Here is a 57,671-nt window from a genome sequence, read left to right as displayed (position 1 = left end):
TTTCTCTTCCCAGATATGTTGCATACCCTCCGCCGCTCTTACCTTTTCTAGGATATAGATCATAATATCCATGTTGGAATAGGGTACTTGAAAATGTTTCAGTTTCTTCAGAGAGATCTTTCAATAGAAATTGCATACGTTCCATAAACTGCTTTTGATTTACCTTTATTGTGGGAGGACCATCCCTGAACATAATTTTATCATCGTAATACTTTAAGGTTTCCACACCAAGACTGCATTTTTGCCTCTCTCTTAAAGATGATACAAAAACTACGCCATGCTTCCTGACTTGATTTCGATAACTCTCTAAGTCAATAGGGGTAATGCCTATACGATTCATACGCTCGTAACCCAGCTTAATGAAGTTCTTCCTTCCTAATTTCAGCGAGATTTCATTTCTCACCTTTATTAATTCATCAAGAATCTGATCAAATTCATCTCCGTTCTCTTCAAAAAAAGTTGTTCTGGCTGCCCATGCAAGCTTCCTGACCCTTCTATCTGAACTAACCATATAATGACCTAGAGCGGATAACGGCAGCTTTTCTCCATGGAAATTTACTTCAGCTGTTCCAAGTAAATTCGAGTATTCTTCCATAAGTTGATTTTCAAGAATGAGCTCTTTTTCTATTTCTTCTCGATAAGAGTTTGCTTTCAATTCGGCAATCCTGAATAACTGTTTTCCCCATTTCTTTTCAAGCTCCTCTCTCTTCTTACAAAGAAGGAGAGCATGATAATACCCGTTCACTAATTTTTGATAGAAGGCATCCCATGACATGAACTTCTGATATGCTGCCGACGCTTTTTGATTATTATAATCCTGTACATGTCGAAGAGTAATAAGATTTTTAGCTGCTTCATATTTAAGGCGCAAAGCATTCATTTTCTTTAGAGTCCTTTCAAGGATGAATATATCATTTGTTCCTTGGAATTCTTTCAACACCTCTTCAAACTCTTTTTGAAATGAATCGAAATCAAATGCGTTTGAAATTTCTTCATTTTCAATTGTCTTCACCAATAACACTCCTTCTTAGTTATTACCTTTAATAGTAATTTAAATTACTTTATAAAACAATATTAATATCTGAAAATAAAAAAAGCCCTATTTATCCGGGCTTGAAAGGCAATTCCTTTGGTTTAATGATTCCTTTTATAAATGCATAAAACTTTATGTTCATGATATCCCTATTAAAGTCATTTTAGTTTTACCATTACTCGTTGGGAAAACAGTATATACCTTGGCTGTTTCCACAAAGATTGCCGCTGTTTTAATAGTAATGGTTTTTCACTCCCGAACTGCTGGATGTTGGAACTAGAAGCCCGCTAGTCCCTCTGGAGGCAGCACGCCTTCTGCTCCAATACTTCCAAGTATGATGGAAGTAGGATAAATTTAAAAGCAGCAATTTTTTTGAAAGGTTTTTCACAAGATACGTGATATCCCGGATACTAAGGTTTCTCTCTTTAACATGGAGTTAGTAGCTCTTTTTGTGATGACGTTATCTTCCGAATTTTATATCAAATAGCAACAAAGTTTACGCAAAGAGCCTGTTCCTTAAACAGTGAGACCAAGGGCATTACTTGAAAAATAAATTGTCTAACAAGGCAGCGCCGGGTCAGCTGAAGGGACAATGCTGTTTCCTTTGAGGTATTTCAGCAAATCGCTGCTGTTAAGTGGTCTGCTATAATGGTACCCTTGCGCATAACGGCACTGCTCCCTTACTAGAAAATGTTCCTGCTGAGGAAGCTCAACTCCTTCTGCGACTACTTCTATGCCAAGGTTTTCTGCAATGGACATGATCGCTTTTACGATCGCATCATCTTTACCGCTTTCATTCACACTTTTGATAAATGAACGATCTATCTTAATACTATGAATCGAAAAGTCTTTCAAGTAACTGAGAGAGCTGTAGCCTGTTCCGAAATCATCAATGGAAATCCCGATTCCATTGACTTTAAATTTTTCTAAAAGGGAAAGAGTATGTTCTGTATTAACCATAGCCATTGATTCTGTTATCTCTATTGTGACAAGTGAGGGGGATATCCCCGTTTCCGTTATAATATCCCAAAGCACTTCAAAGATATCCTTCTTTGAAAATTGTTTGAGTGACAGATTGACAGAAATGGTATATTCCTGATTCAGCAGCCTGTTCCAGTCATGAATCTGCCTGCAAGCCTCCCTGACCACCCATTCCCCAATGGAGACAATCATTCCCGTTTCCTCTGCAATATGTATGAACTCCCCGGGGCTTACCATCCCTTTCTCCGGGTGGTTCCACCTCAGCAGTGCTTCAAAACCGACCACTTTTTTATCCTTCAGGCTGATAACAGGCTGATAGTAGACTTCAAATTCATTATTAAGAAGAGCCTTGCTTAAATCGGCTTGGAAGGTGATATCCTTGTTAAATTGCTCCTCTAACTGGTTGTTAAAAATCGTGAAAGAGTTGCGTCCATCTCCTTTCGTCTTATACATACTGATATCTGCCTTGACCAGCAGTTCTCCAGGAGTTTCGGCATTATCAGGGTATGAAGCAACACCGATTGAGGTTGTTACTGTTATTTGACGGCCGTTGATAACGAGGGGATTGGATAAGTAATCCAAAATACTGCCGCAAAAATCTTCTATCGATAAGTCATTCATTTCTTCATGGTAAAAGATAACGAATTCATCCCCTCCCAGGCGTCCTGCCCGATCAAGAGGACCTAATTTACTTTTTATAAATGATGAGACTTTTATAAGCACTTCATCTCCAAAAAAATGGCCGTGCGTGTCATTGATATGTTTAAAATAATCGAGATCCAATAGTAATACATAAAATGGCAGTTTTGACTCCCCGGTCTTTTTAGAAAGGCTCTCCTGCATATAGGAACGGTTATGGAGGCCTGTAAGAGAGTCATGATAGGCCAAATAGTTTAACTTGGCACGTTCATCCAGGTATTGTCTTTCTCCTTGTGCAACGGTGATGGCAAATAACAGGATCGTGCTGACATATTCAACATTGAATATGTCATAATTTACAGTCAAACTGAATGACTCTAGAACTGTAATAAAAGAACAGAAAAGAGAATAACCGCAAATTATAGATATGATTCCTAAAGATAAATTCTTCACTTTGACCCGGGAATGCAGCTGATCGAATCTGATCTGCTGCAGCACCCTTGTAAGCAGGAATAAAGTTATAATGGTATGAAGCACAGCGAACAGAAGAGTGTTGTTAAGGATATATGTATCAAAACCTGTGAGTTCCAGGTAGAGGGTGCACTGAATGGCTACCAGGAATACTCCCGCTACTATACTGCTTATAAAATAACCTAAAGAATTTTTATCCTGCTCAATATTTTTCAGGTTATAAAAGACAAGACTGAACGCCAGCATAGTAAATGAAAACAAGCTGATGAACAGAACGGCCATTCCCGGCGTCCTTATGTTTTCAACCAAGCTATATTCAATTGCCAAAAGAAAGAAGACTCCCCATGTAATAACGGATGCCGAAAAAGAAAAAGGACGACAGCCATTGTCTCTTTAAAGAGGTGACTATACTTTAATAAAGCATAGATTGATATACTGATAATCAGTATTGAAATTAGTAAAGTCAAACTCTCGATACTCACCCAGCAGCCCCCTCCCAAATTATGTCTTTACTCTATATGCTGTGAAGCTTGAATGTGGATATTTCTTCCTACTTATTATATTTAAGTAATGATTATTACTGCAACATTATTTTTATGATTTATGCCGGTCAAGTCCTTATACTGCTACCCGAGTGGAATAACTCCGCTTGTGCACTAGTGATGAATCTATAGTCTCGCTTTATTGCCGTCTTCTTTTATCCCAATAGGTATATTATTTGATCCCCTTGGTATTTATCTCTCTTATTACACGGCTATATTCAACTATCTAAGCATTCTATACTATTTTACCATATATTTCTTTTAATCCTGCTTTATTTTACTTTTCTCGTATCTCTCTTTCATAAGCTATGTGTTTATTTTTTATAAAATAATTTTTATTAAAAGAGTATTTCCCAGTTTCTCCATTTCCATAGTTAAAGACCGGACAAGCTATGACCGGTCAAAGGTACTTTATTGAATTGGCATGAAACCAACATTCCAAATTCCGTCTTCATCTTTGATCATTTGAAACCCCTTCAGGCCATTATTATTGAATTCGATATAACCATGGTTTTCATTTTTTTCGATGAATTTTCCGTTTTGAATGCCGTTGTAAATTTCCAGAATTTCTTCTTTTGTAGTTTTCTCAGAAAGAGATATTTCTAAATGTTCCTCTTCTGTCCATCTTACATATTCTTCTCTGTCAGTATATAAGGCATATTCCGCTTCGTAGTTGTTTTCCGATCCTGCTATAACATAAAGCTTAGCTATGCTGACAGGTTCAAGGTCCCTAAGATGCTCCTCATTATAATCCGCAGAGAATTTTTCGTAAACCGCTTGCTCTGCTTCTGTTAGTGAAAATGCAGCAGCAGGAGTCTCGGATTTTTGTTCATCTGGGATTTCCAAATTGTCACCGTATGCAAAGGGCAGCTTTTCGTCCAGTTTCCAACCATTTTCATAGATCAAGGTCAGTTCGAAGACTGAAAATTTTTCACTGTTTTCAATATGAACCTTATATTCTATCCGACGGGCCTTCTTTCCATCTTTTTTGTAACTAAGTATTTCACCATCCGCCCATAGCAGTTCACCCGTGAAAGATTTATTGGGCTGAGCCAATTTATCATTCACCACAATATAAGGGATTTCGTCAAAAATGGCTGAAGCGATTCTCTCCGAGTACTTTTCCTGCAAGTAAGAAAGCACTTGTTCCTTTGTCCTAAAGTCTTCTCCCATATACCTATACTCCACACCATCATGTTTAAATCCACTCCCCGTATTCGGACCTCCCCCATTCACTACTACAGAATAATGAGCAAAAGCAGTTCCAATTAATTCAGCTGCTTCTTTTTCAGTAATGTCTGCTATGCTGTCAGAATTGAGCCGGGCAGGACTTTCCAAATTTCCCGGTGTGGAAGTTGAATTGTTCAGGTTCCATGAAAACATGATTTCTGACCCAATATACACGGCCGCCAGCATCAACAAGGCCGCCGCAAAATTGGGGATCCACTTGGTCCGCTTGCTTTTAGCAGGATTCAATCGTCCTCCCATCAACTGGCTGCGCAGTTCCTCTCTGAATTCTGGACGCGGTTTCAAATCAGGTCTTTCTTTCAGCGGCTGCAAAAATTCATCAACCTCTCTTTTGTTCATGAAATATCACCTCTCCTTCATGGGATTTAGACAACAGACCCTTTAAACGTTTGATGGCCCTGTGATAATTCACTTTAACTTTGGTTTCCTTCCACCCCAATATTTCTGCTGTTTCTTTAACCGAATACTCCTTTAGACCTCTTAGAATGACGACATTTCTGTAGTCAGGCTTTAAAGTGGATAACGCCTTTTGCAAAGTATGATAATCATCATTCCTTTCCAACTCTTGTAACGGATTTCCTCTGCTGTTTTTTTCTAGTTTTCCTATTAATTCAGGCACCAGGGAGATCATTTTTCTTTTTCTGTAGTGATCAACCGCTGTTCTTCTTGCAATGGAAAGAATCCACGTATTGATGGATGAACGATGTTCAAACCGGGCATAACTTTTAAAAGCCTTAATAAATGTTTCCTGAGTCAAGTCTTCAGCTTCCGAATGACTATTTGTAAAGTACAAAAGATAGTGGTATACATCTTGAAAGCATGATTCGTATAATTCATGTAAATTTGATTCTTTCACTTCCATCCCCCCTTGCAACCTGCACATTAGTCGTTCCCCAACCAAAAATGGTTTCATTTTTTCGAAATATTCCTTTGTTTAATTTCACTGTTTGGCTTCTATTCCAGGGCACAGTTTTGATAAAAAATCTTAAAAAGAAGCCCTTGAAAAGGCTTCCAGAATGTTTTATGTAATGATATTAAAAGGATTCGGTTATATTTTGAAGCAAAGGCAAATCCTCAGGATACATTTGACTCAGTCTCGCAAATTCGCCGATTGATTTCCAGCAAGCTTCTTCTATGTTTTGATCAGGATCATTTACTTCCAAATATCCTCCTGACATTTCCACGTGAAAATAATAAGTCGTTACAGCTATTCCTTTGATGACTGTCTGCTTGACCTGCAATCTTCGTAAAACTTCAACTTCGCAGCCTGTTTCTTCTTTTACCTCACGAATGCAGCACTCTTCAGGTGATTCTCCTGGTTCTATCCCTCCAGAAGGAACACTCCATAAATCAGTTCCCATACCTCTGACTACAAGTACTTCCCTCTTATCGTTTACACATATAGCCGCAGCGCCTCTCCATTCTTTCAATGAAATCCCCCCTACTCTTTGTTTGTTCTAATTGTATTATACAATTATTTCCTTAATTTCGGACAATAAGACCATTATTTTGTGTGGCTTATGACTGGCAGAACGTTAACTTGTCTCTCTACAAAAAGAGGCTGAGTAAAAAAAATAGATTTCCGCTCCAGGTGCACGACTCCGCGGGGCGGGCGGTGAGCCTCCTCGGCTTTGCCTGTGGGGTCTCACCTGTCCCGCTAGTCCCGCAGGAGGTCGCACACCTTCCGCTTCAATCCGTCTACGTTCAGGAAAAGTGGTAAATAACCTGAAAAGTAATCTGTTTTAATAGAGATAAATAAAATGAAAAAACCGCCTGAAGTCAAGTATATAACCTTGATTTCAGGCGGTTTTATTTTCGATTATTATAACTTACATCGACTAGTTTTCCCATCCTCTTCATACAACATTATCGTATTATCTGGTAATGTTCCTGAATTCAATAAATCAGAAAGAGTTGTTTCTCTTTCAATGAGTTAGCCACTGTCTTCAACTGGAAAGTCGGAAACTGAGGCTTTTCTCAAATATGAGAACTGTTACAAATCTTATTAAGACTGTTTAACAAACATCTTTTTATTTGATAGGTGAAAAGGGACATATAATAAAGAAAACAAGATGAACGCCACAGCTTCCAAAAGTAAGATGTACCACGGGTATGGACCGAGTAAATCGATTGGACTTGAGTTGACAGGTTTATGAAGCAGAAACATGTAATTCGCATCGATTGCGATATTGATCAAAAAACAAAAAAAGCGATGATATTCAAAGCCGCAAGTGATTTTAAGACAGATGAGTAGGTCGCTTTATACCCTTCTATCCAAACCATATATAAACAGGAAAGAACAATCGCTATATGCGCAATGAAAAACTGGAAATAACGAAAATGAGGAAATCCATAGAATAATTCCGGTGTTAGAATAGCAACGAAAGCACCTGTCATACTGACAAAAAAACTGATTTCAAAGATGCGGTAGCTTCTTGTCAGAAGCATGATCGTACACAAATACAGTGAAAGAGAACATAGCTGAAAAGGAAGGTTAATGGCGGCATCCCATCTGTCATTAAAGATATACCAATATTGAAATGAAACCTCACCAAATATGAGTAAAAAAACCAAGAGGTATCTGGTCAACTGCCTCCCATGTGCTTTTATCTTATTTCTTGATATGTAAAAAAGAATCATAAGGAGAATAGATATCCCTATGGCAGTCAAATGGGACATTGAGAACAATACAAATGGATATCTCTCACTATCAAAATTCAACACATTCTTCCACATCCCGGCCCCCTTATCCTGATGTCCTTTAAAGCGCTAAACCAGACTGTCACGCTTAGCGCTTTAAAGGACTTCACTCTATTGTTTATTATAATTATATTATGTTTAGCAGGGTGGTCAAGGTCTTCATTATTCTTCAGTTCTATCTTAATAACCCTAATGGTAGTCTATTATGGCTCTATGAATTTTATGCATAATGAAGAGTTTTTGAATCGAATGGTACCCATCCCTTCCCTGCAGGAAGTTTGTCCTTTATCCAAAAGAGTGTGGTCTTGAATATATCGATAAACTATTATTATAGATTTAAATTCCCTTATCGCTGCTGGATAAACGCGCGTCATTACAGCTGCCTTAATAATTTAAATTAAATGACATTTCCATTCTCTATTGACGGTTTATTTCTATGTTGGTAAGATGACTACTATTATATTTGAATAATAAACCTTGTATAAGTTCAGGAATACGGCCTGAGCGTTTCTACCAGCTACCTTAAATAGCTTGTCTACAAGGATAGTGATGATTGTTTTGATTATTTCTATTCTTATGGATGATTGCTCTGGCGGCTGATGGCTGCCGGGGCTTTTTTTAATTTGTACAATTGAATTCTTACTTTCCTGAAATTGCAGATACAGGGTGAAACAAAATTACTGATTGGGGATGCCCTGACTTGCAGCGGCTTTAAGCTTTTCAATTCATTTGACATATTAAGTCAACTATCAACACATGACAACTGGAGGTCAATCAGCATGAAGAAGTTTTTTCAATTTGAAGAACGAACTACATCCTATAAACAAGAAACACTAGCTGGAATCACCACCTTTTTATCAATGGCATATATATTGGTGGTCAATCCCGTCATTTTGAGCCAGGCCGGAATGGATAAAGGAGCGCTGTTTACCGCAACTGCCTTATCCGCCATCGTCGGTACTCTGCTAATAGGAATATTGGCGAATTATCCAATCGGGATAGCTCCCAGCATGGGGTTGAATTCATTCTTTACCTTTTCTGTATGCATCGGGATGGGAATCGATTGGGAGGTAGCTCTAACAGGTGTATTTGTGGCAGGGATCATTTTTATGATCTTAAGCTTGCTGAAAATCCGCGAAAAAATCATTAATGTGATCCCGCAGGATCTCAAGCATGCGATAGCTGCAGGGATTGGATTTTTCATCGCTTTTATCGGATTGAAGAATGCCGGAATCATTGTAGCCAATCCTGACACCTTCGTATCTATCGGCAAGTTGGCATCACCATTGACTGGCCTTGCGGTCGCAGGGTTTGTCATCACTGTCTTGATGCTTGTCCGTGGAATACATGGTGCTATCTTCATAGGGATGGTCATTACGACGATTATTGGAATGACCTTCGGCTTGATTGGTATTCCTGATTCCTTTGTCGGGAAGGTGCCAAGTATTGAACCTACATTCGGTGTTGTCTTTTATCATTTAGGGGATATATTCACCCCTCAAGTACTGACGGTAATCTTCACCTTCTTGTTTGTAGCTTTCTTTGATACAGCTGGAGCATTAATAGCTGTTGCAAGCCAGGCAGGGTTGATGAAAAATAATGAAATACCAAACGCTGGCCGTGCATTGCTTGCAGATTCCACTTCTGGGGTTGTCGGAGCCGTACTGGGTACATCGACCACAGCTACATTCGTTGAATCATCCGCAGGAATCGCTGTGGGTGGACGGACTGGTTTTACATCAATCGTAATATCAGCGTGCTTTTTTATCGCCTTGTTTTTCTCTCCGATATTAGGAGTGATTACTCCAGAAGTAACAGCACCGGCACTGATCATAGTCGGCGCGTTGATGGCCACAGAGATGAGCAAAATCAACTGGGGCCGCATGGAAATAGTCATCCCGTCTTTCATTACCATCCTGATGATGCCGTTGACTTTCAGTATCGCTACGGGAATTGCACTTGGTTTTATACTGTATCCACTGGCACTGATTTCTCAAAAGCGGTTTAAAGAAGTACACCCGATCATGTATGCGCTCTGCATCCTCTTCACTTCCTATTTCCTGTTCGTCTAAGGAGCTGCTTATGTGGGTAGGTAACTTTTATGAAACTGCCTAGTTAAGCTGATTAACACATTAACGCAAGAAAAGGGACAGTCCTTTTTCTTGCGTTAATATTAAAGACTTATCTTCTATAAGCTAATGGATTCGGTTTTCTGGTGCTCTCTTTTTAAAATGCTGTATTCCCAAGGATTGTGGCTGTCTTAATAGTTATGGATTTCCGCTCCAGGTGCGCGACTCCAATCCTTCTACGTAAAAGGATGAGGAGTATAAATTGCATTTAAAAGCCTCAATCTTTTAGATAGGCTCTTTTCGTAGACATTGTTGCTATTTAATATGTAATTCGGAAAATAATGCCGGAATTCCCCCGAAAAATCCTGGTAAGCAAGAAAGAAAAGAGCTACACTCTCCGTTTATAGAGGAAATACTTCGTATCCGGGGAAAAATCCGCTCTTGGGATTTTACCGAAAGCAACAATCTATGCAAAAAAGCCTTTAGAATGGTTCTTTTGGTAAATTTATTTTCTGTTTAATATGGTTTTAATAATATAACGTCGTTGTTCATTTAGTATCTCATTAAATAGAATGCCGGGTTCCTTCACCTTTAATATATGTGTCGGGACTTTTCGGTTGGAAATTCCGGTTCAGCCAATAGAGAGCTTTATAAATGGCTCTTTTCATAAATTATGCTGCTTTTTAATAAGAATTCTGAAGATAACACCCTAATTCACTTAAAATATTCTGGTAAGCACGACAGAAAAGAGCTGCTTCCGCCTATTAGAGAGAAAAACCTTAGTATCCTGGGAATAACCCGGCTCTTAGGATTTTTACTTAAATCAGCAAAATATAGGAAAGTCAGTCTTATAAATAGAGGGAAAAACTCCCCTTATTTAGTAATTAGCGGCAAAATCGGCTGAAATAGAGGGAATAATTCCCCTTAATGACCTAAAAATTTCAAAAATTAGTGATATTCGAGTGATTAAAGGGAAAATTTCCCCTTATTTGACCCCTAAACAAACGCCAATCTGTATTTAACGGTAAAATTTCCCCTTATTTTCATTTGGCTCGTTCTCCGTTTAAGGACAAGATATTCATTTAAACGCTGAATCCTCCGCACTAGTGGCTGTAATAACATCACGTGGCAACGGTGTAAGCCCTGGGCATGGGCAGCCTCGACAGGAGGATAATACTTTGAAAAATTAAGATTGCCTCAGCAACTGTGAGGGTCATTAAAATAATGTTTTTGAATTCCTAATAAAGAAAACTCGCCAATTAACCCGGCGAGTTTTCTTTTTCGACCAATTTTGATGCCAATACACTGTCATTTCAACATTTGCATCTCAAAACGAAACGAATCAGCATTGTTCCGGCATCTATATTTAATGATCATTTATAGTCTTTAGGTTTTATTTCTTCTCCATTTTTGCCGCTGTAGCGAAGACCCCAGCCGGTGAAGGCTGCAATCAGCATCACGATAAGCAGGCCCCATCCCTGAAAGACGTATGGTACCACTTCTGTCGGACTGACGATAGGCAGAAAATCATATTCATCAGCCGCCCCTTTTATGGTCGCCCATGCGAGCAATACGCCCCCGCTCCATGGAAAGATATATCCTAATGAAGAGGAAACCGTATCAAGGAAGTTTGCCCGGCGGTAAGGATGAATATTCATTTCTTTCCCGATTTTTCGGACAAATGGCGCAGCTGCTATTTCTGCTGCCGTATTGATTGTTATGAAAATATTCAGGAATGCCACGATTCCGAAGATTGACAATTCAGCTCTGCGAACCACATTATTGATCAATTTAAGGAAGAAGTTTTTGATGACTTCCATTGTGCCTGCTACCTCCATCAAATGAGCGGCAGCCAGAATAAATAATATTAGAATTGCCATATTGAAATAGCCGCCGATTCCGCTCATTAATGCACCTTCCACCACTGCTGTGCCAGTATCATCTTTATAAATATGGATGACTTCTGTAAAAGGTGTACCTGAAATAATGATAAATGCAATGGAAGCTACAATACCCCATGTAAGGGAAGTAAGCAAATGATGGCCTGATAAAGCTAGATATAAAACCAGTACGAATGGAATCAATAGCAGTAAACCATTAGGAGAGACCTGTTCCTGCAGCTGAGCCATGGCTTCTGAACCCGCTGCTTCTCCTCCGCCGCCCAACAGAACGAACAGAATAAGTGCAGGTATAGCCGCCGCAATAGAATATTTGAATCTGGACCTCACTACTCCCGGAACATCTGCTTCCTGTGTTGTAGCCGAAACGATTGTCGTATCGGATACCGGTGCCAGATTGTCTCCAAACACAGCCCCGCTAAGGATAGCTGCAAGCAGTACTACAGGATCGGCTCCCAATATGATACCTGCAGGATACATAAGGATACCAAATGTTGCGACAGTTCCGTATCCTGTTCCAACAGCAGTAGAAAACAGTGCTGCAAGCAAAAAGGTCAAACCTGCAAAAAGACCGCCTTCCAGATTGGTTTGAAAGCCAAACCATATCAGCCCATCAACCAGCCCTCCAGCAGAAAGCAATTTAGCGAACATTCCCGCCCAGAACCAGGCAATTACAGCTATTACCCCTATAGGCTGCGCCATTCCGGAAAATAAACTTTGAGCATAATCAGCCCATTTTGATTTACAGAAGAAAAGACCTATGGCAATTCCGATAACCATCCCGAGCACAAGTGCTTCCTCTGTAACAAGCTCAACGACACTTAGTGAAATCGCCCAGATTATAAAGAATACAAGCGGTATCGTTGCGGTAAAAACCCCGCCTCTGAATTCCAGCCGCTTGACCGACCTTTCTCCAATTGCGTCATCGATGACTTCATCTCTTTGTTTCTTATCCATAATGTCCCCCCTAAGTTTGTTCCTACTAGTCTATCATTCCGCAAAATATTTTGAAAATATTATTTTTGCATTAATAGCAATTTAGTTCTTTAGCACGGGATAACATAAGTATTCACCTGTTATAAAAGCAATATTTAAATAATATGTCTCACTCTTCTTACCTAAATAAAGCCACGATTTCCCGGATGCTCACATATTCTGCAATAAACACATCTTGGAGGTACGCCATGTATCAGCATACAGTAAAACCCGGTGAGACATTATGGTCAATTTCAGAAGATTACCGTACACCATTCGCTGAATTAGTGAGGATTAATAGCATAACCAATCCCAGCATGATTTACGCAGGGCAGCAAATCACCATTCCCGGACTTCCCGACCCTGATCAGATTCCTTACTCCATCAGAATTTCAACCAAACAAAGAAAATTGACGCTTTTAAAGAATGGAACAGTTGTTAAGACCTATCCGATTGCAGTCGGAAAAATGTTGTCAGCCACACCGATTGGGAAGTTTGTCATTATTAACAAAGCTCCCAACCCAGGAGGGCCTTTCGGAACCATGTGGATGTCCCTTTCCAAAAAGTCATATGGTATCCACGGGACCAACAACCCTTCTTCCATCGGAAAAGCGGTTTCAAAAGGCTGCATTCGTATGTACAACAAGGATGTAGAAGAGCTTGCCAAAACCGTTCCAGTAGGGACCCGTGTTATTATTTCTCCATGAAAAAGATTAATCACAAATGAGGTTTAGTCGCAAAATTGTCGCTGTGGCTCCTTCTCCGTAAAAGAGGGAGGTTGATAAAATAGCTTTAAAAAGCAACAATATTTTAGAAAAGAGCCTATAAAAAAAGAGGACGAATCCAATAACGGTTCCGGCCTCTTTTTTCTAGTTAGTGAACTATTGTTAGCTTGGCATTTGTCTTGCAAAGGCTCTTACCATTTAATCTTCCGTTAAGTAGAACTTTTCTCTTCTCTTCTTACTGCAAAACATCCTGATACTTATCTTCACGTTCGAGCACCCGCTTGGCAAAAGGACATTGGGAATCAATTTTCAAGTTATTCTCTCTTGCATACTGAACAGCTTCGTCAACCAATTTTTCGCCAACTCCCTGACCTCTCAACTGCTCTGAAACAACGGTGTGCTCAATGACAAGCGCTTTGGGATCAGAGGAATAAACTAATTCTGCTTCAGGTGAATTCTCGTCCCCGCCTTTATAGAATTTATTTGTCCCTTTTTGAATCTCACTCATTCTATCCGCCTCCTCTTTTGTTTTTACTGCTTTTATAAATTTCCGCATGTCAGTAGCTTAAGTGAATCAACATTGGTGCTTCCTGCTGTAAATGTTAAAAACCAACAGCAAAACTACGGTTTGTAAGGATAAGCTTAATCAGCGTTTTAGAATCCAGACAGTCACCATACACCTGCATCCTGTCCTTTTCCCTTAATAAGGAGGTGGTAAAACGTTATAATGTTCCGGGTGTTCAATTAATCAACTTTTTCTCCAAATAAAAAGGCTGTTTTCGCATATATTGTTGCTTTCGGAAAAATCCCAAGAACCGGATTTTTCCCCGGATACTAAGAGTTTTATCTTTTATCAGGGGATAGTAGCTCTTTTCTTTTCGGTGTTCCCAGATTTACCCCTCTCAATATGGGTACTTTTTCGGAATTAGTAACAAATAGCAACAAAGTTTACGAAAAGAGCCAATAAAAAAGAAGCTATCTTGGATAACTTCCTAATCTATCTTTATTTCCATTTTCCTTGCCTGTGTTGTCATTCCCATCTTTTCGTAAAAATCAATGGCGCTTTGATTAAACTCCCATACGCCCAATTCCAGACTGACAGCGCCGCATTCTTTGGTAAACTCCACTGCTTTTTCAAACAGAAGCCTTGCAATTCCCCTCCGTCTGTAAGAGTCCTTCACCCCCAAATCATGCATGAATACCACGGGAGCCTGTACTTTGATATCCCACTTAGGAGGCCACGTTTTTTTCAAAATAGTGAACCCGGCAATTTCTCCCTGATCCTCAACGATATAAACCTTTGAATCAGAAGAGGAAACCAACTCATCATAATAAGTCTTATCGAGTGTCTCTTCTGTCCTCTTATATTTATCCGGCCTCGCCTCCGCATGTATATCATGAACTTCTTTATGTAGAGGCTTCAAACTGGAATAATCCTTTAATCCCGCTTCTCTGATTATATATTCCACTTCATAGCTCCTCCGCTTAGATTCTGTAAAAAGTTTTATGCCACTGCTCCAGTATAGCGGAAATTTCATTCTGCACTTCTTGGTACTCACCTATATATCCCATTCGGAAGTACAGCGATTTCAAAAAATCCAATAGGTTCTTCTTTCTTTTGAAAAGAGGAACCGAATAACCTGTTTCTTCGAGTTGACCCTTTAAGTTTTCATTCATTGAATGAATCCACTCCAGCAGCTGCCCTTCTGTCATTCCTCTTTTCAAGAGAGCCTCAACAGCAAATATCAGCCTTTCATCCTCGTCATCCATGTAAACTGCTTCTTTTTTATAACAAGACGCTATAGCATCTAAACAAGCAGGAATCTGACTTTGCTGAAAATAAGGATGCGCAATGGAAGCTGCCAAAAGATCTGCGCCATGGGCAATGCTATGAGCCCATCCCTTCCCCTGTACATAGCCGCGGGTATCCCGCTCAGCCTTCAGGTATTGAATGGTCTTATCAATTGCTGCCAGAATCAATTCTTTGGGGAGCCGTTGAATTTCAGCATCCTTTCTCATTATCAATGCAGCTGACAATGATGAGAAGCTTCGTGTAAACACGGTGTCAGTGGACCTCTCGCCTATTTTATAAAAGAGATGGCTGTCATCTAAGGATACACTCAATAACCATTTTAAACTATTATCAGTCAGTACGTCTTTTTCCACCCATCTATAGAGTGTTGTATAGATTAATTGATCTCTCAGTTCAGGATCAGGGTGTCCAATGTTCTCTATCATTTCATCAAGGACCAATTCATAGTGGTATCCTTGATAGTCATTTCTTTGAAAGTCTTGCAATCTGCATTTAAGATCCATATTTAAATCCTCAATTCTGTTTTTTCTTCCATTCTTCTAAGAGCAAGCCATATACTTCATGGTCAACATACTTGCCATAGAGCTTCTCAGCGCACCTGATCCTGCCTTCTTTAACGAAGCCCAGCCTCTCCGGAATGCCTCTGCTCTTCCTGTTTTCAACCGCAGCCCTGATTTCTACTTTATTCATTTCCAACTCGCTAAACGCATGGTCTATTAAGGACTCCACCACCCTGGTCATGATCCCAAGGCCTTGGAACCCCTGCCCCAGCCAGTACCCGATATAAGCTATACCATTGCTCCTGTCAATCTGGTTAAAACCTGCAGTACCCGCTATCTCTCCTTTAAAAAGAATGAGTGCGGTAAGACTTTTTTGCTGAGCGTAATTTTTGAGGGAATATTGGATGAATTCCTTTGTATCTTCTGGTGATTTCGTTCCATCAAGCCAGGGCAGCCACTCTCGCAGATAGTCTCTAGAAGAATCCGTTAATGCAAAAAACTCTTCCGCATCCTTCAGTTCGGGTAATTTCAGGGAAAGGTTTTCGTCGATTTTATGTATAAACATTTCAGCAGCTCCTATTTGTTTTAAATGACTTTCATAGAATACAAGCTATATATCCCGCTTCCCGCCCTCACCTTATTCCTATCCGATGCGTGGTAGTAACAATTATTGATACACAATGAAGGGTTCTTTGTTCTGAGAATAATTTGTACAATCGGACTTGAACCGATAGGCACTCTCCCAGCCCTGCCATCATAAAGAGCAAATGCATCCGCTATATTCATAAGGCTACACCTTAAATCCAACCTGTGTGTACACCTGCTGAGAACCGCCTGCACAGTTCAGCAGCCTATACAAGGTTGGAATGAATCAGTTTATTTCAGTCATCCAGTTTGCCTGCTGAATCTTTGTATCCAGCAAACGGTATTCTTTTGATAAATCATCTATTTCTTTCTGGATTTTTCGAACACTTACAGTTGGAATCCTGCGGATCTCTGACATGCTGTATCTCGCTTCCACTATCGATGCCTGGTCGGCGAGGGTTTGAAGCATCTGTCTTTTTTGCATGATTATATCCCTTTTCACGAGGGCGTCGGAAAGTTTCCCGAAAGGTTCTAAATCCGTTGAAGCATTTGCTTTTTGAATCAGTGTTACCAACTCTTCAAGTTTTTTAAAAACGCGTTTCATCTCTTTTAACAGGATTTGCGGTTCCTCTGGGGGTTCTTCCCCTTCCTGAATAACCGCTGACCTTTCAAGTCTTCCCGACATTTGGGAAAGCCTCTTCTGCAAGTCGGCTCTTTCCAACAGCGCTTCTGCTAATTTCAAGTAGTCCACCCCCGATTTATAGTTCTGATTCATGATATATTACCATAAATTACATAATTCTGAAAAGGATGAATTTTTCTTTTGAATCTAGGATTTCATCAGACTTGAAACGGGAGGAACCCAGGCTGATGTCCTAAGTCCCTTTTTATAGGCTAACTTCACTATTGTAGATAATACTCCATAAGAACAAGCGCCGATTAATACTGCAAATGGATACTTCCACTTCAAATTGTTCTCACTCCTCATGCGGAAGAATTATTCATGTGCAGGGTTGATGATAGCCAGCACCTGATGGTCCTCCCACTTGCCATTGATGTTCACGCTCTTTCGGGCAAGTCCTTCTTTATGAAATCCTGCTTTCTCCAAAACTCGGATGGAGGCTGCGTTATGAGGCATGACTCCTGCTTCGATTCTATGAAGATTCAAATCTTCAAACCCATACCTTACAAGCATTGTTACTGCTTCAGAAGTGTACCCCTTCCCATTCTGTTTCCTGTCCATAAAATAACCGATAAACGCGCTTTGTAAAGAGCCGCGAAGAACTTGAAATAGGTTGATGGTTCCTACAAGTTTATTTTCGCGTTTTTGGTAAATCCCAAAATTGTAGCCCTCATCATTTTCTTTATCCCTTCTAAATTTCCGGATTCTCTCCTCCTGGGCTTTTTCAGTGTAAAAACCTGACGGCCGGCGCATTGAGAACTCTTCAAAGAAGTCCTTGTTTTCAGCTTGCAAGTGAAGTAATTCCACTGCATCCATTTCATCGAATTCTTTTAGAAAGATCTCTCTTCCTTCGATTATCTCGGTTGCTTTGAGAGCTGATATTCTGTCAGCGTTTGGCAGAACTTTTTTAAAAAATTTTCTATTTGGTTTTGGTGGTTATTGTCATGCTCAATCAAGCTGAGCAGATAATGATTCCAAGTCATCCCCTTACCAGGAATGGTGTGAGAAAACACATCTGGTGGCATTGAATAAAGCAGACCTATCAACTCATTTCTTGCACTGACAAACTCCTCAATCAATTCCTGTTTATCAGAACTTCGGGCATAGGCTGCTGCTGTATCATTGATTTTCTGAACATCAATGGTGAGATCAGGAAGTCCTTCATTATTCAGAAAAGGTTTCAACCGGCTGTCCATAACGAAATGATCCCAAAATATAAGATGGGCGATAACCTCACCTGTTCCCCACGACCCTTCCTTAAAAGACATGAACCACAAGTCCTCCGGTACGTCCTTGAGAGACAAAGCCCATTCTGCTATCCTGCTTTTCTCTTTAATAATTTTTTCTTTCACAGCAGCTTCCCTCCTACTATATATACTTTTTTCATAAAATCGCTGTCTTTCAATGAGAATATCGAAAAACTCACCTTAGCTCCCGGAATGACATTTGGCAAGAAAATCTACTCTCTGAGGATAGTTCCAAAAAGAAAAGAGCGCAGAAGGAAGCATTCTGCGCAAATTATTCTTATATCCAGGATAGATTCATTGAACCACATGCCGTCACCAATTCTATAGGGGGGACCCGCACCGCTGCTGTCGATTTATTCTGCTGTTCAGCGAGTATTTCGTTATCCTCGGCATTATCTCTAGTCACCTTTTGAGTCAGGACAGCACCGACAGCAACCAGGATCATCACAGCAATGTAGTATCCTTTTTCATTCAGCTCCAAACTGGTTTCATTATATAAACCGATGGAGAACAATGCTACACCGGCAATGAAAGAAAAGTAGGATAAAAAAAGTAAATGCCGGGGTATTTCTTCTATACTTATGCATAGTAACATCTCTTCTTAAAAAATTTATATGATAAAAAGAACATACCATAATTTTCTTGTAAAAGTGTAAAAAATTTTCATACTTTAATGTTTATTCATAATAAAAACTCATATGTATATTGAGAAAATAATACTCGGAGCAGTACTATCTTTACTTTGTCAGCCCCACATGATTGCTTGCCAATTTCTTCTCCTTTAATCCAGATACATGAAACAAATCAGCTCCGTCAGTTAGCAAACCTTTCATGCCGATTTATGGAAACAAAAAAGGCACCCTCAATGGATGCCTTCACATAAATTAATACTAAAACTTTTCCTTGAACCACTCTGCGGCTTTGTCCACTTCTTCCCTTGTCAGCTGATGTCCGCCTCTCGTCCAGAACTCTGTTACATCCGCATTTGAAGAACGCAGCGCCTCTGCCAGCTCCTTCGTCTCCTGAGCGGGGATTAAAGGGTCATTCTCCCCTGCGCCAATGAATACCGGTGTATCGCTTAAGTCCGCCATGTCCAACCCTCGGATCGGCACCATTGCGTGAAATAAAATCGCCGCCCGGATGGCATCGCTGTAATGGTACATCATGCTCGCTGCGATATTAGCTCCGTTTGAATACCCGACAGCCAGAACATTGCTGCGGTCAAAAGCATATTTATCAGCACTTACGTCAATGAATTCCTTTAATTCCTTCGTCCTGAAGACCAGGTCTTCTTCATCAAAGACACCTTCTGAAAGTCTCCGGAAAAACCTGGGCATTCCATGTTCTGAGACATTTCCTCTGACCCCAAGAACTGAACAATCCGGCGCAATCATCTCCGCCAGGGGCAGTAAATCCTGTTCATTTCCTCCAGTACCGTGCAAAAGGAGCAAAGTTGGGCCATTCTCTTGTTTCCCTTGCTTAAAAATATGTTCCATTTTCATTTCCTCCTTCTTACTCTTTTGTTTCAAGAGGCTTTAACCTAGCCTCGATTTGATCGCGTTGATCTTCAAAATATGGCGGCAAAGCCAGATTTTCCCCTAAGTGTTCAAAATCTTCATCACCTTCAAAGCCAGGACCATCCGTAGCAAGTTCAAATAAAATTCCGTTGGCCTCCCTGAAGTATAAAGAACGGAAATAATATCTTTCCACAAATCCTGAACTCGGTATCCGCAATTCCTTCAGCAGCTCAACCCATTTATATAATTCTTCTTCGTTTTCGACTCTGTATGCGACATGATGCACACTCCCTCGGCCAGGACGTTCAACAGGGAGATCCGTCCGCTCAATGATATGAACCTCTGCTCCAGTACCGCCTTCTCCAGTTTCCAGAACATTCACTTCGAATTGCTTTCCATCCACCGCTGTGGAGTAGCTTCCCTTCTTACGGTAACCCATTAAGTCTGTCAAAATCTTTTCTGTGTTTTCCCTTTTAGCAACCGTTAAATGGATGGGGCCTAAGCCGCGAATACCATATTCTTCTGGCACCGGACTTTTATCCCATGGTTTTCCGCCTGCTACACCCTCGTTATTTTCATCAGAAACCAGTATCAGGCGCTGGCCTTCAAAGTCCCTGAATGACAAAGCTGCCCTTCCGCTATCTGTCGAAATTCCGTCGTGCTCCACACCTTGTGATTCCAGCCTTTTCATCCAATAATTAAGTGCTTCATCTGAAGGGACCCTCAGTGAAGTAGCCGAAATACTATTCGTTCCCTGATGGGTGCGCCCCGCATGAGGGATTTCAAAAAAAGTAAGGTCGGTTCCCGGATTTCCCCGCTCATCTGCATAGAACAAATGATATACGGATGTATCGTCCTGATTGACCGTTTTTTTCACAAGCCTTAATCCTAACACTTTAGTATAAAACTTGTAATTTTCCTTTGCATTGGCGGTGATGGCCGAAACATGATGCTGGCCTTTCAATGGTTTTAACTCCATTTTGAATCCTCCTTTTAATAGGCTCTTTTCTAACACTTTAGTGCTATTTAATATAATTTTCGTAAACTAATACCATAACTCACAAAAACACCTGGTAAGCAAGAAAGAAAGAGCTTCACCCTGCGTTCAGAGAGAAAAACCTCAGTATCCGGGGATATCTGAAAACAACAATATAGGTGAAAAAGGCCTTTAAATAAGAAAAGTTATCTTAAATCAATTTTACCGTTAATTATCTCAAATTAAAAATATTTGATATGAGAATAAAAAATTTGCTGCTTAAAAGATCAATCTTCACCACAACTTCCATTTATTTGGTGCTTTATCCAAGAAACAATAAGCACAAAATAGAAATAAATCAATATTTATGGAGTTGACTATCACCTTGAAGAAGCTAGCTGTAATTCTTTTTATCCTTTCTATATTCTTTGAACTGCATGCAACCAAATTTTCAGGAGAGGCACTCGCCAATTTAGAATTCAAAATCGAGATGACACCATGGGACAAAGTTGAAGAACTTCTCCCACGGAATTCTAATTTCACGGTCATTGATGTGGGGACCGGCAAAAGGTTCAAGGTCCAGAGGAGGGCAGGCAGCAGCCATGCAGACGTCCAGCCTTTGACGCACCATGATACTAAAATTATGAAAGAAATTTATGGAGGAGAGTGGAGCTGGATGAGGAGGGCGGTTCTTATTCAATCTGACAACCTTCTTATCGCAGGATCCATGCACGGCATGCCGCATGGTGCCGGAGCAATACAAAATGGGTTTCCTGGTCATTTCTGCATCCACTTTAAAGGCAGCACTACTCATAAGACCCAGTCCCCTGACCTCTCTCATCACCTTATGATTTTGAAAGCCGGCGGAAAATTGGATTCATACCTTAATGGACTCGCACCGAAGCCTTTAGTCGATGCTTTCCTGGCAGGGATAAAAATAAAGATCAAGACTTGATAAGAAGAACCATTACCAATAGAAATGCCGATCTGAAAATCTTAAATGAAATTGAAGCTGTAAAGTGGCAGACAAGCATGGTCGCGAGTAAGGAAAATTCATTCATTAAAGAAATAAACGCAGATTTGAAACTCCATCTAAATGACAAGGGACCCGTAAGCTCACGTGTTTCGTTTACAGTAGTAAAAACCTCTCCAATGGCTCCTTGGAAAGTCGATGAATCAGCATTGATTAAACTGCTTAAAGAAAGGAAGGTGGTGGAATGAAAGTATTTTTGTCCTTATTGGTAGCTCTCCACGTAAATTCATCTATGGGAAAAATCCAATTAAAATATGGAGAAGAAATAGTCGGAGAACTTAGCCGGGAGGAATATCAATCAAGTCCCTACACTGACTATTTAATAAATGAGTCCAAACTGAATGAGTTAATCGAAAGTACCAACAGCAGAATTTCAAGACAACCCGTTGATGCGTCTCTCAATGAACATGGCGGCATAGTAAGTGAACAAAACGGACAAGCAATCGATTCAGAAAGATTTAAGCAGGCTTTCTATCGAGAATTTTATAAAAAAAATCAAGTATAATTGAAATTCCCACTAAGGCAGTGTACCCCAAGGTGGACAGTGAATTACTCGAAAGAATTAAACGAAAAAGAATCAGCCATTATGTCACTTACTTCAACTCACGAAACAAAGAAAGAGTCCATAATATCAAATTGGCTTCAGATGCCATCAACAACCAGGTTGTGTTCCCTGGTGAGACCTTTTCCTTCAACCAGATTGTCGGCAAGAGGACGGTTTCGAAGGGCTACCTGCCTGCACCTGTCATCGTAAAAGGTGAATTGTCTGAAGGAATCGGAGGAGGCATCTGCCAGGTTTCCTCTACCCTTTTTAATGCTGTGGATCGGGCTGGGGTGAAAATCTTAGAACGTTATTCTCATAGCAGGAGAGTGCCTTATGTTCCTCCAAAAAGGGATGCCACTGTCAGTTGGTACGGCCCTGACTTCACCTTCCGCAATCAGCATAATCAGCCTCTTCTCATCAGGTCGGTAGTAACTGGAGGGCAAATGATCATTATGGTGTTTTCATCAGAAGATCTTGACTTTCAACGCTGATTATTCTTGTCAATATATGATTTGATACTGTACTAACTCTTGGTCTCTGGGAAATTCCAGAGACCATTTCCCGATTGACACTCTCCTTTAACTATCCCACATATCCACGTAAAAAATATGCTATACTTAACATAACATTAATTATGAATACTCTGAAAAAACAAGGAGGTAAAATGTTATTATATGTTGGTTTTGCCGTTCTTCTAATGAATCTGGTCTTTTTTATGGCCAAATGGTTCGCTCCGGAATCTGAGCTTTTAAACAGTTTTAAAAAGACTTCTCATTTCTGGTGGACTCAGGTTGTTTTATTATTGCTCTCATTAACCATTATCTCCGGCCACTTTTACGGGCTTTCAAAAGCTCAATGGTACACTAGTCCCATGTTCGAGAAAGATTCTCAACTTTATGTCGGCGAAAAGAATGGCCCTGCTATTCTTCATGAAACTTTTCCATTTGCAGGCACCCCGTTTGAGACCGAAATCATTATCCCTGGCAGCGCTGATGGAAAAGACGCACTTCTTTCCCCAGTTTCTGAAAGCGGGGAAACGTTTGAGCCATTGGTGGTAACGATGGAGGAAGGCCGTTCCCCATTGTCCATCACGTTCCCCGAAAGTGGCCAATGGCGGATTGACGTTGAATATGAAGGCAGCGAAAGAGGCTCCATAGTCTTAGAAGTGAAATAATAAAAATACTAAAAAGAAGGCAGCCCGATGCTGCCTTCTTTCTCTCTACCTCTGATGGTTCTCTATCCAAAACCTTTTGATTACATTTCCATCTTCTTCAACATAGTCTTCATCTGGTACACCCCCATTTTTCAGTATGGTCTTTTCTGAACCGGTATTTCCTTTATCACAAACAACAAGGACCCTTTCTATTCCTAACTCTTTGGCTTTCCCTAGTGAAAGCGACAATATTTGAGTAGCATACCCTTTTCTTCTGGCGGTTGGGCGGATACCGTACCCTATGTGGCCGCCTGTATATAAAAGCTCATCTGTTAGAGAGTGTCTGATGTTGACGGCGCCTACAATCGTCTTATTTGAATTAATCAGCCAATAGGTTGAGTCCGGGACCCATCCAGCTGGAAGATTCTCACCTTTTGAATTATTTTCGATAAAGCTTAACATTGTTGAAAAGTCAAAGGGGTCTTTGCTAATGACCCACGGAACCATATTCTCTCCACTTTCTTTCCATTCGTTATAAAATTCCAGATATTGCTCCCGAAACTCAATGGCTGGCTCGATGAGCACTGCTTCATTTTCCATCCTCATCCCTCTTTCATCTTGTAAATTTCAACAATATTAACACAATAAGGATTAAATGAAAATTAAATTTTATTATACTTTCTGAAACACGGCTATAACATAAACCTTGAAGGCAGGCTCTATTTGATTCAGCGAGAAATATATTGTCATTACCCCACAGAGGAATTTCCGCCCCTTATCTGTCAGACTTAATTTTCAAGATTATTGATAAGCCAATATAAAAGCAATACTCCAGCTTCCAATGAGGAAAATCAAGCTGGATATAAAATATAGACTTATCCCCGAAGAACTCGCGGCTTCATATTGATGCTTATAAGAATTGTTGGTAATGAACTTCATTACCGTTGCTTGCGAATTAATGCTTGCCTTATTAGTAATATTCGTGATCCATCCTAATCCAAAAAAGCACAAACTCGAGACAAAAACAGTATCGATAAAGCTCCAGCTTCCTAACTCACTGAGTACATAGGAACCACCCGCCATCAGTGTGAGAAGAATAAAAATGATAGTGATGCTCAAGTATTTTGAACTAATTCTTTTCTCAAGGGTCTTACTTATGTAGTTAATTGCAAAAGCAGACGAAGTTAAAACGACTAAAAGAATAATTGTAAAAGCAACATTCCAATAATAATACATTCTTCTTCCTCCTTTTAAATGAGCATAAATGAACATCCTTATTTCTTATACGCATGAAATTGGAAAAAGTTTCAAATTATCTGAAAGCTGTTTTCGTGAAAATAAAAAGGCTGGAGGTTTTAAGAAAGAAGGGCAAACACATTTTCCGTTTTCCACAATAAAAAAGCGAGTGCAGCCGCACTCGCTAGTATTATTTATTCAATGCTTGCTCAACATCCTCAATGAGGTCTTCCACGTCTTCCAGACCGATGGAGACACGTACAAGTCCATCAGTAATACCTAGTTCCGCTCGTCTTTCAGAAGGTATGGAGGCATGTGTCATTTTTGCCGGGACTGAGATCAAGCTCTCTACAGCCCCAAGACTTTCCGCTAACGTAAAGTACTTCACGCCGGTTAACAGTTTTTCAGCATTTTCTTCGCTGCCCACATCAAATGAAATCATCCCACCAGCACCACGTGCTTGCTTTCCGTGTACATCACTGCCTTTATGGGAATCGAGACCGGGATAGTAAATTGAGCTCACCTTGGGATGCTTTTGAAGAAACTCCACAAAACGTTTAGCATTTTCTTCGATCTCTTCCATTCTGATACCGAGTGTTTTGATACCTCTCATCAGTAACCAGGAATCCTGCGGCCCCAAAATGGCACCCGCAGAGTTTTGAACAAAGTGCATGTCTTCTGCAAGTTTTTCCGAATCAACCACAATCAATCCTGCAACAACATCGCTGTGGCCCCCAAGATATTTAGTTGCACTGTGCAGGACAATGTTAGCTCCCTGTTCAATTGGGTTCTGCCAATATGGGGTGCTGAAGGTATTATCAACGATGAATAATAAATCGTTTTCTTTTGTAATTTTAGAAACTGCTTGCAGGTCAGTAATCTTTAGCAGCGGGTTTGTTGGTGTTTCAACATAAACTGCCTTCGTGTTTTCCTGTATAGCTTCTTTTATCTTTTCCGTATCGGATGTATCAATGAAGGAAACGGAAATTTCGAAGCGATTAAGCACTTTGGAAAGCAGACGGTATGTACCGCCGTAAACATCATCCGTAAAGATGATATGATCTCCTGATTTAAACAGCATCATCAAGGATGATATAGCTGCCATTCCAGAACCAAAAGCAAATCCTGAGTGTCCGCCCTCAATATCAGCGATCAATGTTTCAAGTGCATGTCTGGTTGGGTTTCCTGTACGGGAATATTCAAAACCGCGATGCTGCCCCACTCCATCTTGCTTGTATGTGCTGACTTGATAAATCGGAACGGATACCGCACCTGTCTGCTCGTCTCCAGTTATACCGCCATGAATTAATTTTGTTTTTCTCCTCATGATTTCACTCCTCATAAATTCCTTGACTTAAATATCGTTCGCTGCTGTCAGGGAAGATTGTGACAATGTTCGTTCCCTTTGCAGCCTTTTCCGCTTCTTTAAGAGCCGCTGTAAATGCCGCACCTGATGAGCTGGCAACCAGCATGCCCTCTCTAAGGGCAAGTTCTTTCACCGCTTTAAAGGCGTCCTTGTCGGATATCGTATAAACTTCATCAAAGTAGTCTGTATCCATATAGGAAGGAAGAAATTCCATACCTATCCCCTCTGTCTTATGAGGACCGGATTCTCCGCCATTCAAGATGGATCCTTCTGGTTCAACAATGACAGTTTTAACAGCTGGATTTCTTTCCTTGAGATACCTGGCCGTCCCCATAAAAGTTCCACCCGTCCCTCCGCCGGCAACGAAGATATCAATCTTCCCATCAAGCTCAGAGCTTAATTCCGGTCCCAGAGTTTCATAATAGGTCTCAGGATTAGAAGGGTTGTCGAATTGCTGGGGACAGTAAGAACCTTCGATTTCACAACTAAGTTCTTTCGCTTTCTGAATGGCGCCCTTCATCCCAAGTTCTGTAGGAGTATTAACGACTTCAGCACCCAAAGCACGCATAAGGGTCTGTTTTTCAAGGCTGAATTTTTCTGGCGTCACGAATATTACTTTATAACCTTTCCCTATCGCAGCAAGGGCAATTCCTATACCAGTATTGCCTGCTGTAGGTTCAATTATGGTTCCGCCAGGTTTTAGCGCCCCGGATTGCTCAGCACTTTCTATCAGCTTAATTCCCAAACGATCTTTGATGCTTCCACCAGGGTTAAAATACTCCAGTTTGGCGAACAACCGAACGCCTTCCGGAAGGCCCATTCTCGTCAGCTCCACTAATGGTGTATTACCGATCAGTTCTTGTACACTTTTAACATATTTCAAGAATACCGCCCCTTATTAAGCAAATACTTCTGTCCATTCAGCTCTTTTATCAAGCATGTCTTTTGCCAGCTCTTTAGCCCCTTCAAGACTGTGGCTTGCAGCAAATCCGCATTGTACTTCATTGCAAGCGGGAACTTCAGTTGCTTCAAGGACATCTTTTAATGTATTTTCAATTACATCGAGAACAGTCTCATAGCTGTCATCATTCAAAATCGTAATGTAGAAGCCTGTTTGGCATCCCATTGGACCGATATCCACGATTCGATCATGATGGTTGCGGCTGAATTCCGCCATCATATGTTCAAGCGAATGCAATGCAGGCATAGTCATGTATTCTTTATTGGGTTGTTTGAGACGGAAATCATATTTGTAAATCTTGTCTCCGCTTTGACCCTCTGTGGTTCCTACTAACCTTACGTATGGCGCCTTTACTTTTGTATGGTCCAGGTTAAAACTTTCAACATTCATTTTAGGCATATCCATCTCTCGCTTTCGAAGTTTAGTTTGATTAAAAAATAAGTCGTACAAGCACAGCAGCGTAAATTGCAATAAGTCTTATTAGAAGGCTGTTTTCGCATATATTGTTGCTTTCGGAAAAATCCCAAGAACCGGATTTTTCCCCGGATACTAAGAGTTTTATCTTTTTTCGGGGGATAGTAGCTCTTTTCTTTTCGGTGTTCCCAGATTTACCCCTCTTAATATGGTTACTTTTTCGGAATTAGTAACAAATAGCAACAAAGTTTACGAAAAGAGCCTATTAGAATGACCAGAAATTCCTGCTGAGTTATACATCCTGTCAGAAAAAGACAACAGAAGAAAGGGGGCAGTCATCCATTAAACTCACTGCTCCCATCTATGCAGTCATTCTCTCCATCTCATCAACTTTCTTTGGCTAAAACTCCTTCTGCTGCTTCCTGGTCGCTGTCATAATCCAAACATACTTATTTTTCTGAATAAATTCAACTGTAAAACCGTGCTTTTCACACATTCCTGTCAGCGTTTCCAAATAGGTATAATGCTCGCTGTTTAGGTCATCTACCAGATTATTATAATATGAGGCTATTGCATTTTCCATGATGGCTCTTTTTGCCGATTTGTCTTTAAAAACCGTATCGGCAAATACGATTACTCCTTCTTCAGGAAGGATTTTGCTGTACTTTTCAATCGCCTTGTCTTTATCAGCATCGGTCAAATGATGAAAAGCATAAGAACTGACGATAGAAGTTATTTGTTCATCCGGTACAGGAAAGTCGAGAAAATCACCATCCTTAATCTTTGCTTCCGGCACCTTCAACTGACCTATCTTTAACATCTCTTCAGAAGGCTCTATCCCGAAAACATTATAACCTCTGTTGACCAGCTTCCTTGTAAGATTTCCGGTTCCCACGCCAAACTCAAGTACATTAGGACCCTTGGCATTTCTGACAACGGACTGCAATATATCTTCGTAATTCTCAAATACTTCCCTATATTCGATGTCTCCATCAGCAGAGACCGTTTGGTCATATGATTGGGCCCAATTGTTGAACAAATCCACAAATTCGCGACTCATTTTCATCACCCTTATGTTTTCTCACAAACCCGATAAGAATACTCAGGTATGCTGTTGGGTTCTATGATACCATATAAATTTTAAAAAATAAATCCGCAGCTGCCTATTTTTAATAATTCATTGCTAATGACCTTTCCCACTTAATAGGTATAAAAGTGGGCAAACTTTCAAATTATAAAGAAGAAACAGTTATGGGACACTTTAGAAGGTTTCATTCACTTAAGGAGGTATCCAAAAGTCTTGAAACGAATCAATAAAAATTCAGTTCCTTTCATCATGCTTTCTTTCCTCCATATAGCCCTTTTGATTTACACACTACTTAAAAAACGCTACAGAAAGACAATTACCCTATTGCTGTCAAATGTCGCATTTGCTTATATATTTGAATACTTTACGTTCAATGTTTTACAGTCTTACCGTTACAACCCGAAAATTCTAAAAAAACGCCAGCTTGATAATGCTTTGGGAGCCCTGCTTTCTCAGGCGATATATATCCCTATTACAGGAACATTCCTTTCAATTTTCAGGCTGAGATGGCCTTCGAAATTCCTGGCTATTATTTATTTCCATTTAATTGAACTGTACTTCCTTAAAATCAACAATTATAGACTGCATTGGTGGAAACCCATTTACACCTCTCTTTTACTGCCAGTCTTTTTTGCTTGGAGTGACTTTTGGAGCAGCAATCTCCAAAAGAAAAATAATAAAGGGTTTCTATGGATCTCTACGTATTTGTCTTTAGGAGTTATAACAAAGACCCTTTTGTTTATTCTGGATATTTTTAAAAACCCAAAATCGGGTTAGGTCTTTTTCATACATGGAGAGAGCACTTCCTGATTTCCCCGCTGTATATGCTTATTTTTTCTGGATTGGCCATCTTGCCTGCAGTCAGGAATCACTTTCTAACAAAAGCAGCGGTAATGCTAATTATGTTTACCTTTAACTTATTGCTTTCACGGTTAAAGATCATCAACAATAGAGCAACCTTTCTATGGGTAACAATTCAAAATCTGTTTATGCTCTATTTATCGCCGAAAATAAAAGAGTTTATATTTCCAAAGACACAAGAAGACTGACACAACTTGAAGGTATGTCAGTCTTCTATCGTTAACAGTCTATCGGCATTTTCCAATTCTTTATCCAGCCCCTTGCTTTCATGGCTTCCGCCAAGCGGCCGACTCCCACGAGATAAGCTGATTCTCTCATAGAAGTATCCTTTTCCTCTTTCATCCGATAAACACTGTCAAATGCGTTTTCCATCTTTTCTTTCAATTTTTCGTTCACTTCTTCTTCCTTCCAGAAGTAATGCATCGCATTTTGGACCCATTCAAAATAGGAGACTGTTACTCCCCCTGAATTACATAATATATCCGGGATGACAAATATATTTTTTCTCTCCATAATTTCATTTCCTTGAGGAGTTGTGGGGCCGTTTGCAGCCTCCGCGACGATTCTTGCTTTAATTGATGGTGCAGTTTCTTCTGTAATTTGATTTTCCAGAGCGGCCGGCACAAGGATATCGCAATCGGCAGCGAATAATTCCTCATTCGTAATATCTCTGCTTCCCCGGAAGCCTTTGACTGTACCATTTTCATTAGCATAATCAATGAGGCTGACAATGTCTAATCCATTCGGCTGATAAGCCCCTCCTCCCGCATCGGTTATGGCGACTACTTTCACACCTTGTTCGTGAAGAAGCTTAGCGGTAATAGAACCGACATTGCCGAACCCTTGAATCACTGCAGATAATTTATCAAGTTCAAGATCCAAGCGTTTTGCGGCTTCCATGATGTTAATGACGACACCTCTTCCTGTTGCTTCGATCCTCCCTTCGGAACCACCGATTATCACAGGTTTTCCTGTAATGAATCCTGAAACATCCTTGCCTCTGAGCCGATCATATTCATCCAGCATCCAACCCATAATTTGTCCGTTTGTATTAACATCAGGAGCGGGTACATCCTTGTCAGGGCCTATAATCGGTTCGAGCTCCCTGATATATCCCCTGCTCAATTCTTCAAGTTCTCTTTCAGAAAGTTCTTTAGGATTCACAACAACTCCGCCTTTCCCTCCTCCAAACGGAAGCCCGACCAGAGCGGATTTCAACGACATCCACATGGATAACGCTACAACTTCGTCCTCGTTGACATTAGGGTGAAATCGTATCCCGCCTTTTGTCGGTCCAAGAATGTCTATATGCTGTGAGCGCATTCCAGTGTAATTTACATATTCTCCATTATCTCTCCGGACGGGTATGGAAACTTTCATTACCCTTTTCGGTTTCTTAAGTATATTGTATACTCCCTCAGGAAGCTCAAGCGCTTCAGCTGCTCTGGCAATCAATTGCTGTGCAATTAAATATGGATTGGTAATTTCCTGCCCATTTTTTTGTTCCTTAACCGGCATTTCCGTCTTCACTTCCGCGGCGACCTCATTCTCCGCTCCGATTTGAGGTTCTTTATTTGTTACTTTAGGTTTATCATCCATCCTAATATCTTTAGCTGGGTCTGGTTTTCTCATTGAATTCCCTCCATTAATTAATAGTCCGTACAGCAGCTGCTCTCATTTCTTCAAATACCCCACCGCTATATGTGTAAACGTTTTATCCTTGGTTATAAAAGGAGGAAACCTGTGATTCACAGGGAAAACGAACCTTAATCGCCCACAGGAAGTCGGACACCTTCCTCTCCACTCAAGCTTTGCAAACCAGGCTGGTTTGGCACCAGCCATTTGAAGATCTGCTGGTGATACAGCTTGTTATCAAAACCTTAGAAGATGGCAGAGATCAAAAGAAGATGGTTGCATTGGAACAGTTGGTTCTGAATGACCACTAAGGATGGAAACAAATAGTACGATTCTGATTCTAACGTGTATAAGCTCTGCCCTGATTACAAAATACACTCAAAGTAAAAACCATATACTGATTATTCATAGCTACCCTTGGCGGGGATATGGATAAGAGGTTGAGCCTCTGAGGCATACCCCTTTAAATAAAACACTATGCGCAAAGCGGAAAGAAAAACGGAAGGAGTTTTCGCTGAAGAAGAGAAGCATGGCATGTGCAAGGCGACCTTGAGAGGACTAAAAAAGTTTAAAAACAGGTAATGCTGGCATGAATCTTACGTAAATGGCAAACCGGAAATGGCGAGGGCATTGTACAATCTATTTCACAATGTTTTTTACTCTGAAATTAACACCCCCCACACCAATCAAAAAGTTGGAGTGGGGGTTCCTACTGACTGAAAGGCTGCATCAGCCAGGATGTCTTTACATTCTATCCGCTTCTTCCTTCCACACAGCTGCAGCTTTTCCTGGTCTAGTAGAATCCGCTGCTCCATAATAAAAATTTTCCTCTTTATTGATTAATATAGCCTGAACGTTCCCTATTGGCATAGTGTCATCCAGAATCTCTATCCCCAGACTCTTCAATTTCCGTTTGACTCCTTCATCGAAATCATCTTCCACCCACGCTTCCGGGGCAGTACTGTTATATAGCCGAGGATGTTCAATTGCTTCTTTCAGGTCCATTTTGAAGTCAATTACATTCATTATCACATGTGCAACCGAGGAGACAATCGTCGGTCCGCCCGGTGAACCAAGAGTCATGAACGGCTCTCCATCCTTCAGGATAATCGTTGGGCACTTCGCGCTGACCGGATATTTGCCACCGCGCATTTCATTGATATGCCCCTTTTCCACTTTAAAGTCTGTCAAATCGTTGTTTAACAAAAAGCCGTATTCCTCTATCATGATTCCCGTACCGAAATAATGCTCCAATGACGAGGTGCAGGAAGCGACATTTCCCCATTGGTCAACTGCCGTAAAGTGAGTCGTCTCTCTTCCTTCTGTTCTTTTTTGAGAGGCAGCTCCCTGTTTTATTTCACTAGTTTCATATTCCCAAGGGTTGCCAAAATCGATATCCGGATTTCTGCCGCCTTTAAAATCAATGAATTTGGCCCTTTCAGCGATATACTCCGGATCAAGCAAGCCATTCACAGGGACCTTGTGAAAATCAGGGTCGCTCATATAGGCAAGTTTGTCTGAGAACACCAGGCGCATCGCTTCTGAAAGAATAAAATACTTCTCCCAAGAGGAAGCATGATATTCACTGACATCAAACCGCTCGATGATCTTTAAGATTTGCAGCAGATTCGTTCCTCCTCCATTAGGAGGCGGCGGCACCGCAACATCGAAACCCCGATAATTCCTTACAACGGGGTCTTGAATCTGACATTCATAATTCTCCAGGTCTCTCATTTCCATATGGCCATTATGAGACTGCAGCCTGTCTATAATCGCCTCACCAATTACACCTTTATACAAGGCATCAATCCCTTCTTCCTTGAATATCCTGAAGGTCTTAGCTAAAGCTTTATTTTTTACCAGGTCCCCTTTCACCAAAGGTACCCCTTTTGGATAAAAAAACTCTTTAGCTGTATGGCCTACCCTGTCACCATATAGCTTTAAGGCAGTATCCCAAAGAGAATTTACTGTGAAGCCATTCTCGGCAAGATCGATTGCCGGATCAATCAGTTCCCCCAACTCTTTAAGTCCATAGGTTTTATGAATTGTATCCAAAGCTTTCATGATTCCAGGAATCCCCACAAAACTTTCATTCATCGTCCTTTCTACAAAAGGCATTACTTCACCATCCTCATTCTTACAAACTTCAGGATGTGCGCTCTGAGGTGCTTGGGAATGGCCATTGAAAACCTTCGTTTCACCTGACTCTTTGTGATGATAAACGATAAAACCACTTGCTCCAACACCAGTATTGAAAGGCTCGGAAACCGCAAGGGCAAACTGCATGGCTACTATTGCATCTGCGGCATTGCCACCCCTTCGCAGGATTTCGGCACCTATATCACTCGACTCCTTCGTGGCGCTTGCAGCCATTCCATAATCTCCAACCGCTTTATATTGATCTTCATTCCGCTCTGTTTTTTGGTTTATATATATCTCTCTTCTATTCATATATCAATACCTCCCGCTCTATTGAGCTCTTGTTGATCAGATTATCCTCTTACAGCATCAGATTCTCTGACTTACTTTTAATGGAAACTTTTTATTGAATTAATAGTATGGTTACCCTTTAAATTATTAAATCTAAACCTTCACCCCAAAAGATGGGAGTAAAGAAACAATTACACTTCTACTCTTGGAGGTTAGATTACTTATCCCTGCCTTAATTGGAAAGGTTCAGTAAAAGGTACCCATGATATTGAATTACCTCTGTTTGATTCTTCTACTCACCATAGAGATTTCAACGGGGGACCTTACTTTAAGCCTCAAATCCTTTATTTGGATAAACAAAGAGCCTGCACAATATTGTGCAAGCTCTTTTAGAGTAAATCATTCCAGATGGCAGAATTAATCAGTTGTTGTTATTATTGTTCTGTCTGCTGTTTCCGCCTTTTTCACCAATTTCTTTATAGAAATTCTTATCATGGTTGTTGGATGTGGCTTCTCCGCCTTTTTCACCAATTTCTTGGTAAAATTCTTTATCATGGTTTTCGGAAGTTGCTTCTCCACCTTTTTTACCTATCTCCTGATAGAAGTCTTTATCATGGTTGTTAGACGTTGTTTCTCCGCCCTTTTCACCAATTTCCTGATAGAACTCCTTATCATGATTCTCAGAAGTAGCTTCTCCGCCTTTTTGTCCGATCTCTTGGTAGAATTCTTTGTCATGATTGTTAGAAGTAGTCTGTCCGCCTTTGCGCCCTGCTTCTTCCAAACTCATTTTACCATTGTTGTTTTGATTGTTGTTTTTAGCCATTATTAATTCCTCCTTAAAGAATAAAATAGTTTTTTCATTAAGTTGAATTACTCTAGCTGTATTCTAAGATGACTTTACCAAATCTCGATGCGCGGCCTTGATGAATACACAACACGTTTTGCCGGTTGAACATTTCTTTCTCCCTTTGAAGAAAGAACAGCAGTGACTTTTTATCTTAACCCGTGTTCTTATTCTTCCACCTGTAAAGCCAATTAAACTACCATATAATCTTTTAATATATTTGTAATGTTATCGTAATTCTATTTATACTTTATTTATGATATGGAGTCCTATCTTTCTAGTACTTCTCTGCTTTTTTTAGTTTTGCCCATTTACTTCTGTAATATTTAATTTTACAAATTTAATTGATTATAAAAATCAATCATAAAGATTGAGCCGATAGTAAATACAAATAAATATCCTCTAAACCATAGAGGAAACTGAAATAGTATAACAATAAGTAAAAAGGCAGCATCGCTCACTTTAAAGAGCGATGCTGCCTTTTTCACTTCAGATCTCACGAAAAAGTGTTGATTTGCGTTCTAGGTACACGATTCCAACCAACGTTGAGAAAAATGAACACTATCCGCTAATAAATATCAATAAAAACTGGTGGTTTATATTGATTAAACTACAACAATCAATAATGTTCAGTAAGTATGGAGGAGTTTATGATATCGTGGTTCCTCAAATCAATATATTCAGGAGAATAAACTGTTCAGTCAACTTTTCCTTTATTTTCGAGGAGTTAAAAGATAAATATTGTCATGATATTGGACGGAATGCGGTTGATCCTATCCGCCTTTTCAACTATTTGTTTTTGAATACCATTCATGATGTAACGGATGTGGATATTGTTGAACGTTCAAAATAGAAGAGCTGCAGAACAGACTTCCCCCCTTCATTAATTCCGAGATTCAGTTGACCTTGCCGAGGGCACAGTATCTTGCCATTCATGACGCAATAAAGAATAAACATTCGTGTCATGGGAAACACCATTCTGAAAAATATAGCCTCTCAGGATTCCTTCCTTTGTAAAACCAAGTTTCTCAAGCAGGCTGAAAGAAGCTCTGTTCTCAAGAAAGGTCACAGCTCCTATCCGGAATAACTGCAATTCTTCAAAGGCATGGTTGATAACCGCCAGGACAGCCTCTGTGGTATAACCGCTGCGCCAATAATCTGGATGGATTTCAAAACCTATCTCAGCCTTTTTTTGCCTGACTTGCAAATTATTCAGCCCGGCCGTTCCGATAAAAGCACCAGTTTCTTTCAAGGTGATTCCCCATCTCATCGACCTTTTGCTCTCATAGCCTGATCGAAAGGACTGAATAATTTCTGCAGCTTGTTCTATCTTTTGCAGACTTTCCATTCCATAATATTTTGTCACGCTGTCCAAGGACATTATACTGAAATATGCCTCTTGATTTTTTTCAGTAATTTCAACTAAATTCAATCGCTTTGTTTCTAATTCAGGAAATGTCATATGTAACTCCCTCTCTGCTCGGCAATGTAACCTATATGGTAATAAAATCCGCACTTAAAATGTGTCGAAATTTGACGAGATAAAAAATTATTCACAAGAAAGAGGCTGGGACAAAAGTAGAAAACTAATTGATGCAAGTAGAAATCATCGAAAATAAAACCGCATGAGATCAAAGTTATATACTTGATCTCATGCGGTTCATTTTTGTTATTAGGCTCTTACCTTAAAGATGTTATTTTTTAGATTAGATTATCCGCCAGTTCCTGATCGCAGGCGGATTGGAGCGGAAGGTGTGCGACCTCCTGCGGGACTAGCGGGACAGGTGAGGAAAAGAGCTTTTTATAAGGTTTTGTCCCAGCCTCGCTGTTTTACTTCTTCTTTTTAACTCCTTCTGTCACTAAAGAGTTTTCATTGTTTGCGAGATATCGATCCGGATCAACGCCCTTTGAGGACTCACCGCTTTCCAAACGTTCATGAATTTCTTTATTAGCTTTCTCTGTTTTAGACTCTGCTGTATTAGAGTTTTCTTCCTGATAAAATCTGTCGTTTAATTGCTGGTTGGCTTTTTGGACATTTGTTCTATCCCTCTTATCACTGATAGCAATTACCTCCTCAAAAATATGATCTAACATACTTTCTATTCCCATTTTGCAATTGTCTAATCATTAATTGCTGCTGTCAGACACAGAACAAGGCGTGGACCTTTTAGCTTTTGATGTCTTTTCTATTCACATATAACCTGCACACTTTCAAAAATAAGAGGAATAGCAAACTGCCTATAAACGCCCCGCTGGTGTTCATCATCCAGTCATCAATATCTGTCGACCGGCCCAGCGGCAGTAAGAACTGATTTACTTCTACAAATATAGATAAAACACTGCCTGCTATTGTGGTTTTCACCAGTATCCATCTGCGTTTCCGGATCCACCATGAATAAAAAAAGCCGAATGGCAGAAAGAGCACGATGTTTGCCAGTAAGTTTCTGATAGGAATGTGAAGGTGTGTTCTATATATTAAATTCAGACGGAGGTTGTCAAATGGACGGAAATTCGTATTTCCTTCAAGTGCAACCCCCGGCACAAGTGGAGATAGTGTAATCAGAAATATTCCGCCTATTGATATTAATGTAAAAAGCACTGGTATTAGATCAGCCCATCTGGCCCCTGCTTTTCCCTTTTGATTCTTCCACACAAAAACCGCCATTACCAGCGCCGCGGTCACTAAAGCTAATATGGGGACTACCCAACCGAATTGTCTCCAAAGCTGTATCATTTTCAGCCTTCTTTCTACTCAAATTGCATTTTTATTCTATTAATTCTTACTATTAGATTACTATTCTATATGTATGAATAGTCGATTACTATTTTCACTGAAAAGATGCTTCTGTTCAAGTTAAATTTGACTGTTTAAGTGATTTTTATGGAATAGTTGCAGGAATAAAGATAAATGAGCATAATAATAAGGTGGCTTAAAAGATCGTTGAACAGGAGTGATTAACATGAGTGTACATAAAGCAATTACTGACCATTCAAAAAAACAGAATGGAATTGCCAAGGACTTTATAAGACTTGATCAGCAAAGAGAATATTTCATTGAGGAAGCAGTCAGCCTTTGTTTAAAGGGCGAAAACTTCACAACAGCTAAAATAAATGAAGTGACCAAAAGAATCAATGATGAAGCAAGACTGGGCATTGTCCCTGAACGGAAATATGTAACTAGTGAGATGGTTATGGAATATTGTGCTTCATTAACAAAAAAATAATTGAGAAACAACTCGCTTTCCTTTCTTTCTTGAAAGGAACTTTTTCTGAAACAGATTCGTTATCGAAGACAGTCCAGAGTACAATAAATTTTAAGGCAGAATCGTTTACATAAAGAACGATTCTGCCTTTTTTACAGGTATGTGCGAGAAAGTGTACCTTCCCATTCCAAATGCGATTACTCTTAAAGATATAAGCCTCCATGGAAACTAAAATTGTTTTTATGATTTATACGCACTAAGCATCCAAACATGCTGCTCCAGAGATGATTTGATTCCTATGAACATATCGGCTGTGGGCTGATCATGAAGGTCTTCAGCCGTTTCGATAAGCTTCTTGCTTTCTTTGATGACCTGCTCGAAATCTTTCACCAGAACTTCCACCATGTCCTTCGCGTTTTCCTGACAAGTTGCTTCTTCAATAGTTGTAGTTTCAAGGTATTTTTTCAGACTGGCCACTGGTTTTCCTTTTAAAGTCAGGATTCTTTCAGCAATTTCATCTATGTATTGACCTGCCTCATTATAATATTCTTCAAACTTTTCATGAAGAGTAAAGAAATCCGAACCCGTAACATACCAGTGATAATTATGAAGTTTGGTGTAGAGGATATTCCAATTTGAAAGCTGGTTATTCAGCATTACAATCAACCCATTTGACATTGTATACCTCTTCCTTTTTCCTAAATTTTATTTCAATTAAGTTAAATTGTCTCTTATAGCTTTCCTTTTCTCTGCAAATGTTATACACTTGCCTCTAGGTTCTATTGCTGAGAATCAAGCTCATAATTTTATCCTTCGAAACAATAATTTAGGTTTTAGAGCTTGGGACGCAGAGCCAACAATTAGAACGCACTCTTTAAGAGAGAATCAATTTTCCAATTGCTGATTGGAAGAAAGAGGGGTTAAGAATATGAAAAACAAATGGACATTAATGATGCTTGCGGGCATTCTTTCACTAGGCTTGGCAGCATGTTCAGAAAACCAAGAAAACGCTGAGGAAGCAGAAGGAAATAACGCTGCTAATGAGCAAACAGAAGAGCAAACTGAGGAGCAAACTGAAGAGCAGGCGGATCAAGCTGCTCAGATGGAAGAGATGCAAAAGAAATTAGAAGAACAGCATATTGATAAAGACAAAATAGTTGCCGTTGTTAATGATGAAGAGATTAAGGGTGAAGCCTACAATAGCCTTCTGACAGACAGCCAAATGAGCTATCAGCAAATGGGACAAGATCCTACTTCAGAGGAAATTGCTGCTCAGTTGAAAGAAAGCACGATTGACAGCCTGATCGGCCAGACTCTTCTCCTTCAGAAAGCTGAAGAAAAAGGATATGAGGCTTCAGATGAAGAAATTCAGCAAGAAATAACCACGCTTAAAGAGGGTTATGAAGATGAAGCCCAATTTGAGGAAGTGTTGAAAAGCAGCGGTCTGACAATCGATGAGCTTGAAACTGAAGTGGCTAAAAACATTAAATATACCGCATACATCGATAATGAACTGACTGTCGAAGAAGTAAAAGAAGAAGATGTTAAAGCATATTATGATCAAATTGTTGAACAAAACAGCGGATCTGAAGAAGCAGAGGGACAAATCCCTGAGTATGAAGAAGTGAAGGATCGAATTAAACAAGACCTTGAAGGACAAAAAACCCAAGAAGTCTTGGCTGCTGAAGTGGAAAAACTACGTGAAAATGCTTCAATTGAAGTGAATATCTAAAATTGCAGCACAAAAAAAGCCTGGTCCATCCCATGAGATGAACCAGGCTTTTTCTTTAAGCTTCTTTCACAAAATTGCCGGGATTGAAAAACGGTGGATTTCCTCTCCAAACGAACAAATTCTGCGGCGAGGGGTATCCTCCTTCGAGAGGAAGTTTCCGTTTTACCGGGTACGGGACCCTTGACTCACCTTTCATCAAAAAGTGAAAGCGCCTTGATCTGCCCCGACAGGCAAATATTCTCTTGAGGTATTTGCTCGAAGGACTGGGCGCTGCACCCAGACTCCCGCCAATCCCGCAGGAGGCCGTACAAAAAGGGGAGAAAATTAAAATAGGACTGTTAAGCAAAAAGATTTAAGAAAAACGCCTTTCTTTATAACTCCCTGATGGTCACCTCGGCCTCACTGCTTTCATTTCCATCCCATTTAGAATGGATCTCAAATACTCCATCTTTAAAGAAGTAAGGAAGTCTTCTTTTAAACCAAGGCTGCATAGGCAATCCCATAACCTTTTTCCGAGAAATCCATTTAAGTGTTCCTTCGGGAGGATCATCCAGCAGGTCACCATTTAATTCCGTGGCCAGGTAGTTATAGACGATATAACGATATTTCTTATGAGGAATGACAAACTCATCGATTCCTTTAAATTTCATTGATTTAACTGTCAGTCCAGTTTCTTCTCTCACTTCCCTTTCAGCCCCTTCCGCCGGACTTTCCGGAAAATCAATTTTTCCTCCAGGAGCTATGTAACCGGGGAAGCCTTTGTCGGGCGGCCTTTCAACCAATAGCAATCGGCCCTCTTTCTCAATCATCACCATTGTATATAACTGCGTCTCATAATCCTTCCAATTCATTAATATCACCCTATGATTTATATAGACTTTCTTGTAAATATTGATACTTGCTGGGGAGGAAAGAGAACAGTATTACTACTCCGTTGATAGGAAGAGTTAGAGTAAACAGTGCACATGTTTTCACTCCCTCTATTTCTGCCTTCCCCTATTCCTCACTCTCCCTTAATGAGCCGCCGATCTCCACTTTCGCTTATTTTCGACCCTGACGGTCAACCCCTGATTATCAAGAGTTTCCAAAAATGGAATCAGGTATTTCCTCGATAACCCAAGCGTGTCCTTTGCTTCAGACAATTCAAATTCCCTCTCTGTTTCTGCCTGGAGACTTCGAACGGCAGTAAGAAATACCTTTGCATGAAAAGCGAGCTTTTCGTCCAGAAATACAACTAATTCCTGTTCCCGATAATGCTGCAATAATGATCCCTGCATATCAGCAGGAATTCCGGCCTGTTCTAAATAAAACGCCATTTCCTCCGGCTTCATTCCATCTTTCTCAAGTTGTTCTAATACTTGCTGTGATCGTTTTTTCCACTGTGAAGGCACGTGAGGGGTAAAGTCGGATAGAGACAAGTAGTGTCCTTTTTGCTTCCACTTTTCACTGTGAAGATTCCTCTTGACTGCATAATCCAGCAGCGACTCTTTATAAGTGTCTTTATATAATTGAATAAGCCTGGCCTTATCATAACCGGCCTTTAAGGGATTTTTGTCATGAAAAGCCCTAAGCTCGGTGTTCATCAACTGAATTATTTGTTCGAGTACAAATACCGCAGTCAAATCGCCGTTTGGGAGCTGAAATACTGTGCCTTCTTCAAGCAATTCTTGAAGAGCAGGTGATGATAAAGATGTTTCTTGCAGAAATTGGGGTTTGCTCAATACCTTTTGTCTTTCTAATGCATCGCCTGCTCTTTGCAAAGGGGTTCCATTTTTCTTTTGCATCAATAATTGAATAGTTTCATTACCGAATTTGTATCTGCCCCCATTGGGATCGATGATGAAGCCTCCGCCAATGGTTTCAGCTGGTGTAGGTCTCCTGAGAATCAGCCGGTCATTCCGTTTCACAACTATACGATCCTCCAGCCTAACTTGACAGAGAATATCTTCACTCCCTCCTTCGGCATCATTACGGTCAAAGAAAATGATTTTGCCCATGGTTTCCGAAGTCCCTGTATGCAATTTTATTGGCATCCTTTGCTTAACTGGGTGTTCCAGTTCATCGACCAGGTTCAAACTTATATCAATGGTTTCCGTAACTGTAAAGAACTCCGATTTTACCAAGGCATCTCCCCGTTCAGCCTCTTCTTTGGATAGTCCTGACAGGTTGATTGCTGTTCTTTGGCCTCCGAAAGCTTCAGTAGCCGGTTTATGATGAACTTGAATCTGTCTGGCTTTCGTTTCTTTTCCAGACGGAAGCAGAAGCAGGGAGTCCCCCTCCTTGACGCTTCCTTCATAAACAGTGCCCCTTACAACGGTCCCTTGCCCCTTCACAGTGAATACCTGATCGATCGGCATGCGGAAATCTCCAACGACACTTCTCGAGGGAAGATCTTCTAAATGTCCGAGTATTGCCTGTTTAATCTCCGGTATCCCTTTTCCAGATATGCTATCGGCCAGTAAGACAGGGCTCTTCTCAAAAACAGTACCAATCAATTCTTCTTTGATTTCTTCCATGGCCAAACTATGTAATTCTTCATCGACATTATCCATCTTGCTCAATACCACGATACCTCGATCGACACCAAGAAATGAAAGGATTTCCAAATGTTCCTTCGTCTGAGGCATTACCCCTTCATCAGCCGCTACAACCAGGATTACAAGGTCAATTCCCGCTACCCCTGCTATCATTTGCCTGATGAACTTTTCATGGCCGGGCACATCGATCACAGAGACCTCCATCTCTTCTGTTTCAAGTAGAGGAGCAAACCCCAGTTCTATGGAGATTCCCCTTTCTTTCTCTTCTTTCAGCCGATCCGTTTCTTTATTAGTCAGTGCTTTAACCAATGAAGTTTTTCCATGGTCAATATGACCTGCCATACCGACTGTAAAATATCGTTTTGCCACTTACATACACCTTCTTTCTGAGTTGCAGCTATACATGCTAATTTTATCTAAATCTTCGGTTGAAGATCAAAAGCCCCGCCATCACAACGAGGAGGATAGAGAAAATGATCCCTTTGGACACATCGCCTTCTATGAATGTCTTAACCACCCAGATAAAAATAAAAATAGTAAACAAAATATCGAATAAAAACAACCGCTTTTTAGTCTTTTCCTTCACTTTCACTCTTCATCCTTTCTTCAATCATCCCTCCCGGCCGGAACCTGGCCATCCTATATTCACCGGCATGTCTGCCATTCTGGACAATAGTGCCTCTGGAGAACCCTTCATCTACGAAACCAAGCCTCTCATAGAGTTTCTTAGCCTGGAGGTTATTGTCCAGTACTGTCAGCTCCACTCTTTCAAGCATAAGCCATTTATCGGCCATTTCAAGGAGCTTTTTAATCAAGGAGGAGCCTGCACCTTTCCCATGGTATTGTTCATGAATCATAACAAAAAGAGTACCTGTATGAGATCTTCTCCCTTTTCCCTGATGCAGACCCGCAAATCCTATCACCTTGCCCTCATGAACAGCAACGAATTCATGCTGTTCAGGTGCGGCACCTTTTAGGATGTTTTCAAAACGTTCTATACGTACACTTGGTAATGATACCACATAAGGCATCACTTTTTCCTGAATCATAATCTCAGTGATTTCCGCAGCATCACATGCTTTTACCGGCCTGATTTCAATTTTCATTTTGGAAGCTCCCTTTCCTTATATATCTATTTATATTAATTCGACGTTCTTTCTTCCATCCCTTTGATTCTAGGTTGTTCCACTGATATATGTGTCTTTAAATGCACTCTCTGTATGATGGTTTTAGTTTTGGCATTCCTCTATATTTTGATAATTAGATAGAAGCTGTTTTCATACCTTTTATTAAACTCACATTCACTTAGCATATCTATTCAATTTCAATAATAACTTTTAATAAAAGACAAAGAGCGGAGGATGAGAATGCCCCAACAATATATCTCGACATGGGATGAACACCAATTTTGGCTGAATATGCTCCAGGATCACGCTTACTTTGTAAGAGATTACCTTTCTCCTAGTGAAACTAAGTATGTTATAGAAGCGGAGATGCACATAAGAAGTTTCGAATCTGTCTTACAAAGGTTAAGAACCATACCCAAGTCTGCTCCACACTCTTCTTCAGAAATGATCGAGCTTTCACAATTTGCTTATCATACTGCGGGAAAATACTATCTATTTGAAGGAAACATCTTAAATTTAAGACTGAAAAATGAGATCAACATTAACCTGACCCCTACGTATTTTAACGGTACACTGAACGAAAACGATGAATACTTAAGGATTCTTCAATACTTGATGAGGGGACAGGAACCTCCGCCTCTTTCTCTGGTGGACCTTTTATCTTTATGGCTGGAAGACCAGCTGGGGCATGCTGTTCTACTTATCAGGCTGGTTGATGGCATTGAATTTGATATTATCCGGCAGGCTGAAGTCCTGAAATTGAAGTTCTCTCAATTCATTGTAAAAAACAATGCGATTAAAGGATACTTGCGGTTCCTGCCAGCCAACTCTCCTATCCAAATACGATTCGCCCATGAGGTTGCCGAATCGGTAGTAGCCTTTAATAACCTGGTCGCCTATACCCTGGAGCTGTATGATGAAAAATCACTGGTTAACCAGTCCACCAGGAGGTTCCTATTTCACCACTTTCCTGAAGCCTGTTATTTCATGAAGAAAATGTCATACTATGCTCCAGGAATTCAGTACCCTCCATGCCAGGTTACTTATCCTCCCGGCAGATGAACCGCCTGGCCCCTTCTTGGTGACAGTCACCACCCGGTATTTGTCGACCTGTTATCAGACCATAGCTCAATATAATAAGGACTGCCAATGAAAAAGTTCAGTAAAATTTTAAAAAGGCAGAAACGTTCACTATAAAGAGCGATTCTGCCTTTTTCATATCTGGTTTATGAAAGAGTGTTGATTAACTTTCAAGATGTACGATTTCACTTTAGATGCGCCTGGTGGAAAAGGATTTAATCTCACTCGGTCTGTCATTTCATTAAATAAGAATCCACCGGTAAAATTAAGGGGAGATTTTCCCGTTAATTTCAATTTCGCAGCTCATTTTGATGTGAATAGAAGGAGTTTTTCCCCTTAGCCGAAAAAGAGCACCTATTTTCTATTGATTTTTAGTCAAATAAGAGGAGTTTCTCCCTCTATTTAAGCTAGTAATCACATACTTTTTAGTAAATAAGGGGAATTTTCCCCTCTATATCACTAGCCAAAGAACTATATCTGGCTCATAGGTACCACTTATCACATATCAGATCCTTGAATCAGCATCTTTCCAGCGTTTAGGTGAGAAAGTACCTTTCCAGCCCCGGCAGGTAAATTTTCCAACAAATACATAAAATGAGGAATGCATCCATAGAAAAAAGTCAACCTTTCTTCCGATTTCAGGAAGTATAGTTGACTTTTTCTATGTTAAAGAGAAATAGATTCTATAATTCGGTATATTCTCAGTGGAATCTGTGATTCAGCTGTCCTTCTAAGATTATTCATTTATTTCCCTTCTTTGATCAGCGCTTCCATATCCAAAGCAATCTGGTCAAACGGCACATCTTCATAACCACTGTAACTCTTTACAGTCCTGCCCTCTTGATTCACTAAATAAAAGCTGGTCTGATGGACAACCTGATCCGAATTAGGATCATCCGCCACAAGAGATTTAAATGACTTTTCGGCAAATTTAGAAATGTGGTCTTGCGAATAACCTGTCAAGAGATCCCATTTACTTGTATCAGCATCGTATTTACTGATATATTCTGATAAAGCTTCAGGAGTATCCACTTCCGGGTCGACACTGAAGGAAACGATTTGGTAATCTTCAATACCTTTTTCTTGAAGCTCTTCTTGCAGCAGAGTCATATTATAAGTCATAGGTGGACACACTGTATCACAGTTGGTGAAAATAAAGGCGGCAAGCCATACTTTCCCTTTTAAATCTTCCAAGCTGACTGTTTCATTATTCTGATTCGTATAACTAAAATCCTGTACCTTCCAATTATGATCAGCTTTAAAACCTCCGTTCCCGCAAGCAGCTAAAAAAGCCGAAGTAATTATCACGAACGTCAGCAACATAATTCTTTTAACCAAGGATATCCCTCCACAACACTTTTCTTCAAACAATTGTCCTCTTAATCTATGGTAGATTAAACAAACGATGAATACAATCTGTTCCAATGATTATACTTGAAGATTTTGTGAAGAGTTATATAAAAAACCCATAATTATAGCACCATGCCTTTTGCTGCGTAAATATGTGTTGAAGGAGAAGTTACTTTCGGAAATGCACAGACCCATCTGCTTCAAAAGGATTATTTAATAGGGCAGGGTGATCGGCGAGAATATAACCGCGGAAGTCAGCAATGTTAGTTATACTTTTTTGATGTCCAAAATTCTCCAAACTCTGGTACTTCTTTCAATGCTGCCCCTAAGAAATCACGTCAAAAATTCATAGCTTTCTTAATCAAATTTAATTTAATCCTAAACAGCCTATTGCCCCGGCATAAGCTCCATTTTCCAAAAAAACCGGTTCGTATTCAATAATATCCTGAAATTGACCAAAATCTTTCTTTAGTAAAGTATTGCCTTTCAGTGCTCCCCCAGAAAAAACGATTGTTTTGATTCCTTCCGCTTGCGCTTCTCGTGATGAAAGAAGAATGATATTCTCAGCCACCATATTGATTAACGAACGTAGTGCATCCGCAGGGGTCTCCTCACCTGAAAATTCACCTGCGAAGTTCGCCGCAGTGAGGTGTCCAGGGATTGGAGGCTTCTCGTTTTCATATAAGTCCTTTACCAACAAGTCGACTTTTTCACGATTTCCTGATTGGGCTGTTTGAATAATTTCGGAAAAACTTTCTAAACCAGCTAATAATCTCCCAAGCCCCATAATGGTACCGCCCCCCATACCGGTTCCGGCAAGGCGGCGATGCTGATTCCTTTCAGGATCGACGTAAAATAATGAAGTTCCTGTTCCAACATTTGCTAAAATAAATGGGTTCTTCTTCTGGTGCTCCTCATACAGCAGGATGGCTGCACCCGAGCATACTGCTTCAAACTCCGGTATTTCTGATGCATTTTCAAATAAGTTTTTAATTTGACCGGCTCTTCCGCCAGTCAGACAGAATTCTGAGTGAGGGGACAGCCAGCGAAGCCACTGACTTAAAGAATCAAGGTCGCGAGATGAGAAGGTCTTGTAATGCCTGGCTCCCCCTTCATTATATACCACTTTGATAAGCGTGCCGCCAGCATCGATTCCAATTTTGTTCATGAAGTGGTATCCTTCCTTTTAGAAAATAGAAATGCCAGTGTTGCTCCATTTGCAACCATAATCACCAAAAAGGCTGTAAGAAAGTAAAAAATACCTGTCAACCTTTCTTCAGGGTCGTTCGAAATCAGAAACCAGCAAAATGAGCCGAACAATAAAATAAGGAAATTCAAAATGGTTCCTTCCAGAAACGGCTTTTTGTAACTGTTAAAATCTATCAGCCGCTTCCAGCTCCAGAAAAAAGATGCCGCTGCAGACAGCAAAATGAATAAAATAAAGAAGAACAATTCCATATTATATGACTCCCCCTCTTCTTGGATATCTCTATCTTAGTAGAAAATTATGCCAATAGAAAGCCCCTGCAGCATAATAAACTATTCTGCGAATTACCCTTCATCCTTAATCACTAAACAGCAGCAGGAAAGATGAATGCTGCTTTTATTAAACGCTCTTTTCGTAAACTTTGTGGCTATATAATCTTATTCCCGAGAAAAACAACCTTAATTCTACGGTATAACCTATTTAACATGAACAGAAAAGAGCTGATCCCTAAACCCCTAGTACCCGGGAAAAATCCGGTTCCAGGGATTTTTCCGAAAGCACTAATTTATGCGAAAATAGCCTTCTTTAAATATGGTAGTTTTCAAATAAATTGTTCCCGCGGAAAATCCAAAGAGCCAGGATTCCGCCCGAATACTTTGGTTTTATCTCTACTCGGAGTGAGTAACTCTTTACTTTCTTGCTTAGCAGGATATATAAGATGAATCATGGCCTGGCCTTACAAAATTTATATAAAAAGCAACAAAGTTTATGAAAATATAAATATATTATGTGGTATTAGTAAGGGACCTGGAAATCTCCAGGTCCCTTCTTGCGCATTTAGGCTAAAAATTGAAATTTGGTAGTACTTCCTGTTTGCGATGAGATGACTTCCAAACGGGCATCTATTCGTTCTTTAAGTTCAGGAACATGTGAGATGAGCCCGACCAGGCGTCCGCTGCTTTGGATATCCATTAGTGCCTCGATCGCATGGTCAAGAGATTCGGGATCCAGAGTGCCAAACCCTTCATCTATGAACATCGTTTCCAGGGAAACTCCTCCTGCGTACTGTTGAACAACATCTGCAAGACCCAGTGCAAGGCATAAGGCGGCTTTGAAGCTCTCTCCACCTGAAAGGGTTTTCACGTGCCGGTCCTGCCCTGTGTATTGATCAAAAACAAGCAGCTCCAAGCCGCTCTGCACATTTCCTTTACTTCTGTCCCTCTTTCTGATCAGGCTGTATCTTCCTGAAGTCATCTTCATCAGTCTGTCATTTGCAACCAGCAGGATATCCTCCAGGAAAGATGCCAATACATACCGTTCAAATGTCAAACGGTGCGTATTTTGTCCCCTTGCCATCTCTGCAAGATGTCCCGCCAGGCTGTATCTAATTTCAAGGTCTTTCACTTGCTTGTTGAGTTGGCGAACATATTCCAGAATCGATTCATTTTCAATTTTTCTCATTTTCATGGAATTAAACTCTTCGTTCAGTTTTTTCAATGCATCGTTCATTATGGAGAAGTGCTGATGAAGAGCTTCAAGGTCTGGTTGTTCAGTGTCCTGAAGAGCTTTTTCAAGTTCTTCCAGTCTGTCAGTTACCGAACGTACTTCCTCGCCATAGCCGCTCACGACTTTTTCCATTGAACTAATATCTGAGTCTGACCGTTTAGCCTCCTGAAATGCTTTGTAACTTTCAAAGCCTTGTTCTTCGAGTATGTTTAGAAACTTCTGTCGTTCATCATCCATCTCTGTCTTTAGTTTAAAAACCGCATCCTGTCTATCCTTAACTTGTGCCTCATTAACAGAAACGTCTTTACCTATGCGGTTAAATAATTCCTGAGCTTTTTCGAAGGATGATTTTAACAAAATCAATTCCTTCTGAGCTGCATTCAATGCCGAAGTGTATTTTTCTCTGGTCCTTAATTCGGCCGGAATCGCCGATCGTCTGCTTTCCAACGCGCCCTTTTTAGCATGATACGCTTCTGACAGCATCAGTTCATCCTGTTTCAGTCTTTCGAGCTTTCCATCCTGCAGCTCTATGGAATTCTTATTTTGTTCCATATTCTTAATAAGAGGCTGAAGTTCCCCCAACTGATGATTGCCTGCATTCATTTCATTTTGCTTAGCTTGCACCTGGCTTTTTATAGACTCGATTTCAAGCTGGATATTTTCCTCTTTGAAGTTCTCCAGGATTTGCGTAATTTCCCGGAATGCTTCTTGCCTTTGTGTTTCAAGCGATGAATATTGTGCTTCAATTTCGTAAAAGCCCCTGCTTGCATCATTTAAACGGTTTTCTTTTTCTATTACCCTTTCTTTAGCGGCTTTAATATCCTCTTCGTGTGGCAGTTCATCTTGCAGATGTGCGGGAGAGGGATGCTGATCGGATCCGCAGACCGGGCAAGAGTCTCCTTCCATCAGTTTAGATGCAAGTATACCAGCCTGTGCTTTATTCCATTTACTATCCAGCCACTCCAAGGTGGAGCGGGCATCTTCAAGCTCTACTAAAGCCTTTTGGTGCTGTTGCTTTCTCATTTCCAGTTTGGCTGTGACGCTTCGGCCTTCATTTACTATTTTATGGTATTGTAAGAATAGTTTCTCATTGTTTTGCAGAACAGAAATGGTTTTTTCTGTTTCAAATAGTTCAATCCTAAGCTTTTCGAGATCAGCTTTTCTAACTTCCTGCTCCTGCAGCAGCTTCTTCTTGGCAGCCAGCTCTTCCATTGCCTGTTTAATAGAGTCATTTAAACGTTTGCGCTGCCCTTCAAGTTTAGTGACTTCATCTTCTAATTGTCCGAATGAGAATACATCTTCCCGCAGGCCTTCAAGAGTATTAACCCTCTTTCCAGCTTCATCTCTTTCCTCTTCCTTCTTCTGCTCTTGTTCCCAATTTTCACGGGCAGAATCCAAATGGTTCTTCAGTTCACGATTTTGCCTAAGGAGATTCTCTAATTCTTGCTCCACCGTTTTTAATTCACGATTCAACCTATGGCAATACTCATCCTGCTTTAACAGCTTGTCCGCTTGGCGGGCTTTTTGGATCTCTTCTTTTAATCTTTCAATTTTTTCTTTCTTATTTTCAAGAATTTGCTTTTGTTCCCGAAGCACTCTTCTCTTCTCAAACTGTTCTACCAGCTTCTGTGCTTGTATTATTTGCTTTTGAAGCTGGTCTCTATCTTTCTGTTTACTATCAAAACGCTGGCTCAAATCATTCAAGGTCTCATTCATTTCACTATTATGATTTACAAGCTTTTCTATTATAAGAGTATCATTCAAGGGCTCCTCCAAGAGAAGCTCCCTTAACTCCTCATTTTGTTCCGGATGAATTCCCAAGAGGTTCCTTGTCCTGTCTTCAACCGCTTTTTCCACATCCCTTTTCAGGAGATCACTTTCCTCTTTCAATTTATCCTGAATGGTTTTATAAAACTCGGTATGAAAAAGCCGTTGAAGAATCGCTTCTTTATCTTTACTGTCAGAAGTAAGGAGCTTACGGAATTCTCCTTGGGGAATCATCAAAATCTGCCTGAACTGGTTCGCATCAAGCTGGATGATTTCTTTGATTTTCTCATCCACATCCCTGACATTCGCAGCCAGCAGCTCTTTTGCCCCGCTCTCATCTATTGAATAAAACTCTGCCTTTGCGTTAACGGTTGTAAAACCGTCCCCTCGAGCTTTCTTCTTTTCCTGTTGAGGAGACCTTGTAATGAGATAAGTTTTCCCTCTCAAGGAAAAAGTCAGTGAGACTTCCGTTAAATCATTATCATCGGCAAATTGGCTGCGGAGATCGTTCCCGCTCCTGTCTTCTCCAGATGCTTTTCCATAGATGGCGAATGAGATTCCATCAAAAATGGTCGTTTTTCCAGATCCGGTTTTTCCGGAAATCACAAACATTGTCCGGTTCTCAAGAAGCTGAAAGTCAATGGTTTCAGCAGCAGGATAGGGTCCGAACGCCTGCATGGTCAATTTTAAAGGTTTCATTTCTTTTCAGCCTCCCTCTTCGCCTTCTCAATGACATTAATCATTATTTTCTTCTTTTCTTCTGAGAAATCAGAAGTGGTCATTTCAGTGTAGAACTGCTGAAAAAGTTCGAGCTCAGACTTTTTTTCATCCCTTAATGTCGAGTAATTCTCTTTTCTTGTTAAATCATATTGTTCTACTTTTCTTTCTAAATGAAGAACATTCGGGTAAACCTGGCGCAATTTATTAATGGGGTCAATAAGGGCCCCCTCGTCATGCAAGGTCACCTTCAGAAAATCATTTGTTTTTTGATTGTTGTAAAAGCCCGGATCCAGAAGCTCTCCCATAAAGCCTTCTATCTCCCGCATGTCTTGCTTTGGTGTGAGTGCTTTTTCCTGTATCGAGATATTTCCCTTAGAATCAATTTCAACAATTGAAACAGCCTTTCTCTGTTTGGCTTCAGAAAAAGAGTATTTTAATAGTGAACCTGAATATTTCACTCTATCGTGCTTGATGGCGTCCGGACTATGCAGATGTCCAAGAGCTGTATAGTGAAAAGGATCAAACAATTCTGAACCGACACAGCCCGAACCTCCTACAGACAAAGTTCTTTCCGAATCAGAAGTTTTCCCTCCCAGAACAAACGCATGTCCCACAAATACCTGCGGCCGTCCGGGATCCATATGCTTTTCAATCTCACCGACGATAGCCTGCATTGCATCATGATGGGAATGAATGGAATCGTTTTGAAGAAGCTGCCTGACAATTCCAGGATCCGCGTAGGGAATCAAGTGAAAATTAACACCTTCGACTTCTATTGGTGCAAAGTCATGCGTCAGCTTTCCTTTCAAGTATAATCTGCTTTGTTTATACCACGATGTCCCGAATGACAGTCTTTCAGCACTGTCATGATTTCCAGATATAGCGATTACCGGAATCTTCAACTCTACATTAATTTTGTATAAGATTTCATCGAGCAATTCCACAGCTTCAGTCGGTGGTACGGAGCGGTCATAAAGATCACCGGCAATGACCACTGCGTCAGGCTGTTCTTCTTCTACTAATTGAACAAATTGATACAGAACTTCCCGCTGCTGTTCCGTCATATAGATGCCGTGGACCAGCTTTCCCAAGTGCCAGTCGGCTGTATGTATAAATTTCATTATCGTCACCTCTCGAACAGATATTCTATTCGTATTATATCAGAGATTCCTGCCTGGTTGTTACAGATAGTGGAATGGTATGAATTAACGGTGAAAGCCGCAGTAATGCCCGGTCATGAACTATTTCTATTTATCAGCTATCTTGTAGTTATCTCCTGTGGCAGTACAATGTTGGAAGCAATGACAGCCTCAACTTGGTTTCGATCATATGAAAGAGGTGCATTTTCAATACAATCGTAATTTCTGCTTCCGTGACGAATGGTTTGCCTTGTTACACGGCAATGACCTCTCATATCTAAGACCATTCTCAGTTTGATACTTTTCAAGTCTGAAGTTGCCATTTGCTTCACCTCCTTTCACCTTCTATATAGAAGGAAAGGAGACAAAAAGACACCATGATATCATTTTTTTGCCAGCTTTCTCAATCACTCATTTACTCCCTAGATTGAAGATGGATTCCCTTAGAAGTGGAAGTGCTGCCTTATTAGGACCAGAAGTTTTTATAGAGTTCTTAGTTTTGGCCTGACTTATATACAACAAAAAAGGATCGTCCATTATGAAGGACAATCCTCTTTCAAATTACATATTAACCGTTGACGTCATTGCTAAGAGTGGATTTCACCAGTCCAGCTTCTTCAAGCAAGCTTGCAATTTGTTCTTCAGCTTCTGCGAATTTCTCGTTGGCTGCTTCAAAGTTTACCTCTTCATTTTGAAGTTCAGCAGCTTTCATATCATAAGACTCGGCAAGAGTTGTTTTGAATGATTCCAGTTCCTCCTCGTATTGAGAAAGATCCCCTGATACTTCCAATCCTTGCACTGCTTCGCTTGATGCAGCAGCAGATTCAGCAGCAGCCTCTTTCATTTCAGCAGTAGGAGCTTCTTCTCCGCTCATAGCAGCTTCATAATCATTCAATTCATTATCTACTCCGTTAAGAGTGCTTGTCATATTCAAGTAGAAATCCATCATCGCTCCGGATACATCCGCAGATTCTTCGGTTGATTCGGTTTCCTCTGCATTATCGGCAGTATCATTGTCAGCCGCATTATTTTCTCCGTTGTTTGAACAACCTGCAACCGCTAACAAAATAGCCAATCCTAACCACCATAATTTTTTCATGTTCTTCATCCTTTCTGAAATGCCCATGTTGAATAGAATTCTGGCAAAACCTACGTCACTGCAGACGCAGTTATAGATGTTTCAGCCGATTAGTATCTTATCATGGGAATATCAGGCAGGTAAAGAAATTTTCCTTCGATTCCCTAAAGTTTAAATCTTGGAAATTTTGTATTATTTCTGAATATAAACACCTAGAACTTCCCGCTTGAAATTTCCCTGTTAATTCTCCATAATAGAGGATGCTTATGTAACTCTTGTGGGGCTGATTGTGTTGCTGGTGCATGCCTCGGTCTTCAAAACCGCTTGGGAGGCGCGTGCCGTCTCCGCTGGGTTCGATTCCCAGGCAGTCCCGCCAAATTTGAGTTGAAATCACTATTATTAATAATTCTGAATGTCCTTGGTGGTGCAGACCCCCAAGGACATTTTCTTTACCAGTGGCTATTCTTTCCCCTTCTTATACATCCGATAAGCTGCAAAAAATAATATAACCCCAATAATGATTCCTGATAAATCCAATAGCAGCCCCATTAAGAACTCCGCCTTTCTTCTTACTTGGGTTAAAAATGTTGGGTTAAAAATGATAAAATTCCTTAGCGTATATTTTCCTGAAAAATGCAGAAATTAAAAGACATAAAATATAACATAAAGATTTTCGCATAAAATCATGGCTATTGCCACCTATCTTTGATCATGGAACGCAGAATAAGGGGGATAAGGGTGAAGAAGAAGTTTGAGAAGAAAATATTAGTTTTTTTGCTTGGCTTTGGTATACTTTCCTTTATGAATATCCTTCGAAAGCCGCCGATTAAAGACTGGCTGATTATCTTTTTGGTAAAGGGTTATATCTCTTCTATACTTGATAAGTTTGTGGTAAAGAAAGGGTATATTAAGTATCCTGTTAAACTAATCAACTTATTTGATACCAGTTTTATCTTTGATTATTTATTATTTCCTATCAGCTGTGTCTATTACAACTTTGCCACTTTCAAGAAAAGCTGGCGGACTATATTTATAAGAGTCCTCTACTTCAGTATTCCGATGACCATAATAGAACAATGGCTTGAAAAGAAGACAAACCTGATACAATACAGGAAAGGCTGGAACTGGTTATTTACTTTTGTATCGTTAAATAGTACCTTTTTACTTGTCAGGGTAATAATCTCATTAGTGAGGAGAAAAGCTGAAACTGAGAGTGAGCTCGAGGAATTACCAGAGCATTAGATTTCAGTTTTTACTCTTGCACGCTTGCAAGTCCTGTCCTATACCTTGACTTTCTCGTTCCTACTGAGTTTAAACAGAAAAAAACCGGTAAAAACCGGTTTTTTATCCAAGCTGTCCTGGTATTTTTTTGTCTGTGCTGTTTGTTGAAGAAGTACTGTTAAAGCCGGCTGTGCTATTTCCAGCGGAATTGCTGCTCATGCTTCCACCTGAATTAGAATTGTTCTCATCCATTACTTCTTCACCAGCTTCCTTAACCTTTCCGCCGATGTCTTTAAGATCTGAAGTAGCTTCTTTGGCCGTCGAAAGGATTTCAGTTGACTCGTCTTTAACCTGATTGACTTGGTCAACGATATCTCCATTTACCTTTTCATACAAGTTTTGTGCGTCATTGATAGCTTCCTTTAGAACTGATTGAGCTGATTTCAACCGATCTTGCAGGTCGTTTTTCACACCAGATGGGTCATTTCTCACTTGTCCAACCATGTCCATTGTGGAGTCCTTCATATTCCTAGTGTTAGAGGTAACCTTTTGTCTGGTGGTTGAATCAAGCATGGCTAATGCTCCGCCAACTACTGCTCCCAAAACCATTCCCTTAACAAGCTTTCCGTTCTTTTCTTCTTCGTTAGATGAAACATTAGTGTTATTATAAGAAACTGTTTGTGTCATAAAAATACATCCTCCTAAACTTATAGTTATATATTGTCTTAGTTTTTTCTTTCCCGATTATTTTTATTTTAAACTTGACGCCTTTGGAAGGGGAGGGCAGAAATTTTTTCCACACAAAAAAGCTGCAAAAATTTTCACAGCTTAAACTTTCTCTTTTGCCCCCTCTTTACCTCTCTTGGATTTTTTGGGAAGGGCAGAAGGCAAGGTCAAATCAAAGATCGTTCCTTTTCCTTTTTCACTTTGTACATGTATTGAACCGTGGTGGTCCTTTAATATTCTGAGGCATACCATGAATCCAAGGCCGGTTCCCTTTTCTTTAGTAGTATAAAAAGGCTCCCCGAGTTTTTTTAGCGTAGTATCGTCCATTCCGTCCCCTTCATCTTGAAAAGTCAGCAAGGCTTGCCCATTGAGTTCACTTGCCGATATGTAAATATTTCCGCCATTCGGCTGAGCTTCTATGGCATTTTTAATCAGGTTAATAAAAACTTGCTTGATCTGGTTTTCATCACATTTTATAAAAAGCTCTCTTTTTGTATACTGCTGATGAATGGAAACATCGAACAATGTTGCATTGGTTTGCAGCAAGGCTGTAACCTGCTGCAGTATATGCAGGACATTTTTCTCCTTGAAATGGACAGCCTGCGGTTTCGCAAGCATAAGCAATTCGCTGAGAACCATTTCAATTCTTTTAATTTCCGCAAAAATGATATCAAGGTAGTACTGATTGGTATTTGCATCAGATTTCATTAATTGAAGGAAGCCATTGATGGCAGTAAGAGGGTTTCTGACTTCATGGGCGATGCCTGCCGCGAGCTGACCAGCAATCGACAGCTTTTGTGATTGAACTGCAAGATTCTCGTTTATCTTCATCAGTTCTTCTTCAGCATAAATTCTATGGGTGATGTCTGAAATGGTGCCTATCGTTCCTTTGAAAGTACCATTTTCATCATAATTAAGCTTGATATGTAATTCCGCCCAGTAATCACCTCCATCCTTCGTTCTATAATGCACCTCAACTTTTGTACTTCCTGCCTTTTCTTTAATGCTTGTCCTAATTATTGGCAGTACTTCATGACGCTGCTGTAAGGGTAAAAAATGGAGGGCATTGGCATTCAAGCTCTCCTTGACCGTATATCCTGAAAAACTCTCCCAAGCTGGATTGAGAAATTGAAACTGCCCTTTTGAATCGGTCCGAAAAACCACTTCTTCGATTTCTTCCAGCACAAGGCTCATCTCATCGGATAATGTGCGGTACTTCTCTTCGCTTTCCTTCAGTTGTTCCAGATTTCTCTGATGGCGGTCGTAATACCCGCCAAGCCATACCCCGGCCCCCAAAATGAGAATCGTATACACAACATCGATTGTTAAGTTAATAGTATTATCCAATATAAAATAAAACATATAATCCCAAGCGACCACAAATAAAGCCACTGTTATAAAAGATGTAATACGACCCCTATATCGACTCATTTCGTCACCCTTCGATTCAATCTTATTGTTTTATCCTAATTTTCGCACAATTATCTTAAAAACAGTATACCATCTCTTGAAGAAAAAGGAATATTTTACTTGTGAAATATTTAGGAATTCGCTTTCGTCCTTAAAAGCACTAAGAGGGACAGTCCTTCTTCGTACTTTTAAACGACGAAGCGTTGAAAGGGACTGTACCTTTTCGCAATTTAACTCGTTAACGCAAAGTTAATCGTCTTTTTTCTAAACTCCCCCCTTGCCACTGCCCCTTCCCTTGTCTATAATGAAAGACGATAATTGGCTTTTACAGAATCTTGAGGTGAAAAAGCATGCAATTAGAAGGCTGGTTCTTAATCTTCATCCTTTTCTGGGTAGTCGTCCTCATTTCATTGTTTGCAATCGGTGGTTTCTTCATGTTCAGGAAATTTTTGAAACGAATGCCGAAAGAGGATGGACGATCTGATCTCGATTGGGAAGAATATTATGTTAATAAAACGTACACCCTATGGGGCCCTAAAGAGATCGAGATTCTAAATGAACTGGTATCTCCCGTTCCCGAATTGTTCCGAGACGTGGCGAAACAAAAGATCGCTGGTAAAATCGGGGAACTTGCCATGAAAGAAGAGGCAACGTCCATTTCACAGGAACTGATAGTACGTGGATATATCATGGCAACCCCTAAAAGAGATCATAAATTCCTTAGAAAAAAACTGGATGATATGAATATTGATGCTTCGCCTTACGAGCATCTCTTTTAGGGTAAATGGAAAGGAATTGAATCTATGAGTTTTATTCTAATTATCCCCGTTATTTTATATTTAATCTTTTTTGGCGCAGGTCTCGTTATCTATAAAAAATATAAAAAGCAAAAAGGCTGAAACAGAAATTTCTGTTCCAGCCTTTTATTTTGGCTCTTTTCGTAAACTTTGTGACGATTTAATACTTAATTCCGCGAAAACCAACCTTAATTACCCGGAATAACCTATTTAACATGAAAAGAAAAGAACTGATCCCTCCGATTAGAGTATAAACCCTTAGTACCCAGGGAAAAATCCGGCTTTTGGGATTTTTCCGAAAGCAGCAATGTATGCGAAAATAGTCTTTACTTTACAGCAAGAAGAAAGCAGCCACTGCTGCCAGCGCAAAACGGTAATAGGCAAATGGAGTCAGTCTCACTTTGGAAAGCAGCTTCAAAAAAGACATAATAGCGACCAATGCAACAATAAAAGCCGATATAAAACCTGCAAGAAACATATCGATATCCCCTGCCGAAATCACTTCATAGCTTTTCACTAAATCCAATCCGCTGGCGGCAAACATCATGGGGACGGCAACTAAAAAAGAGAATTCAGCTGCTGTCTTATGGTTTGCACCAGTCAATATTCCACCTGCGATAGTGGCACCTGCTCTTGAAAACCCTGGAAATAACGCAAGACATTGAAATAAACCAATTTGAAAAGCCTGGTTGTAGGTGAGTTCGTCCAAGTTTTGGGCAGTTGTATTTCGATTTTTCTTTTCTGCATATATCAGCAGAACACCGCCTGCTGCAAGAGCGATGATCACGGTCTGCGGCGAAAATAAGTACTCTTTAATATACTCATGCAGCAGCAACCCTACTATCACTGCAGGAAGCATTGCAAAAAGAATATGAAGGACATTCAGCCCCTCCTTGAAATTGAAGC

Annotated in this window: 55 protein-coding genes, 1 tRNA gene, 3 pseudogenes and 1 riboswitch (2 of these 60 running past the window's edge); of the genes and pseudogenes, 16 read left to right on the top strand and 43 right to left on the bottom strand. The window is 40.2% G+C overall.

Annotated elements, in window-relative coordinates:
• The 6 genes and pseudogenes from B9Z54_RS19730 to B9Z54_RS19705 all read right to left on the bottom strand — a co-directional run.
• Positions 1–1,012 carry the 5' portion of a M3 family oligoendopeptidase gene (locus tag B9Z54_RS19730; protein WP_162785297.1) on the bottom strand. 686 nt of this gene lie to the left of the window's left edge, so 1,012 of the gene's 1,698 nt are visible here — the first part of the coding sequence; the start codon lies at positions 1,010–1,012; the stop codon falls past the left edge of the window.
• A gap of 579 nt (positions 1,013–1,591) precedes the next feature.
• Complete coding sequence (locus B9Z54_RS19725; RefSeq protein WP_113930078.1) at positions 1,592–3,451, bottom strand: putative bifunctional diguanylate cyclase/phosphodiesterase; 1,860 nt, start codon at positions 3,449–3,451, stop codon at positions 1,592–1,594.
• Between the two features lie 626 nt (positions 3,452–4,077).
• Positions 4,078–5,253 carry a DL-endopeptidase inhibitor IseA family protein gene (locus B9Z54_RS19720; protein ID WP_113930077.1) on the bottom strand — a complete coding sequence of 392 codons (1,176 nt, stop codon included), beginning with the start codon at positions 5,251–5,253 and terminating at the stop codon, positions 4,078–4,080.
• Entirely contained in the window at positions 5,234–5,776 is a 543-nt protein-coding gene (locus B9Z54_RS19715) for an RNA polymerase sigma factor (RefSeq protein ID WP_240190024.1), read from the bottom strand. Before B9Z54_RS19715 ends, B9Z54_RS19720 begins: the two co-directional genes overlap by 20 nt.
• A gap of 172 nt (positions 5,777–5,948) precedes the next feature.
• The gene (locus tag B9Z54_RS19710) at positions 5,949–6,344 is read right to left on the bottom strand and encodes an NUDIX hydrolase (protein WP_113930075.1); all 396 of its coding nucleotides are present in this window, start codon (positions 6,342–6,344) and stop codon (positions 5,949–5,951) included.
• A gap of 575 nt (positions 6,345–6,919) precedes the next feature.
• Positions 6,920–7,554 (bottom strand): annotated as a pseudogene (locus tag B9Z54_RS19705) (YwaF family protein).
• 517 nt (positions 7,555–8,071) lie between these two features.
• Positions 8,072–8,172, top strand: a riboswitch (purine riboswitch).
• A 221-nt stretch (positions 8,173–8,393) separates the two neighbouring features.
• Between B9Z54_RS19705 and B9Z54_RS19700 the strand changes: the two are divergent.
• On the top strand, positions 8,394–9,686 hold the full coding sequence (locus tag B9Z54_RS19700; protein ID WP_113930074.1) for an NCS2 family permease: 1,293 nt from the start codon (positions 8,394–8,396) through the stop codon (positions 9,684–9,686).
• A 1,370-nt stretch (positions 9,687–11,056) separates the two neighbouring features.
• Here B9Z54_RS19700 and B9Z54_RS19695 read toward each other — a convergent pair.
• Entirely contained in the window at positions 11,057–12,538 is a 1,482-nt protein-coding gene (locus tag B9Z54_RS19695; RefSeq protein ID WP_113930073.1) for a Na+/H+ antiporter NhaC family protein, read from the bottom strand.
• 227 nt (positions 12,539–12,765) lie between these two features.
• Between B9Z54_RS19695 and B9Z54_RS19690 the strand changes: the two genes are divergently transcribed.
• On the top strand, positions 12,766–13,263 hold the full coding sequence (locus tag B9Z54_RS19690; RefSeq protein ID WP_113930072.1) for a L,D-transpeptidase family protein: 498 nt from the start codon (positions 12,766–12,768) through the stop codon (positions 13,261–13,263).
• 253 nt (positions 13,264–13,516) lie between these two features.
• On the opposite strand, the gene B9Z54_RS19685 is transcribed toward B9Z54_RS19690, so the two are convergent.
• From B9Z54_RS19685 to B9Z54_RS19635, 10 genes and pseudogenes are all read right to left on the bottom strand, one after another.
• Positions 13,517–13,789, bottom strand: a complete 273-nt coding sequence (locus B9Z54_RS19685) for a GNAT family N-acetyltransferase (RefSeq protein ID WP_240190015.1) — start codon at positions 13,787–13,789, stop codon at positions 13,517–13,519.
• A 484-nt stretch (positions 13,790–14,273) separates the two neighbouring features.
• Entirely contained in the window at positions 14,274–14,750 is a 477-nt protein-coding gene (locus B9Z54_RS19680) for a GNAT family N-acetyltransferase (RefSeq protein ID WP_162785296.1), read from the bottom strand.
• A 16-nt stretch (positions 14,751–14,766) separates the two neighbouring features.
• On the bottom strand, positions 14,767–15,597 hold the full coding sequence (locus B9Z54_RS19675) for a DUF2785 domain-containing protein (RefSeq protein ID WP_113930069.1): 831 nt from the start codon (positions 15,595–15,597) through the stop codon (positions 14,767–14,769).
• 10 nt (positions 15,598–15,607) lie between these two features.
• Entirely contained in the window at positions 15,608–16,159 is a 552-nt protein-coding gene (locus B9Z54_RS19670) for a GNAT family N-acetyltransferase (protein WP_113930068.1), read from the bottom strand.
• A gap of 306 nt (positions 16,160–16,465) precedes the next feature.
• The gene (locus B9Z54_RS19665; RefSeq protein WP_113930067.1) at positions 16,466–16,921 is read right to left on the bottom strand and encodes a DIP1984 family protein; all 456 of its coding nucleotides are present in this window, start codon (positions 16,919–16,921) and stop codon (positions 16,466–16,468) included.
• Positions 16,922–17,176: 255 nt separating this feature from the next.
• Positions 17,177–17,719, bottom strand: coding sequence for a GNAT family N-acetyltransferase (locus B9Z54_RS19655; protein WP_113930066.1), 543 nt, complete (start codon positions 17,717–17,719; stop codon positions 17,177–17,179).
• Positions 17,716–18,213: a DinB family protein gene (locus B9Z54_RS19650; protein ID WP_113930065.1), complete on the bottom strand. Its 498-nt coding sequence runs from the start codon at positions 18,211–18,213 to the stop codon at positions 17,716–17,718. The genes B9Z54_RS19655 and B9Z54_RS19650 overlap by 4 nt, the downstream gene beginning before the upstream one ends.
• Before the next feature lie 172 nt (positions 18,214–18,385).
• A pseudogene (locus B9Z54_RS19645) lies at positions 18,386–18,695 on the bottom strand (YiaA/YiaB family inner membrane protein).
• Between the two features lie 303 nt (positions 18,696–18,998).
• On the bottom strand, positions 18,999–19,604 hold the full coding sequence (locus B9Z54_RS19640; RefSeq protein WP_113930064.1) for an alpha/beta hydrolase: 606 nt from the start codon (positions 19,602–19,604) through the stop codon (positions 18,999–19,001).
• Positions 19,605–19,620: 16 nt separating this feature from the next.
• Complete coding sequence (locus tag B9Z54_RS19635; RefSeq protein ID WP_113930063.1) at positions 19,621–20,604, bottom strand: ring-cleaving dioxygenase; 984 nt, start codon at positions 20,602–20,604, stop codon at positions 19,621–19,623.
• 382 nt (positions 20,605–20,986) lie between these two features.
• On the opposite strand from B9Z54_RS19635, the gene B9Z54_RS19630 reads away from it, so the two are divergent.
• The 5 genes from B9Z54_RS19630 (at position 20,987) to B9Z54_RS19615 (ending at position 23,352) form a co-directional block, all read left to right on the top strand.
• Positions 20,987–21,556 (top strand): hypothetical protein, encoded by a 570-nt coding sequence (locus tag B9Z54_RS19630; RefSeq protein WP_113930062.1) that lies wholly within the window; start codon positions 20,987–20,989, stop codon positions 21,554–21,556.
• Entirely contained in the window at positions 21,553–21,822 is a 270-nt protein-coding gene (locus tag B9Z54_RS19625) for a hypothetical protein (RefSeq protein ID WP_113930061.1), read from the top strand. Before B9Z54_RS19630 ends, B9Z54_RS19625 begins: the two co-directional genes overlap by 4 nt.
• A complete protein-coding gene (locus B9Z54_RS26545) occupies positions 21,819–22,139 on the top strand; it encodes a peptidoglycan binding domain-containing protein (protein WP_345840753.1) in 321 nt (106 codons plus the stop codon). Before B9Z54_RS19625 ends, B9Z54_RS26545 begins: the two co-directional genes overlap by 4 nt.
• A gap of 32 nt (positions 22,140–22,171) precedes the next feature.
• On the top strand, positions 22,172–22,669 hold the full coding sequence (locus B9Z54_RS26540; RefSeq protein ID WP_345840752.1) for a VanW family protein: 498 nt from the start codon (positions 22,172–22,174) through the stop codon (positions 22,667–22,669).
• A gap of 173 nt (positions 22,670–22,842) precedes the next feature.
• On the top strand, positions 22,843–23,352 hold the full coding sequence (locus B9Z54_RS19615) for a hypothetical protein (protein WP_113930060.1): 510 nt from the start codon (positions 22,843–22,845) through the stop codon (positions 23,350–23,352).
• A 45-nt stretch (positions 23,353–23,397) separates the two neighbouring features.
• Here B9Z54_RS19615 and B9Z54_RS19610 read toward each other — a convergent pair whose 3' ends face one another.
• The 6 genes from B9Z54_RS19610 to B9Z54_RS19585 all read right to left on the bottom strand — a co-directional run bounded on the left by B9Z54_RS19610 (position 23,398) and on the right by B9Z54_RS19585 (position 28,368).
• Positions 23,398–23,931, bottom strand: coding sequence for a GNAT family N-acetyltransferase (locus B9Z54_RS19610; protein WP_113930059.1), 534 nt, complete (start codon positions 23,929–23,931; stop codon positions 23,398–23,400).
• Positions 23,932–24,132: 201 nt separating this feature from the next.
• Positions 24,133–24,567: a hypothetical protein gene (locus B9Z54_RS19605; protein WP_113930058.1), complete on the bottom strand. Its 435-nt coding sequence runs from the start codon at positions 24,565–24,567 to the stop codon at positions 24,133–24,135.
• A gap of 190 nt (positions 24,568–24,757) precedes the next feature.
• On the bottom strand, positions 24,758–25,894 hold the full coding sequence (locus B9Z54_RS19600; protein ID WP_113930057.1) for a bifunctional cystathionine gamma-lyase/homocysteine desulfhydrase: 1,137 nt from the start codon (positions 25,892–25,894) through the stop codon (positions 24,758–24,760).
• Between the two features lie 4 nt (positions 25,895–25,898).
• Positions 25,899–26,816 carry a PLP-dependent cysteine synthase family protein gene (locus B9Z54_RS19595; RefSeq protein ID WP_113930056.1) on the bottom strand — a complete coding sequence of 306 codons (918 nt, stop codon included), beginning with the start codon at positions 26,814–26,816 and terminating at the stop codon, positions 25,899–25,901.
• A 15-nt stretch (positions 26,817–26,831) separates the two neighbouring features.
• Positions 26,832–27,293, bottom strand: a complete 462-nt coding sequence (locus tag B9Z54_RS19590; protein WP_187444319.1) for an S-ribosylhomocysteine lyase — start codon at positions 27,291–27,293, stop codon at positions 26,832–26,834.
• A gap of 415 nt (positions 27,294–27,708) precedes the next feature.
• Positions 27,709–28,368, bottom strand: coding sequence for a class I SAM-dependent methyltransferase (locus B9Z54_RS19585; protein ID WP_113930054.1), 660 nt, complete (start codon positions 28,366–28,368; stop codon positions 27,709–27,711).
• A gap of 240 nt (positions 28,369–28,608) precedes the next feature.
• Between B9Z54_RS19585 and B9Z54_RS19580 the strand changes: the two genes are divergently transcribed.
• Positions 28,609–29,172, top strand: a complete 564-nt coding sequence (locus B9Z54_RS19580) for a hypothetical protein (protein ID WP_113930053.1) — start codon at positions 28,609–28,611, stop codon at positions 29,170–29,172.
• A 303-nt stretch (positions 29,173–29,475) separates the two neighbouring features.
• On the opposite strand, the gene B9Z54_RS19570 is transcribed toward B9Z54_RS19580, so the two are convergent.
• The gene (locus B9Z54_RS19570) at positions 29,476–30,774 is read right to left on the bottom strand and encodes a Glu/Leu/Phe/Val family dehydrogenase (protein ID WP_113930139.1); all 1,299 of its coding nucleotides are present in this window, start codon (positions 30,772–30,774) and stop codon (positions 29,476–29,478) included.
• A gap of 293 nt (positions 30,775–31,067) precedes the next feature.
• Between B9Z54_RS19570 and B9Z54_RS26260 the strand changes: the two genes are divergently transcribed.
• Positions 31,068–31,202: a hypothetical protein gene (locus tag B9Z54_RS26260; RefSeq protein ID WP_275887828.1), complete on the top strand. Its 135-nt coding sequence runs from the start codon at positions 31,068–31,070 to the stop codon at positions 31,200–31,202.
• Between the two features lie 433 nt (positions 31,203–31,635).
• Here the strand turns inward: B9Z54_RS26260 and ggt are convergent, their stop codons facing one another.
• Both ggt and gsiB read right to left on the bottom strand, forming a co-directional pair.
• Complete coding sequence (gene ggt, locus B9Z54_RS19565; protein ID WP_113930051.1) at positions 31,636–33,342, bottom strand: gamma-glutamyltransferase; 1,707 nt, start codon at positions 33,340–33,342, stop codon at positions 31,636–31,638.
• 400 nt (positions 33,343–33,742) lie between these two features.
• A complete protein-coding gene (gene gsiB / locus B9Z54_RS19560) occupies positions 33,743–34,144 on the bottom strand; it encodes a glucose starvation-inducible protein GsiB (protein WP_113930050.1) in 402 nt (133 codons plus the stop codon).
• 622 nt (positions 34,145–34,766) lie between these two features.
• Between gsiB and B9Z54_RS19555 the strand changes: the two are divergent.
• Positions 34,767–35,015, top strand: a pseudogene (locus B9Z54_RS19555) (transposase); the annotation flags it as partial.
• Positions 35,016–35,048: 33 nt separating this feature from the next.
• Here B9Z54_RS19555 and B9Z54_RS19550 read toward each other — a convergent pair.
• The 3 genes from B9Z54_RS19550 to B9Z54_RS19540 all read right to left on the bottom strand — a co-directional run bounded on the left by B9Z54_RS19550 (position 35,049) and on the right by B9Z54_RS19540 (position 36,899).
• Positions 35,049–35,627 (bottom strand): GNAT family N-acetyltransferase, encoded by a 579-nt coding sequence (locus B9Z54_RS19550; RefSeq protein WP_113930049.1) that lies wholly within the window; start codon positions 35,625–35,627, stop codon positions 35,049–35,051.
• Between the two features lie 368 nt (positions 35,628–35,995).
• On the bottom strand, positions 35,996–36,274 hold the full coding sequence (locus tag B9Z54_RS19545) for a hypothetical protein (RefSeq protein WP_162785295.1): 279 nt from the start codon (positions 36,272–36,274) through the stop codon (positions 35,996–35,998).
• Between the two features lie 58 nt (positions 36,275–36,332).
• Positions 36,333–36,899, bottom strand: a complete 567-nt coding sequence (locus B9Z54_RS19540; RefSeq protein ID WP_113930047.1) for a VanZ family protein — start codon at positions 36,897–36,899, stop codon at positions 36,333–36,335.
• Between the two features lie 226 nt (positions 36,900–37,125).
• On the opposite strand from B9Z54_RS19540, the gene B9Z54_RS19535 reads away from it, so the two are divergent.
• Positions 37,126–37,389, top strand: a complete 264-nt coding sequence (locus tag B9Z54_RS19535; RefSeq protein WP_113930046.1) for a YpbS family protein — start codon at positions 37,126–37,128, stop codon at positions 37,387–37,389.
• A gap of 219 nt (positions 37,390–37,608) precedes the next feature.
• Here the strand turns inward: B9Z54_RS19535 and B9Z54_RS19530 are convergent, their stop codons facing one another.
• Positions 37,609–38,046 (bottom strand): Dps family protein, encoded by a 438-nt coding sequence (locus tag B9Z54_RS19530; protein ID WP_113930045.1) that lies wholly within the window; start codon positions 38,044–38,046, stop codon positions 37,609–37,611.
• Positions 38,047–38,296: 250 nt separating this feature from the next.
• Between B9Z54_RS19530 and B9Z54_RS19525 the strand changes: the two genes are divergently transcribed.
• The gene (locus tag B9Z54_RS19525) at positions 38,297–39,100 is read left to right on the top strand and encodes a SurA N-terminal domain-containing protein (protein ID WP_113930044.1); all 804 of its coding nucleotides are present in this window, start codon (positions 38,297–38,299) and stop codon (positions 39,098–39,100) included.
• 371 nt (positions 39,101–39,471) lie between these two features.
• Here B9Z54_RS19525 and B9Z54_RS19520 read toward each other — a convergent pair whose 3' ends face one another.
• The 3 genes from B9Z54_RS19520 to B9Z54_RS19510 form a co-directional block, all read right to left on the bottom strand.
• Positions 39,472–39,951 carry an NUDIX domain-containing protein gene (locus B9Z54_RS19520; protein ID WP_113930043.1) on the bottom strand — a complete coding sequence of 160 codons (480 nt, stop codon included), beginning with the start codon at positions 39,949–39,951 and terminating at the stop codon, positions 39,472–39,474.
• A gap of 162 nt (positions 39,952–40,113) precedes the next feature.
• A complete protein-coding gene (gene selB, locus B9Z54_RS19515) occupies positions 40,114–42,006 on the bottom strand; it encodes a selenocysteine-specific translation elongation factor (protein ID WP_113930042.1) in 1,893 nt (630 codons plus the stop codon).
• Positions 42,007–42,206: 200 nt separating this feature from the next.
• Positions 42,207–42,743, bottom strand: coding sequence for a GNAT family N-acetyltransferase (locus B9Z54_RS19510; RefSeq protein WP_113930041.1), 537 nt, complete (start codon positions 42,741–42,743; stop codon positions 42,207–42,209).
• Positions 42,744–43,004: 261 nt separating this feature from the next.
• Here B9Z54_RS19510 and B9Z54_RS19505 point away from each other — a divergent pair, with 261 nt between their 5' ends.
• The gene (locus B9Z54_RS19505) at positions 43,005–43,826 is read left to right on the top strand and encodes a DUF2935 domain-containing protein (RefSeq protein ID WP_113930040.1); all 822 of its coding nucleotides are present in this window, start codon (positions 43,005–43,007) and stop codon (positions 43,824–43,826) included.
• Positions 43,827–44,588: 762 nt separating this feature from the next.
• On the opposite strand, the gene B9Z54_RS19500 is transcribed toward B9Z54_RS19505, so the two are convergent.
• The 7 genes from B9Z54_RS19500 to B9Z54_RS19465 all read right to left on the bottom strand — a co-directional run bounded on the left by B9Z54_RS19500 (position 44,589) and on the right by B9Z54_RS19465 (position 52,632).
• Positions 44,589–45,182 carry an SCO family protein gene (locus B9Z54_RS19500; RefSeq protein WP_113930039.1) on the bottom strand — a complete coding sequence of 198 codons (594 nt, stop codon included), beginning with the start codon at positions 45,180–45,182 and terminating at the stop codon, positions 44,589–44,591.
• A 379-nt stretch (positions 45,183–45,561) separates the two neighbouring features.
• A complete protein-coding gene (gene coaW / locus B9Z54_RS19495; protein ID WP_113930038.1) occupies positions 45,562–46,362 on the bottom strand; it encodes a type II pantothenate kinase in 801 nt (266 codons plus the stop codon).
• Positions 46,359–46,652, bottom strand: a complete 294-nt coding sequence (locus B9Z54_RS19490; protein WP_113930037.1) for a hypothetical protein — start codon at positions 46,650–46,652, stop codon at positions 46,359–46,361. The genes coaW and B9Z54_RS19490 overlap by 4 nt, the downstream gene beginning before the upstream one ends.
• Positions 46,653–47,238: 586 nt before the next feature.
• On the bottom strand, positions 47,239–50,373 hold the full coding sequence (locus B9Z54_RS19480; RefSeq protein WP_113930035.1) for an AAA family ATPase: 3,135 nt from the start codon (positions 50,371–50,373) through the stop codon (positions 47,239–47,241).
• The gene (locus B9Z54_RS19475; protein WP_113930034.1) at positions 50,370–51,515 is read right to left on the bottom strand and encodes an exonuclease SbcCD subunit D; all 1,146 of its coding nucleotides are present in this window, start codon (positions 51,513–51,515) and stop codon (positions 50,370–50,372) included. The genes B9Z54_RS19480 and B9Z54_RS19475 overlap by 4 nt, the downstream gene beginning before the upstream one ends.
• Positions 51,516–51,652: 137 nt before the next feature.
• The gene (locus tag B9Z54_RS19470) at positions 51,653–51,856 is read right to left on the bottom strand and encodes a hypothetical protein (protein WP_113930033.1); all 204 of its coding nucleotides are present in this window, start codon (positions 51,854–51,856) and stop codon (positions 51,653–51,655) included.
• A gap of 245 nt (positions 51,857–52,101) precedes the next feature.
• Positions 52,102–52,632: a hypothetical protein gene (locus tag B9Z54_RS19465; protein WP_113930032.1), complete on the bottom strand. Its 531-nt coding sequence runs from the start codon at positions 52,630–52,632 to the stop codon at positions 52,102–52,104.
• A 258-nt stretch (positions 52,633–52,890) separates the two neighbouring features.
• Here B9Z54_RS19465 and B9Z54_RS25010 point away from each other — a divergent pair.
• Positions 52,891–52,987: transfer RNA gene (locus tag B9Z54_RS25010), tRNA-Sec, on the top strand.
• 362 nt (positions 52,988–53,349) lie between these two features.
• Positions 53,350–53,853 (top strand): CBO0543 family protein, encoded by a 504-nt coding sequence (locus B9Z54_RS19460; RefSeq protein ID WP_113930031.1) that lies wholly within the window; start codon positions 53,350–53,352, stop codon positions 53,851–53,853.
• Positions 53,854–53,955: 102 nt separating this feature from the next.
• Here the strand turns inward: B9Z54_RS19460 and B9Z54_RS19455 are convergent, their stop codons facing one another.
• A complete protein-coding gene (locus tag B9Z54_RS19455) occupies positions 53,956–54,519 on the bottom strand; it encodes a YtxH domain-containing protein (protein ID WP_113930030.1) in 564 nt (187 codons plus the stop codon).
• Between the two features lie 141 nt (positions 54,520–54,660).
• Complete coding sequence (locus B9Z54_RS19450; RefSeq protein WP_162785294.1) at positions 54,661–55,920, bottom strand: ATP-binding protein; 1,260 nt, start codon at positions 55,918–55,920, stop codon at positions 54,661–54,663.
• A gap of 398 nt (positions 55,921–56,318) precedes the next feature.
• Between B9Z54_RS19450 and B9Z54_RS19445 the strand changes: the two genes are divergently transcribed.
• Entirely contained in the window at positions 56,319–56,747 is a 429-nt protein-coding gene (locus tag B9Z54_RS19445; RefSeq protein ID WP_113930028.1) for a DUF2621 domain-containing protein, read from the top strand.
• 349 nt (positions 56,748–57,096) lie between these two features.
• Here B9Z54_RS19445 and B9Z54_RS19440 read toward each other — a convergent pair whose 3' ends face one another.
• On the bottom strand, positions 57,097–57,671 hold the 3' portion of the coding sequence (locus B9Z54_RS19440; protein WP_113930027.1) for an undecaprenyl-diphosphate phosphatase. It continues 208 nt past the right edge of the window; the window shows 575 of its 783 coding nt (coding positions 209–783); its start codon lies beyond the right edge, outside the window — the gene reads right to left on this strand; its stop codon occupies positions 57,097–57,099.

It is taken from the genome of Bacillus sp. P14.5 (assembly GCF_003316765.1).
Taxonomy (GTDB): Bacteria; Bacillota; Bacilli; order Bacillales; family Bacillaceae_B; genus Rossellomorea.
Note: the sequence above shows the minus strand (reverse complement) of the source record. Positions and strands in the feature narration are given on the sequence as shown.

Excerpts from the sequence above, each read along its gene's own strand:
- B9Z54_RS19720 (WP_113930077.1), bottom strand. The coding sequence starts at position 5,253 with ATGAACAAAAGAGAGGTTGATGAATTTTTGCAGCCGCTGAAAGAAAGA.
- B9Z54_RS19715 (WP_240190024.1), bottom strand. The coding sequence starts at position 5,776 with ATGGAAGTGAAAGAATCAAATTTACATGAATTATACGAATCATGCTTT.
- B9Z54_RS19700 (WP_113930074.1), top strand. The coding sequence starts at position 8,394 with ATGAAGAAGTTTTTTCAATTTGAAGAACGAACTACATCCTATAAACAA.
- B9Z54_RS19695 (WP_113930073.1), bottom strand. The coding sequence starts at position 12,538 with ATGGATAAGAAACAAAGAGATGAAGTCATCGATGACGCAATTGGAGAA.
- B9Z54_RS19690 (WP_113930072.1), top strand. The coding sequence starts at position 12,766 with ATGTATCAGCATACAGTAAAACCCGGTGAGACATTATGGTCAATTTCA.
- B9Z54_RS19685 (WP_240190015.1), bottom strand. The coding sequence starts at position 13,789 with ATGAGTGAGATTCAAAAAGGGACAAATAAATTCTATAAAGGCGGGGAC.
- B9Z54_RS19675 (WP_113930069.1), bottom strand. The coding sequence starts at position 15,597 with ATGGATCTTAAATGCAGATTGCAAGACTTTCAAAGAAATGACTATCAA.
- B9Z54_RS19670 (WP_113930068.1), bottom strand. The coding sequence starts at position 16,159 with ATGTTTATACATAAAATCGACGAAAACCTTTCCCTGAAATTACCCGAA.
- B9Z54_RS19640 (WP_113930064.1), bottom strand. The coding sequence starts at position 19,604 with ATGGAACATATTTTTAAGCAAGGGAAACAAGAGAATGGCCCAACTTTG.
- B9Z54_RS19635 (WP_113930063.1), bottom strand. The coding sequence starts at position 20,604 with ATGGAGTTAAAACCATTGAAAGGCCAGCATCATGTTTCGGCCATCACC.
- B9Z54_RS26545 (WP_345840753.1), top strand. The coding sequence starts at position 21,819 with ATGAAAGTATTTTTGTCCTTATTGGTAGCTCTCCACGTAAATTCATCT.
- B9Z54_RS19615 (WP_113930060.1), top strand. The coding sequence starts at position 22,843 with ATGTTATTATATGTTGGTTTTGCCGTTCTTCTAATGAATCTGGTCTTT.
- B9Z54_RS19610 (WP_113930059.1), bottom strand. The coding sequence starts at position 23,931 with ATGGAAAATGAAGCAGTGCTCATCGAGCCAGCCATTGAGTTTCGGGAG.
- B9Z54_RS19605 (WP_113930058.1), bottom strand. The coding sequence starts at position 24,567 with ATGTATTATTATTGGAATGTTGCTTTTACAATTATTCTTTTAGTCGTT.
- B9Z54_RS19600 (WP_113930057.1), bottom strand. The coding sequence starts at position 25,894 with ATGAGGAGAAAAACAAAATTAATTCATGGCGGTATAACTGGAGACGAG.
- B9Z54_RS19590 (WP_187444319.1), bottom strand. The coding sequence starts at position 27,293 with ATGCCTAAAATGAATGTTGAAAGTTTTAACCTGGACCATACAAAAGTA.
- B9Z54_RS19585 (WP_113930054.1), bottom strand. The coding sequence starts at position 28,368 with ATGAGTCGCGAATTTGTGGATTTGTTCAACAATTGGGCCCAATCATAT.
- B9Z54_RS19570 (WP_113930139.1), bottom strand. The coding sequence starts at position 30,774 with ATGCCGGTTAAGGAACAAAAAAATGGGCAGGAAATTACCAATCCATAT.
- ggt (WP_113930051.1), bottom strand. The coding sequence starts at position 33,342 with ATGAATAGAAGAGAGATATATATAAACCAAAAAACAGAGCGGAATGAA.
- gsiB (WP_113930050.1), bottom strand. The coding sequence starts at position 34,144 with ATGGCTAAAAACAACAATCAAAACAACAATGGTAAAATGAGTTTGGAA.
- B9Z54_RS19550 (WP_113930049.1), bottom strand. The coding sequence starts at position 35,627 with ATGACATTTCCTGAATTAGAAACAAAGCGATTGAATTTAGTTGAAATT.
- B9Z54_RS19545 (WP_162785295.1), bottom strand. The coding sequence starts at position 36,274 with ATGGGAATAGAAAGTATGTTAGATCATATTTTTGAGGAGGTAATTGCT.
- B9Z54_RS19540 (WP_113930047.1), bottom strand. The coding sequence starts at position 36,899 with ATGATACAGCTTTGGAGACAATTCGGTTGGGTAGTCCCCATATTAGCT.
- B9Z54_RS19535 (WP_113930046.1), top strand. The coding sequence starts at position 37,126 with ATGAGTGTACATAAAGCAATTACTGACCATTCAAAAAAACAGAATGGA.
- B9Z54_RS19530 (WP_113930045.1), bottom strand. The coding sequence starts at position 38,046 with ATGTCAAATGGGTTGATTGTAATGCTGAATAACCAGCTTTCAAATTGG.
- B9Z54_RS19525 (WP_113930044.1), top strand. The coding sequence starts at position 38,297 with ATGAAAAACAAATGGACATTAATGATGCTTGCGGGCATTCTTTCACTA.
- B9Z54_RS19520 (WP_113930043.1), bottom strand. The coding sequence starts at position 39,951 with ATGAATTGGAAGGATTATGAGACGCAGTTATATACAATGGTGATGATT.
- B9Z54_RS19510 (WP_113930041.1), bottom strand. The coding sequence starts at position 42,743 with ATGAAAATTGAAATCAGGCCGGTAAAAGCATGTGATGCTGCGGAAATC.
- B9Z54_RS19505 (WP_113930040.1), top strand. The coding sequence starts at position 43,005 with ATGCCCCAACAATATATCTCGACATGGGATGAACACCAATTTTGGCTG.
- coaW (WP_113930038.1), bottom strand. The coding sequence starts at position 46,362 with ATGAACAAAATTGGAATCGATGCTGGCGGCACGCTTATCAAAGTGGTA.
- B9Z54_RS19490 (WP_113930037.1), bottom strand. The coding sequence starts at position 46,652 with ATGGAATTGTTCTTCTTTATTTTATTCATTTTGCTGTCTGCAGCGGCA.
- B9Z54_RS19480 (WP_113930035.1), bottom strand. The coding sequence starts at position 50,373 with ATGAAACCTTTAAAATTGACCATGCAGGCGTTCGGACCCTATCCTGCT.
- B9Z54_RS19475 (WP_113930034.1), bottom strand. The coding sequence starts at position 51,515 with ATGAAATTTATACATACAGCCGACTGGCACTTGGGAAAGCTGGTCCAC.
- B9Z54_RS19470 (WP_113930033.1), bottom strand. The coding sequence starts at position 51,856 with ATGGCAACTTCAGACTTGAAAAGTATCAAACTGAGAATGGTCTTAGAT.
- B9Z54_RS19465 (WP_113930032.1), bottom strand. The coding sequence starts at position 52,632 with ATGAAAAAATTATGGTGGTTAGGATTGGCTATTTTGTTAGCGGTTGCA.
- B9Z54_RS19455 (WP_113930030.1), bottom strand. The coding sequence starts at position 54,519 with ATGACACAAACAGTTTCTTATAATAACACTAATGTTTCATCTAACGAA.
- B9Z54_RS19450 (WP_162785294.1), bottom strand. The coding sequence starts at position 55,920 with ATGTTTTATTTTATATTGGATAATACTATTAACTTAACAATCGATGTT.
- B9Z54_RS19445 (WP_113930028.1), top strand. The coding sequence starts at position 56,319 with ATGCAATTAGAAGGCTGGTTCTTAATCTTCATCCTTTTCTGGGTAGTC.